This is a genomic window from Acetobacter sp. (assembly GCF_047723915.1).
Lineage (GTDB): Bacteria > Pseudomonadota > Alphaproteobacteria > Acetobacterales > Acetobacteraceae > Acetobacter.
In genome coordinates, this window is record NZ_JBDOBQ010000026.1 from 1 (window position 1) to 42,039 (window position 42,039).

Annotated in this window: 30 protein-coding genes and 1 pseudogene; 18 read left to right on the forward strand and 13 right to left on the reverse strand. The window is 63.9% G+C overall.

The window, feature by feature from the left end; genetic code table 11:
* Positions 1-107 precede the first annotated feature (107 nt).
* The 6 genes from ABF990_RS12115 (at position 108) to ABF990_RS12140 (ending at position 9,556) form a co-directional block, all read left to right on the forward strand.
* On the forward strand, positions 108-1,139 hold the full coding sequence (locus tag ABF990_RS12115; RefSeq protein ID WP_415491493.1) for an MYG1 family protein: 1,032 nt from the start codon (positions 108-110) through the stop codon (positions 1,137-1,139).
* Positions 1,140-1,354: 215 nt separating this feature from the next.
* Complete coding sequence (locus ABF990_RS12120) at positions 1,355-1,843, forward strand: RNA polymerase sigma factor (RefSeq protein ID WP_415491492.1); 489 nt, start codon at positions 1,355-1,357, stop codon at positions 1,841-1,843.
* The gene (locus ABF990_RS12125) at positions 1,840-2,856 is read left to right on the forward strand and encodes a FecR family protein (RefSeq protein WP_415500911.1); all 1,017 of its coding nucleotides are present in this window, start codon (positions 1,840-1,842) and stop codon (positions 2,854-2,856) included. The genes ABF990_RS12120 and ABF990_RS12125 overlap by 4 nt, the downstream gene beginning before the upstream one ends.
* A 135-nt stretch (positions 2,857-2,991) precedes the next feature.
* Positions 2,992-5,658 carry a TonB-dependent receptor gene (locus ABF990_RS12130; protein ID WP_415500912.1) on the forward strand — a complete coding sequence of 889 codons (2,667 nt, stop codon included), beginning with the start codon at positions 2,992-2,994 and terminating at the stop codon, positions 5,656-5,658.
* A 100-nt stretch (positions 5,659-5,758) separates the two neighbouring features.
* Entirely contained in the window at positions 5,759-8,257 is a 2,499-nt protein-coding gene (locus tag ABF990_RS12135; protein WP_415500913.1) for a phosphocholine-specific phospholipase C, read from the forward strand.
* Positions 8,258-8,608: 351 nt separating this feature from the next.
* Complete coding sequence (locus ABF990_RS12140) at positions 8,609-9,556, forward strand: hypothetical protein (protein WP_415500914.1); 948 nt, start codon at positions 8,609-8,611, stop codon at positions 9,554-9,556.
* Positions 9,557-9,659: 103 nt separating this feature from the next.
* Here the strand turns inward: ABF990_RS12140 and ABF990_RS12145 are convergent, their stop codons facing one another.
* Positions 9,660-11,189 (reverse strand): flippase, encoded by a 1,530-nt coding sequence (locus ABF990_RS12145; protein ID WP_415500915.1) that lies wholly within the window; start codon positions 11,187-11,189, stop codon positions 9,660-9,662.
* 97 nt (positions 11,190-11,286) lie between these two features.
* Positions 11,287-11,607 (reverse strand): hypothetical protein, encoded by a 321-nt coding sequence (locus ABF990_RS12150; protein WP_415506625.1) that lies wholly within the window; start codon positions 11,605-11,607, stop codon positions 11,287-11,289.
* Positions 11,608-11,840: 233 nt separating this feature from the next.
* On the opposite strand from ABF990_RS12150, the gene ABF990_RS12155 reads away from it, so the two are divergent.
* Positions 11,841-12,836 carry a glycosyltransferase family 2 protein gene (locus tag ABF990_RS12155; protein ID WP_415501038.1) on the forward strand — a complete coding sequence of 332 codons (996 nt, stop codon included), beginning with the start codon at positions 11,841-11,843 and terminating at the stop codon, positions 12,834-12,836.
* A gap of 702 nt (positions 12,837-13,538) precedes the next feature.
* Entirely contained in the window at positions 13,539-14,924 is a 1,386-nt protein-coding gene (locus tag ABF990_RS12160) for a purine-cytosine permease family protein (protein WP_415501039.1), read from the forward strand.
* A gap of 389 nt (positions 14,925-15,313) precedes the next feature.
* Here ABF990_RS12160 and ABF990_RS12165 read toward each other — a convergent pair whose 3' ends face one another.
* From ABF990_RS12165 to ABF990_RS12175, 3 genes are all read right to left on the reverse strand, one after another.
* Positions 15,314-15,676, reverse strand: coding sequence for an acyl-CoA thioesterase (locus ABF990_RS12165; protein WP_415491497.1), 363 nt, complete (start codon positions 15,674-15,676; stop codon positions 15,314-15,316).
* Between the two features lie 219 nt (positions 15,677-15,895).
* Positions 15,896-16,744, reverse strand: a complete 849-nt coding sequence (locus tag ABF990_RS12170; protein WP_415500594.1) for an alpha/beta hydrolase — start codon at positions 16,742-16,744, stop codon at positions 15,896-15,898.
* Positions 16,741-18,006 (reverse strand): amidohydrolase/deacetylase family metallohydrolase, encoded by a 1,266-nt coding sequence (locus ABF990_RS12175; RefSeq protein ID WP_415500593.1) that lies wholly within the window; start codon positions 18,004-18,006, stop codon positions 16,741-16,743. Before ABF990_RS12175 ends, ABF990_RS12170 begins: the two co-directional genes overlap by 4 nt.
* Positions 18,007-18,338: 332 nt before the next feature.
* On the opposite strand from ABF990_RS12175, the gene ABF990_RS12180 reads away from it, so the two are divergent.
* The 3 genes from ABF990_RS12180 to ABF990_RS12190 all read left to right on the forward strand — a co-directional run bounded on the left by ABF990_RS12180 (position 18,339) and on the right by ABF990_RS12190 (position 23,988).
* Positions 18,339-18,899 carry a MarR family winged helix-turn-helix transcriptional regulator gene (locus ABF990_RS12180; protein ID WP_415491481.1) on the forward strand — a complete coding sequence of 187 codons (561 nt, stop codon included), beginning with the start codon at positions 18,339-18,341 and terminating at the stop codon, positions 18,897-18,899.
* 506 nt (positions 18,900-19,405) lie between these two features.
* Positions 19,406-21,652 carry a putative bifunctional diguanylate cyclase/phosphodiesterase gene (locus ABF990_RS12185; protein ID WP_415500592.1) on the forward strand — a complete coding sequence of 749 codons (2,247 nt, stop codon included), beginning with the start codon at positions 19,406-19,408 and terminating at the stop codon, positions 21,650-21,652.
* Positions 21,649-23,988 carry a putative bifunctional diguanylate cyclase/phosphodiesterase gene (locus tag ABF990_RS12190; RefSeq protein WP_415500591.1) on the forward strand — a complete coding sequence of 780 codons (2,340 nt, stop codon included), beginning with the start codon at positions 21,649-21,651 and terminating at the stop codon, positions 23,986-23,988. The genes ABF990_RS12185 and ABF990_RS12190 overlap by 4 nt, the downstream gene beginning before the upstream one ends.
* 194 nt (positions 23,989-24,182) lie before the next feature.
* Here the strand turns inward: ABF990_RS12190 and ABF990_RS12195 are convergent, their stop codons facing one another.
* Positions 24,183-24,572 (reverse strand): DUF3597 domain-containing protein, encoded by a 390-nt coding sequence (locus ABF990_RS12195; RefSeq protein ID WP_415500595.1) that lies wholly within the window; start codon positions 24,570-24,572, stop codon positions 24,183-24,185.
* 378 nt (positions 24,573-24,950) lie between these two features.
* On the opposite strand from ABF990_RS12195, the gene ABF990_RS12200 reads away from it, so the two are divergent.
* The 6 genes from ABF990_RS12200 to ABF990_RS12225 all read left to right on the forward strand — a co-directional run bounded on the left by ABF990_RS12200 (position 24,951) and on the right by ABF990_RS12225 (position 31,660).
* The gene (locus tag ABF990_RS12200; RefSeq protein WP_415500590.1) at positions 24,951-26,090 is read left to right on the forward strand and encodes a catalase family peroxidase; all 1,140 of its coding nucleotides are present in this window, start codon (positions 24,951-24,953) and stop codon (positions 26,088-26,090) included.
* On the forward strand, positions 26,087-26,641 hold the full coding sequence (locus ABF990_RS12205; protein WP_415491477.1) for a cytochrome b: 555 nt from the start codon (positions 26,087-26,089) through the stop codon (positions 26,639-26,641). Before ABF990_RS12200 ends, ABF990_RS12205 begins: the two co-directional genes overlap by 4 nt.
* A 335-nt stretch (positions 26,642-26,976) precedes the next feature.
* On the forward strand, positions 26,977-29,433 hold the full coding sequence (locus tag ABF990_RS12210) for a TonB-dependent receptor (protein ID WP_415491476.1): 2,457 nt from the start codon (positions 26,977-26,979) through the stop codon (positions 29,431-29,433).
* Positions 29,434-29,838: 405 nt separating this feature from the next.
* Positions 29,839-30,396: an RrF2 family transcriptional regulator gene (locus ABF990_RS12215; RefSeq protein WP_415491475.1), complete on the forward strand. Its 558-nt coding sequence runs from the start codon at positions 29,839-29,841 to the stop codon at positions 30,394-30,396.
* A gap of 23 nt (positions 30,397-30,419) precedes the next feature.
* A complete protein-coding gene (locus ABF990_RS12220; protein WP_415491474.1) occupies positions 30,420-30,809 on the forward strand; it encodes a cupin domain-containing protein in 390 nt (129 codons plus the stop codon).
* Between the two features lie 17 nt (positions 30,810-30,826).
* The gene (locus tag ABF990_RS12225; protein ID WP_415500589.1) at positions 30,827-31,660 is read left to right on the forward strand and encodes an NAD-dependent epimerase/dehydratase family protein; all 834 of its coding nucleotides are present in this window, start codon (positions 30,827-30,829) and stop codon (positions 31,658-31,660) included.
* 399 nt (positions 31,661-32,059) lie between these two features.
* Here the strand turns inward: ABF990_RS12225 and ABF990_RS12230 are convergent.
* Positions 32,060-32,503: pseudogene (locus tag ABF990_RS12230) on the reverse strand (cupin domain-containing protein); the annotation flags it as partial.
* 499 nt (positions 32,504-33,002) lie between these two features.
* Positions 33,003-34,379 carry an MFS transporter gene (locus ABF990_RS12235; protein ID WP_415500588.1) on the reverse strand — a complete coding sequence of 459 codons (1,377 nt, stop codon included), beginning with the start codon at positions 34,377-34,379 and terminating at the stop codon, positions 33,003-33,005.
* 272 nt (positions 34,380-34,651) lie between these two features.
* On the opposite strand from ABF990_RS12235, the gene ABF990_RS12240 reads away from it, so the two are divergent.
* Positions 34,652-35,791 carry an FAD-dependent oxidoreductase gene (locus ABF990_RS12240; protein ID WP_415491471.1) on the forward strand — a complete coding sequence of 380 codons (1,140 nt, stop codon included), beginning with the start codon at positions 34,652-34,654 and terminating at the stop codon, positions 35,789-35,791.
* Between the two features lie 153 nt (positions 35,792-35,944).
* Here ABF990_RS12240 and yghU read toward each other — a convergent pair whose 3' ends face one another.
* The 5 genes from yghU to ABF990_RS12265 all read right to left on the reverse strand — a co-directional run bounded on the left by yghU (position 35,945) and on the right by ABF990_RS12265 (position 41,892).
* Positions 35,945-36,820 (reverse strand): glutathione-dependent disulfide-bond oxidoreductase, encoded by an 876-nt coding sequence (gene yghU / locus ABF990_RS12245; RefSeq protein ID WP_415491470.1) that lies wholly within the window; start codon positions 36,818-36,820, stop codon positions 35,945-35,947.
* Positions 36,821-36,887: 67 nt separating this feature from the next.
* The gene (locus ABF990_RS12250; RefSeq protein WP_415491469.1) at positions 36,888-37,709 is read right to left on the reverse strand and encodes an MBL fold metallo-hydrolase; all 822 of its coding nucleotides are present in this window, start codon (positions 37,707-37,709) and stop codon (positions 36,888-36,890) included.
* A gap of 681 nt (positions 37,710-38,390) precedes the next feature.
* On the reverse strand, positions 38,391-39,416 hold the full coding sequence (locus tag ABF990_RS12255) for a proline racemase family protein (RefSeq protein WP_415500587.1): 1,026 nt from the start codon (positions 39,414-39,416) through the stop codon (positions 38,391-38,393).
* A 194-nt stretch (positions 39,417-39,610) separates the two neighbouring features.
* A complete protein-coding gene (locus tag ABF990_RS12260; RefSeq protein WP_415500586.1) occupies positions 39,611-39,928 on the reverse strand; it encodes a hypothetical protein in 318 nt (105 codons plus the stop codon).
* A complete protein-coding gene (locus tag ABF990_RS12265; protein ID WP_415506626.1) occupies positions 39,925-41,892 on the reverse strand; it encodes a PepSY domain-containing protein in 1,968 nt (655 codons plus the stop codon). The genes ABF990_RS12260 and ABF990_RS12265 overlap by 4 nt, the downstream gene beginning before the upstream one ends.
* Positions 41,893-42,039 lie beyond the last annotated feature (147 nt).

The window sequence follows — 42,039 nt, forward strand, 5'->3', positions numbered from 1 at the left end:
GTCACGGGGGGCCGGGTGGGGGATGAAGTGTGTTGTCATGCCAGCCCCTTTGCTGCATGAGGGGGCCTATTCGGTCATTCACCCTTTGTTTGTCGGCAGGTTGTCATATGTCAGAGCATACCCCCATCGGTCTCGGGAATGGGACAGCCCCTGTCCGGGCGCTGACCCATTCGGGGAATTTCCATCTCGATGAGACATTGGGCTATGTCATCCTCCATTACGCGCTGGCCCCCACGGGCGACCTGCGCGGCCGCGTTCTGGGCACTGCCCCGGCCGACCGGCTCGACTTCGTGCGCAGCAGGGAGCCCGAGCAGATCAAGGCGGCGGATATCGTCTTTGACGTAGGCGGTGCTTACACCCCCGCCACCGGGCGTTACGACCACCACATGAAAGACAAGCCCCTGCGCGAGGACGGCCAGCCCTATAGTGCGGCCGGCCTGCTGTGGAAGGATTACGGCCTTGCCGCCCTGGCCAATATCCTCAGCGTGCCGGTGGATGAGCAGAGCCTGGCCGCGATCTGGCAGAGCATCGACAAGTCCCTGGTTCTGCCGATCGACCTGGACGACAATGGCGTTGCCAAAATGGGCAAGCTGTCGCTGGCCGATATCGTCTCGGCCTGCGGACCTGCATGGGACACGGCCGAACTTTACGGCGCGGGGGAAGCCAAAGCGCGGGAGACACAGGGTTTCGCCAATGCGGCCAGCGCGGTCGCGGCGCATCTGGTCAATGTGGCGGACCGCCTGCGCGCCAGCCTGAAGGCCGCGAACCGCGTGCTTGAAGCGTATGGGAATGCGCAAGACAAACGCATTCTTCTCATGGACACGGGCATGCCCACCGAGAAGGTGATTTTCGAGCATGACCTGCCGGTGGTTTATGTGGTGTCTCCCGCAAGCCCGGGGCGGTGGAACGTCAAGGCCGTGCCGCCCACCCGGGGCGATTTCGGGCAGCGCGTCTCCCTGCCTGAAGCCTGGCGCGGCCTGGACGGGGAAGCCCTTGCCGCCGTATCCGGCGTGCCGGATGCCGTGTTCGCCCATCCCGCCCGGTTTATCTGCGGGGCCGGCAGCCGCGAGGGCGCGCTGAAAATGGCCCGTCTGGCGCTCGAGATCGACGCGGCAGAAAAAGCCGCCCCGAAGCCGTAACGCGAAAGCGCTAACGCAGCACACCCCCGCAGGCAGGGTGCCCCTGAACATGGGGTGGCCTGTCCTGCCATATGCCTGCGCCCCCCTTGTTCCGTCCTGTTGCAAGGGGGGAGTGCGACACCGGCTTATGGTCCGTCATAAAACTTTCACACACGGTCGGGCGGGCTTTGCACCATAGTCCGGGCTCTGGCGAGTCTGGGGCGTGGATTGTTGACGTGGCGGATGAATGGATGACCCGGCAGCGGGACTGGCGGCGCCTGCTGTGCAAGGTGCGCGGCGCCACCCGCGACGACGATGCGGACGACCATTTGCAGAACGCCCTGGTCAGCTATCTCGAACGGCCGGCCGATACGGTCAGAAACCCCGAAACCTATGTCACGCGCAGCGCCATAAACTCCATCATCAATGCGGTGCGGCGGCGGCAGCGTGTCCAGTTCGTGTCGGTGCATGAAACCGGGGTCGAAACCAGTGTGCCCGATCAGGCCCCTTCGCCCGAGGCCGCGTATACGACCGTACAGCGGGTCAGGCGGTTCCAGAAATACTGCGAACGCCTGCCCCCGCGTACGCGAACCATTTTTCTGCTGCATCGTTCGGGTCATCTGACCTATCGCGACATTGCGGCGCAGACCGGTGTCAGCGAAAGCGCTGTCGAAAAGCATATTGCAAAAGCACTGGTGCTGTTGCGGAACTGGATGGATGAATGACCCAGTCGCCCGACCTGTGGGAGACAGCCGCGCACTGGATCGCCCGCCTGCATGCCGATACCTGTTCAGCAGCCGACCGGGATGCGTTCAGGTGCTGGCTTGCCCTGGATGACCGCCATGGCGCGGCCATTGAACGGCTGACCGAATACTGGGACTGGGCGGGCGGTGTCGAGGCTCCCGTTCCTGCGCATGTTCCTGCCGGTGTTTCTGCCCCCGTTCCCGTTCTGGCCGGACATTCCGCGGCTGTTTCCGTATCCGGTGCTTCGGGCATGCCTGTTCCGGTTGCCCGGCACGGTGTCATGGCGCAGGGGCTGCCGCGCCGTCGTGTGCTCGCACTGGCGGCCATGGGTGGCCTTGCGGTGCTGCTGCCGCGCAGGCAGGCGGGCGCGGTGGCGTTTATCGGCACGCGCGCGGGTGAAATCCGCACTGTTACGCTCGGGCCGGGGCAGACATGCGCACTGGATACGGAAAGCTGTATTGCCGTCTCGGCCCATCGTCCTGGCGTGCGGCTTGTCGCGGGGCAGACGCTGTTCAGCAATACGGGGGTCGACCCCATACGGATTTCGACCGGCAATGCGGTCCTGACGGTGCCGGCCAGAGCCGCGGTCGATATCCGGCTGTACCGCGCCGCCACGGATATGACCTGCATTGCAGGCCAGGCCATTGTGCATGGTGTGCGTCAGTCCCGGGTCAGGCAGATACTGCCCGGTGGCCGCCGCCTGCGCATAAAGGCGGATGGCACGACAGAGCAGGACACGCCCTCGCTCGATGAACTGACAGCTTGGACCCGGCACGAACTGCTTTTTCGTAACGTAAGCCTAGGGTCGGCTGTCGCGGAAATGAACCGCTACGCCACCCTGCCCATTGGCCTGCACGCCCCGCGTGCTGCCGGCCGCGCGCTGAGTGCTGTCTACCATATCGGGCAGGAAGCAGGCTTTCTGGGCGCGCTGGCGCATCTGCTGCCGGTGCGGGTGCAGGTCTCGGCCCGTGGCTACGGCATTTACGACCTGTGACAGTTTGATGAAATCGGGTGTGCCGTGCTGAGGTTATCGGCACGGCGTTTGTCATGACGGGTGAGCCCCTCCACTTTGTGATGACAAGACAGGTCCCCAATGCGTTTTTCCCGGTTTTCTTGCCGCAGCACCACCATGCTTGCGATCTGTGTTTCGACCGCTCTGACCCGTCCTGTCTGGGCGGCGGCACCTGTTGCCAGTCCTGCGGGCAGTGTGCCGGTCCATATCGCGGCCCAGTCTTTGGAACAGGCACTGGAACAGTTGGGCCAGCAGACCGGCCGCAATGTCATTTTCACCCCCGACCCGCGCCTGCGCGCCATTACCGTCAAACCGCTGAACGCCACCCTGCCGCCAGAGGACGCGGTTGCACGCCTGCTGGCCGGCACCGGCTTTACGGCCGAAAGCCTGCCCGGCGGGAGCATGGCCATCCATGGAGGAAAGCCGCAGCCTGTGAAAACTCTCCGTAAAAAGGCCGCCCTGCGCAGTGCCGCGGGGGAGGATATCGTGACCACCGGGCACCATACGCGTTCGGTCATGAGCCTGGACGGGCAGGAAATACAGGCCCTCATGCCCGGGCAGAACCCCATGCAGGCCCTTGATTTCCTGCCTGGCGTCACGTTCACCAACGTGGACCCGTGGGGCAATAACGAACAGAATTCCAGCATTTACGTGCATGGTTTCAACCAGAACCAGCTTGGCTATACGCTTGATGGCGTGCCGTTGGGCGCGGGTGCGTACGGTAACTACAATGGCCTGTCGCCCCAGCGCGCGGCGATCAGCGAGGATATTGCCAGCACATCCCTGTCATCGGGTGCGGGGGCGCTTGGTACGGCCTCCACCAGCAATCTGGGTGGGACGATCGCGTTCACCACCAGCAACCCAAAGAAAAAGGCCGGGGCCACCGTTCGCCAGACATTTGGCGAATATTCCACATTCCGCACGTTTGCCCGGGTCGATACGGGCACGTTCGGCAATAACAACGCGGCCTATTTCGCCTTTGCCCGCCAGGATGCGCGACCGTGGAACCTGGGGCCGGGCAATAGCCAGGGCGGGTACCAGGTCAATGGCAAGTTCACCCACAAGGGTGAAAAAACGGATGTCACGGCCTATTTCGACTGGCAGAACAAGGCCGAGCCCAACACACAGGGCCTGACCGCCCCCACCAGCCTGTACGCCCGTGGCGCGTTTTACCCGGACCTGAATGCGGCCATGGCCAATTATCCGGCCATGACATCGACCAAGGCGGCCCCGGGCACGCCCAACAACATGTATTATTTCTCCGCCGCGCGCCGGACGGATTACCTGTCCTATATCAATGTGTCACATCGTTTTAACGACCATCTGTCCTGGGACAACAACCTGTATTTTCACTACGATGACGGCGCGGGCATTGTCGCTACCTCCGTGCGGACGGTCGCGATCCTGACCGAGCTTGGCCCCTATCTGGACCCGGGCGCGACCCGCTACATCAAGAACGGGCAGTTCACCTACAGCCTGCACGGTGTCGACCCCGTTGTATGGCAGAAGACGGGTGGCACCGGCTTTGTCGTCCGCACGACGGAATACCGCGACTACCGGGGCGGGTTGACCAGCACGCTGCATTACAAGGTCGGGCACCATAATATCGAGGTGGGTGGCTGGTACGAACGCAACAACAACGTGCAGGCCCGCCGCTGGTACCCGCTGACCGCCACCAATACGCTGACCCCCTACGACATGCCGCGTGACCCGCTGTTTACCCAATGGGCCAATGCCTTTTACACCAACACCTTCGTCACGCACTTGCAGGACACCTGGAAAGTGACACAGCGCCTGACGCTCATGGGCGGTTTCAAGTCTGAAATGGTGTATACCAACGGCACCCTGCCGGTGGCGGCCCTCCCGCAATCGCTCGCCTCCGCCGTGGCGGGTGCGAAAACCATTGTCGATACCAGCACAAATACGGTCGCGGGCGGTACCGTGCCGTCCTTCCGGGCGTTTCTGCCCGCTTTTGGCGCGCTGTGGCGGTTTACCGATCATGAACAGCTTTTTGCAAACATTCAGGAAAACATGGATTCCTTCGCGGCCACCGGCTATGGCTCGACCTCGCCCTGGGCCGTGACCAGCCAGGCCGATTTCGAGGCGTTCAAGAAACACGGCAAGCCTGAAACGTCCTGGACCTACGAGGTGGGGCTGCGCACCAGCCGCGCGCTCAGCTTCGGGCCGTTGACCGGTGTGGGTGGCCAGCTTGAATACTACCACGTCAATTTCTTTAACCGGCTTGGCGAAATCAGCCCGCCCGGTCAGGGTATTTCAGGTGTTGGCAGTACCGTGGCCAATCTGGGCAGCGTGACCACAAACGGTATGGACCTGGCCTTTACGCTGCATTTCGGCGCCCATTTCTCGGTCTATAACGCGCTGTCCTATGTCGACAGTGTCTATGGCAACGACTTTATGGACGGTGCGACCCTGTACCGCACCAAAGGCAGGAAAGTGCCCGCCATTCCCGCATGGTCGGACAAATTCGTGCTCAGCTACCATTACGGCAATTTCAGAACGCAGTTCAGCGGCACCTATATGGGCGAACGCCCGGCCACCATTACCAATTCGGTCTATACGCCCTCGCGCCTGATGCTGGGGTTCAGTGCCGGGTACCATTTCGACATGATCCCGCATGTGCGCGGGCTTGATCTGCAGCTCAATATCAGCAACCTGAACAACGTGCGGACCTGGTCCTCGATCACGCCGGGCGATGCCTCGACCTATACCGGCTACCCTACCGCGCCACGCATGGTGTTCGGCACCGTGGGGGTGGAGTTCTGACGCGCGTTTTGGGCATGCCCCTTCCGGACACATTCCCCCTGACACGTGCCCTGTCCTGATCGTTTCTTTCGCCCGACCGTGCCTGCGCACAGGAGACACCATGACCACACGCCGCGATTTTCTTAAATACGCCCTGCTGTCTGGCACGGCGGGGCTTGCGGGCAGCCTGCCGGAGTCCATCCGCCGGGCGCATGCCATTGCCCCCGAACCGGGCAGCACTTTCATGGATGCCGAACATGTCGTGATCCTGATGCAGGAGAACCGTTCGTTCGACCATATGTTCGGCACCCTTCAGGGCGTGCGCGGGTTCAACGACCCGCGCGCCATGACGCAGGCCAACGGCAACCCGGTTTTTCTGCAAGGCAGTGCTTCGGGCGAAACCTATGGCCCGTGGCGGCTGAACATGCAGGACAGCTGTATTACCTGGATGGGGTCCATCCCGCATTCGCGCGACAGCCAGGTGGATGCGTGGAACGGCGGCCGCCATGACCGCTGGGTGGATGTCAAACGTTCGCACCACAAGGCGTTTGCCCATTTTCCGCTGACCATGGGCTACCATACGCGTGAGGATTTGCCATTTTACTACGCGCTGGCCGATGCGTTCACCATCTGCGACCAGAACTACTGCGGGGCCATGACCAGCACCACGCCGAACCGGCTTATTTTCTGGAGCGGCACCGTGCGTGACAGGCAGGAGCCAGGGTCGGCGGTGTATATGCGCAACCCGGAAATTCTGCAGGGCGGCATGACATGGACCAGCTTCCCCCAGCGGCTGAGCGAGGCCGGTATCGGGTGGAAATTCTATCAGAACGAACTGAGCCAGACCGGCGGCATGGAGGGTGAGGAACGGGCCTGGCTTTCAAACTTCGGCTGCAATGTGCTTGAATGTTTCGATGCGTATTCGGTCTCCCACAATCCCGGTTACGGGCTGTGGGTGGATGAATGCATTGCCGCATGCCGCAGGAACATTGAAAAACTCGAACGCAGCGAAATGCTGGTGTCCGAACGCCGGGACGAGGAACTGGCCGAAGCCCAGGCCCTGCTTGCCGTTCTGCAGGAACGCCGCACGCGTGCCAACAGCGCAGCACCGCTTTCCCCCGCCGAGCAGGCGTTGTTCGACCGCGCCTTTGTTACCAACAGGGGGGATACGGATTATCGCACTCTTGAAGTGCTGGAACTGAGCGAAGGTGACCGCGCCACCAGCATGAAGGCCCCCAGGGGTGACATGCTGTACCAGTTCCGCAAGGACGTGCGCGAAGGCAGGCTGCCAACCGTTTCGTGGCTGGCGGCCCCGGAGCGTTTTTCCGCCCATCCCACGTCACCATGGTACGGGGCGTGGTATGTCTCCGAAATCATGGATATCCTGACCGAAAATCCCGAGGTCTGGAAAAAGACCATATTCATCCTGACCTATGATGAAAATGACGGCTTTTTCGACCATGGCTGTTCCTATGTGGCGGCTGACCCCGCCCGCCCGGAAACCGGCGGCAGTTCGGCCTCCATCCGCAATGCCGGGCTTGAATATACCACCGCGGCGGATGAACAGGCGCGGGGCGTGCCGCAGCGTCTGGCGCGCAGCGGGCCGGTGGGGCTGGGCTTTCGCGTGCCCACGATCGTTGCCTCTCCGTGGAGCCGGGGCGGGTGGGTGAATTCGCAGGTGTTCGATCATTCGTCGTCCCTGCGGTTCCTGGAGGTGTTCCTGTCCCGCAAGTTCGGCAAACCCGTTGCCGAGCCCAATATTTCCGACTGGCGGCGCGCGGTCAGCGGGGACCTGACATCGTGCTTCCGCCCGTTCGAGGCCACGGCCCCGCATCTGGCCTTTCTCGACCGGGACCGGCACCTTGAGGACATCCACCGCGCGAAAAGCCGCCCCTACCCCGAGGGGTATCATGCGTTCACCCCAGCCGAGATCGCGGAGCTGCGCGGCGATGGCACGGCCCCCGGCGCTATTGCCGCGCAGGAGCGGGGTACGCGCCCGTCCTGCGCGCTGCCTTATGAACTGACCTGCGACATGCAGCCCGCCCCTGACGGTGCATCCGTGGTGCTGAACCTTGCGGCGTCGCGCACGCTGCACGGGGCTGCGGCTGCGGGGGCTGCGTTCAATATCTACCGGCGGGGGCTGCGTGACCCGGCTATGGCGGATGGATTTTCCGCCGCGACATGGGCGGTGGCGGCGGGGGACCGCATGCGGCTGGACTATCCATCGGCTGATTTTGTGGATGGTCTCCATACGGTCGAGGTGCTTGGCCCCAACGGGTTTTACCGGCAGTACCGGGGCCAGTCGGGCCGCACGACGCTGGCTGTCACCTGCCATGCCCGGACGGCAGCGGCAGGACAGGCCAGCCTGTTGCTGGCGCTGGTCAATCATGGGCATGAACAGGCCATGCTCAGCCTGGGCGGTCATACGGGCGGGAGCCGCCGCGTAACCCTTGCCCCCGGACAGGCCAGAACCGTGACTTTCGACCTCGCCCCCAGTGCGAACTGGTACGATGTCACGCTGACAGCCGAGCAGGACAGCACGTTTTTCTGCCATCTCGCCGGCCGGGTCGAGACAGGCCGACCCGGGCTGACCGACCCGGTGATGGGGGGCGTGGTCTGATATCCAGCCGGGGCCGCCGTTCATAGCGCATATCAGGTGGCTGCCGGGCTGTTTTTGCGTATTGGCGTGTCCGTGTCCGTGTCCGTGTCCGTGTCCGTGTCCGGGCCGTGCGGTATGCCACGCGGTATCCGGCCCCGATACCCGGCCCCGATACCCGGCCCCGATACCCGGCCCTGATACGCGCCCCGATATTGCCCCCACACCAAATGGGGGAACGCACGGCCCCGCATACCCGTTAACCCGGGTAATGCGGCCTGCTGGCGTAGTGCCGCTCATGACAGCAGGCGGGGCAAGTGCGTGCTGCCTGCCCCACGCTGCCAGCATCGCGGCCTGCGGGAAAAGGACACGCCCATGACGTATCGCCTTGTTCTGACTGTTCTGGGGCTTGCCGTGCCCGCACTGGCGCTGGCCGATGACAGCCCCGCCGTGCAGGCCATGCTGGACGGCTGTTACGCGGGCAGCCGCGGTTGTGTGATCGACCTTCAGGGAGCAACAAAAACCCTGACCCGGCCGCTCAGGATCAACCCGGATCTGGTCAGCCTGCGCAACGCCACGTTCGAATGCCGCATGACTTCGGGCACCTGCCTTTACGTATCGCAGGACGGTTTTCCCCACCGGGACAAAACGACCATCAACCGGCTGGAAGGCATTACGCTGCGGGGCAGCAGGGCCATTGACGGGATTACCATGAATTATACCGACAACGGCAACCACAATATCAATGCGGCCATGACCCTGATCGGCGTGTCCATCCAGGGGTTCAATCGTGGGCTTTCGCTCGGGCATAATGTCTGGGGGATCGATATGTTCAATGTGCTGATCGGTAACGGCAATATCGGCATTTACACCCAGCCGGGCACCCATAATGCGGGCGAGCGTTCGACCTTCGCGGGCGGGACGATCTATAACAACGCCATTGCCGGGCTGGACGAGGAGTCCTGCTGGGAATTCGATTTTGAAGGCACCAGCTTCGATTTCAACGGCCAGCAGATGATCCTGCGTGGCCCCACCGCCTTTACCGGCCATCTTGAAAACAACGATACGGGCAAAGCCGAAATCGTGCTGGACGCGCTGGCTGGCACACCCGCGGGTGCTTTGTACATGAGCGAAGGCTCAAGCATTACAGTCGATGGCTGGGATGCCAAAAACCCTAAACAGCCCTGTTATGTCGAGACACATCTGCCTTATAACAACATCAAGTTTCCTGCGACCGTCTATGGCGTGGGCGGCACGCAGGGGGCTGTGTGCGGGCCGGGGCGGGCCGTGACATGGGACGGGCAGCCTTTTCCGCAAAAATAGCAGGCCGCCACCGCGCGGGTCCTATGCCCGGCATTGCCGGACGGGGAATAACCGCTGGTTCCGGCAGGCGCGGATTCTGAAAAATGCGTGGCCCGTGGGGGCCTTACCGGTGCAGGGCCTGACGGCCCATGTTCCATGCCCGGCCAAGGCTCATGCGCAGGCTTGTCCTGTCTGTTCCGGTCAGGGCGTAGGTCCACAGGATGGTGTAAAACGCCCCCAGCCCCGCCACGGCAATGACCGTGCTGGTCGCATGCGTTGTATCGGGTATGGCCAGCAGCATGGCCGCAAGCCCGGCCACCCCTGCGGGAACGAGGTGGCGCACCACATCGGCCAGAGCCGGGTAAAGGCGAATGCCCAGGCTGATACGCACAAGGCAGTCCGCCATGCTGCGCATGGCCCAGGCATAGGCCGCGCCATTGACCCCGAACCAGTGCAGGAACACCAGCAGCAGCGGCACATAGACTGCGACCTCGACCACGGACAGGATGGCGTTGATCTCCGCCCGGCCTATCCCGTCGAGAAAGCCTGCCGCGACCGCATCCATACCGAAAAAGAACACGCCGATACTCAGCCATTTCATGATGGTGGTGCTGTTCTGCGCAAAGTCCTCGCCCACCCACAGCAGCAGAATGTCATGGCTGAACAGCGAGCCCAGCAGGCAGAAGGGAAACAGCAGCCCCACCACGGTCAGGATGCTGTTGCGGTAAAGGGCTGTGGTGGCGGCAGGGTCTTTGCGCCATGACGCCGCCATGGCCGGGTAGGCGGTGCTGGTAACGGCCATGGTAATCATGGACAGCCGGGCCACGACGTCGAACGCGGTGGTGTAATACCCCGTTATGGCGGCGGACAGCACCGTCGCGATCATGAACCGGTCCATATAGGACAGGACGGGGAACATCAGGTTCGAGATGGTCATCCACCCGCCAATCCGGAACAGCGGACGCAGTTCGCGCCATGCCGGGCGGGCGTGCCGCAGGGCGGGCATGATGCGCAGGCACACAAGCCCGTAGCCCACGGTCATGGCCAGGCGGCACAGGGCCAGCATGAGCATGACGCCCACAAGGCTGTCCCATACATGCAGGATCAGCAGCGGGCCCAGATAATACATGACCGAAATGGGCACGTTGAGCAGGTTGGCGGTGCGGAAGGCCTGATACGCCGACATGACGCCCCACATGGCCGCGTTGATCATGACCAGCGGCGCGGTGGCGCACAGGACCCACATGGCCAGCACGGTCTGGTGCTGGAGTTCGGGCGGAATTTTCAGGCCATGATACACCCACAGCCGCACGCACAGGGCGGCACACCCGCCGCCCACCAGCCCGAACAGGCCCAGGACCAGAATGCCCGTCAGGGTCAGGTTGGCACTTTCAGCCTCCCGGCCGTCGGCAATGTGTTCGGCCACCGCACGGGTCAAAGCGCGGCCCAGCCCGAAATCGAAAATACCGAACGTGCCTACAAGGCTGAGGGCAATGGTCAGCACCCCCCAGCGGTCCAGCCCCAGACGCAGGATCAGGAAAGGGGTAACGATCAGGGCCACGGCAACCGGGCCGATCCGGCCCAGCATGTTCCACCCGGCATTGAACAGGACAGTCTGCATGCGGGTCAGGCGCGCATGGTCGGTGGATGTCATGAAGAATGATCCCGCGCGCTTGGCGCCATGTCTGCCTCGGGTTCCGAAAAATGACAGTGTGATATGGGAAAAGACCGTTCGCAGCACCCGGCCCCTGTCACGGGCGGGGTGCCGTGGCGGAGTGTTCCTGCGCGGGTGGGGTGGTGGCAGCCGTTCCGGGCTGCGCGCGGTGCGGATCTGGGGGCAGGTGGGCCAGCGCCAGGGGCGGGGCGGCGGCCCGGCTCCGGGCCTGCCCTGTTCCACGCGGTATTGCATGGTGTTCGGCCGGGGCTGTGTTGTCGCCGGTGGCGGTGTGTAGCTCCGGCGTGGCAGGTGCGCGTCGGTTGAACACAACGATAAAACGCCCCACGTCGCTCAGGCCGAGCACGCCCAGACTGCCGGCCAGGCCGGCACTTCCTGTAGCAAGATAATGCATCATAATGCCTCCTGCCCTGTTGAATGGCGAACAAACCGGCATGCCAGATTTTTTTCTGGTTGCTCTGGGCGAACGGCGCAGCGGCCATCAGGGTTGCATGCCGAGACACCGGGTCTGTGAATTTTGCGGGACATAGAAAATATTTCTGCCGTGCGGGAAAACCTTTTGCGCTCCTGTCCTGTTTCATACGCAGGCCACAGGGCCGTGTGCGGCGGGCGCGGGGGCCGGTATCGGCAATGGACAGAAATATTTCGTTCTCGATCATCATCGCGAATTACAATTACGGCGCTTACGTGGGCGATGCCATTGCCAGCGCGCTGGCGCAGGACTGGCCCCGGGTGGAGGTCATTGTCGTGGATGACGGTTCCACCGATGGGTCCGCTGCCGTCATTTCCGGTTTTGGCGAGCGCATTACAGCCATTTTTACCGAAAACCGGGGCCAGCGGGAGGCAAACAATACAGGGTTTGAGAGAAGTTGCGGCGATATCGTCATTTTTCTCGACTCGGACGATATCCTGCAACCCACATTGCTGCGCGAAATCGCATCCGTCTGGCGCGCGGGGCTGAGCAAGGTCCAGGTCATGATGCAGCGTGTCGATGCGGCAGGTCGCCCGCTTGGCGGCACAATCCCCAAAATGACCCTTGCCCCCCCACCGGAACAGATCCGCCAGTGGGTGGATGCCACATTCGAGTATCCCACCCCGCCTTCTTCGGCCAATGCGTGGTCGCGGGCGTTTCTGGCGGCGATTTTCCCGCTCGACAGCACGCATGACGCGGCCACGGATTCGACCTGTATCGCCATGGCGCCGTATATGGGCGATATCGTCACCATACCCAAACCTCTGGTGCTGTACCGCATGCATGGCGCCAACGACAGTACCATGACCGCGCGCGACACCAATTACAGCCGCGAAGTCACCCGTGGGATGAAGCGGCTGCAGGCCGCCCGGCAGGCCTGCCGTCTTAGCGGGCGTCCCCAGCCTGCTGCCAATATCCTGTTTTGTGGCAGTAGTTTTTTACAGTTTCGCGTCGCGTCCCTGCGCTTGACGCCCCAAGCCCACCCGCTGCCCGGCGACAGCAGGCCCCGCGCCCTGCTGGATGCGGTCTTGCTGCCGTTCCGGCGCGGGTTCCAGCGTATGTCCATACGGTTCATGATCGCGGGCTGGTCGGTGCTGACGCTGCTCGCCCCGGAACGTCTTGCCCGTTTGCTGATTACAAAACGCTATGGCTGAGCCTGCCTGCGGGGTATGGCCCATGCCTGTTCCGGGCAGGCCATGGTATGTGCAGGCCTGAGTCCTGCCGCCCGGTCAGACAGGAGGGCTCAAGCCCCTTGCACCTGGCGCCAGACGCATGGCGGCCTGGGCATGAACGGTCGTGGAACCCGGGTCGGGCAGGGGGAGGTGTGTCCGGGGCGACTGGCAGGGAGAATTCGGGCGCGGTCCAGAATAACGGAATCCGCGCTTTTGGCCGGGCTTGTGCCATCATGTACGGGTCGCGGGCTTCGCGCATGATGCCCCGGCATGGTCCGTCGAAAAGACAGCGCGCTGAAAAAATATCGCGAATGGCGATACGGCCTGCCTCGTCCGGGTGATGGTTTCCCGGCCATGAGCGCGCGCTCGGTGTGGAAATTCATGCTCCATGGTGTATGCGTCGCCAGCGGCAGGAGTTTGCGCCGGCCCTCGGGCTTGAGGGCGGATCAGGTCGTCCATACTGTTGAGCCGTGGCATCCCGGCCATTTTTTTGACCCTGTCTGCACGCGCGGGTCGCTGCGTGGCAGCGGGTTGGCACGGGGGCGGGGCTGAAAGCTTCCGGGATATTTGTCAGTATGCTGACATTATGGCATCGTAACGGGTGAGCGAGCGTACCGGACACTGTCGCCCCCTGCCGCAGGCGGGCCGGTCGCACCATCAGGCCGCAGGAAAACGGAAGACCGAATGACCCAGAGCGATGTCTCCTATCTGGAACACGACACGATCTATCCTATCCCGCCCGAACGCCGTCACGGCACGGCGGGGCACCTGTTCGCGCTGTGGTTCGGGGCCAATGTGCGGCTTCTTACGCTGGTAACGGGCTCGCTTGCCACCACGTCGTTCCATCTGGGCTTTGTATCCGCCGCCTGCGCGCTGTTTCTGGGCAATGTGGTGGGGGCCGTGTTCATGGCGGCCCATGCGGCGCAGGGACCAAGGCTGGGCGTGCCGCAGATGATCCAGAGCCGGGGCCAGTTCGGCACCTACGGGTCTGCCCTGGTCACGGTCGTGGTGGTCATGATGTATACCGGCTATACGGCCTCCAACGCGGCGGTGGCGGGCCGGTCCATTCATGGGGCTTTTCCCTGGGTGGCCACGCCGGTCATTATCGCGCTGGTGGGGGCGGTGGCGCTGGGTATTGCCATCATGGGGCATGACATCATCCACCGGTGCGGGCGGGTGACGACCGTGGTTGCGGCGGCAACGCTGGTGCTGTGCTTTGGCGTGCTGATGGTCCGCCACGTCCTGCCGCCCGATATCCTCTCCCACGGGGTGTATTCGACCCAGGGCTTTTTAGGGGCGCTGTCGGTCGCGGCCCTGTGGCAGATTTCCTATGCGCCGTATGTGTCCGACTATTCGCGCTACCTGCCCCAGCGTACCGGTGCGGCCCCCGCGTTCTGGGGCACATGGGGCGGCGTGGTTGTGGGGGCCGTGCCCCTTATGCTGCTGGGGGCGCTGATGGGCGTGCTCGCAACCGATGGCGACGTGGTGGGCGCGCTGACACGCAGCCTGGGCCCGTTTGCCGCCCCCGCCATTGTGCTGCTGACGGTTACGCTGGCCTGTTGCGGGGCGATCGATATTTATGGCGGCATGCTGGCCAGCATTACGCTTTTGCAGACCTTCGCCCCCGACTGGCGGCCCGGCCTGCGCGCGCGGGTGGGGTTCTGCATTTTTATCGCAGTATTGGGGATCGGCATGGCCATAGGCGCGCAGGCCGATTTTCTGCACAGTTACATGAACTTCCTGTTCCTGCTGCTATGCGTGCTCATTCCATGGACCGCGATCAATCTGGTGGATTATTACCTGATCCACCATGGGGATTACGATGTGTCGTCCTTCTTCAAGCGCGATGGCGGCATTTACGGGCGTATCAACACCACGGCGCTGATCGCCTACGGGGTGGGTATTGCGGTGCAGATGCCCTTTGTCGCGACAGACCTGTATACCGGCCCCATTGCCCGCGCCCTTGGCGGGGCCGACCTGTCATGGATCGTGGGGCTGGTGGTGGTCTCGCCCCTGTATTACGGCCTGTGCAGGCTGGAACAGGCGCGGGCCGTCCGCCGCACGGGCTGACAGGCCACAGGCCCGCCCGGTGGCCTGTTTTCTGCCCGCCGTCGCCTGCCCCATGCAAGACTGTGCCCGCGCAGGTGGGTGCCGCCGCTGGACCCCGTCGCTGGTCCCGCAGGTGGCTGCCGGTGTGTGCCAGTGTGTCTGCCGGTCGGCCTGCTGATGTGCCTCTGGTATGTTTGCCAATGCTGTGCCCAGAGGTGTTTCCAGTGGTCTTCCGGGTGTGGCGCTCCGGTGGACGTTCTGCTGGGGTGGGCTTGTGTGCCGCCCATATGCCAGCACACGGCCTTGCGGTATGTGGGACCGCAGGCGCAGGGCGCATCCTGCGCGGCTTAGGCGGCTGTTCGCACCGGGCAGGCACCGCCTATGGCATTGAGGTGTGTGGACGGGCTGGATCAGGGGGCGGGCAGGGCGTCCACGGGGCGGGGCTGGCCGTTGTCGTCCAGGGCCACAAAGGTAAAGCGCCCCTGCGTGACCTTCTGCTTGATGGTCGTGCGGCGCACGCGGCGTACGGCTTCCACCTCTATGGTCATGGAGGTGCGCCCGATTTTCAGGATACGGGTATAGACGTTGAGTTCATCCCCCACCGTCATGGGTCTGTGAAAGACAAGCCCGTCCACCGCGACCGTGGCGCATTTGCAGCCGGCCCGGTCCTCGGCCGTGGTACTGGCCGCCAGATCCATATGGGACGCCACCCAGCCGCCGAAAATATCGCCTGCGGCATTGGTATCTGTCGGCATGGCCACGACACGTACCATGAGATTCTGCTCGGTCAGCCAGTCGCTCTGCTTGGTCTCTTGCACTGAAAGATGCTCCCACCCCAAACCTTTCGCCCCAGACTACCCGGATCGGAATGCCAAAGCCAGTAACGCGGGCACGCCTTTTTCGGTTCGGGGGATGACAGTTGCGGCATCGCGCGCCAGATACCCCGTGCCGTGTGGTGTTGTGCGGGGGAGCGGGGACCTGTGGCGCGCGCTCTAACCCGCCAGCAGGGACGCCACGCGCGCAAGCTCCCCACCCGGTGTGCCCAGCGCGTTGAGAATGCTGAAATGCTCCGCCCCGGCCACAGGCGCCAGCAGGCCCGGTGCGTGCGTTGCCGCCCGCAGGCCGTGCAGGTTGCGGCTGTCATGGCACAGCGCGGGCAACTCGCGCGTGCCATAGGCAATGGCCAGCGGCTTGGGGGATGGCGGGCGCCGCAGGGCGGACAGGGTCTGTATTTCCGCATCGTCCAGGGCCAGGGCGTCGTTCAGCGTCGTGTCACGCAGGGGGCCAAGCTCGTAAATGCCCGAAAGGGCAAGCCCCGCGACAATGTGGGGGTGGTCCAGCGCCAGCGTGGCCAGCGTGCCCCCGGCCGACCAGCCCGATACCACGCACGGGCCCGCAATGCCGTGGGCCGGGCCGTGGGTGGCCAGCCAGTCCAGTGCGGTGTCGATCTCGGCCACGATCGCGCGGAGCGAGGCAGCAGGAGCCAGCGTATGGCCGGGCATGGCCACGGACCAGCCCAGAGCGGCAACCCCCTCGGCCAGGCAGGCGAAGTGCTCCGGGTCGTTCCACTGCCAGTATCCACCGTGGATGAACACCAGGCACGGTGCATCCGGGCTGGATGCGGGATACAGGTTCCAGCGCTGCCGGGGGGTGCAGCCCCAGACGACGTCGCGCGTGGTGGCGGCATGGTGCGCGCGGAACGCGGCCGAGCGAGCCCGCAGGCCGGCCATCCAGTCGCGGCTGCCGGGTACTGCGCCAACGTTGTCATAGGCCGCGTTGCGTTCGGCGCGGCTCATGCTGCCCCAGGGCAGCGGGCCTTCGGGCGGCCCGGAGCGGGTCATGCGGCCTGCATGTCAAGCGGGGGCACCAGCGGGCTGGTGGCGTCGTAGCGCACGCCCGCGCGCAGGCAGAACTCGGGCGTGATCATTTCGGATGCGCTGACCCGCACACCGCTGTTGTCGATCATGCTGAAATGGCCCTTGTGCAGGGTCAGCACCGAAATATCGGCCTCGCGCCCGACCTGGAGCGAACCCAGCGTGTCCTCCATGCGGATCATGCGCGCGGGGTTGGCCGTGACCGTGGCGATCACGGCATCAAGCGGCATGCCCAGATACAGCAGTTTGGACATGGCATGGGTCAGGTTGAAAGGGGCCACGCCCGCGAACGGGTTCAGCTTGCGGTCAGCCAGGTCCGTGGCTGAGGGAACCTTCACATTATAGCCGTGCATGTCCGCCCCCAGCGTGTAGGGGGTAATGCCCGCCGCCATGACCTTGCGCGCCATGTCGAAGGAAAAATGCGAGCCATGGCCGACATCGACCGTGACCCCGCGTTCCAGCGCCGCCCAGATGACGGGATGCACCTCCCCCGTCTCGACCGAGATGAACCCGCCCGGATGCCGCGTGAACGGGTGGGCCAGCACGTCGCCTTCCTCCATGATGGGCAGAAGTTCGCGCACCAGTTCATCGGCGTCGATATCGGGATTGTCCTCCGCCGTGGGCCAGAGCTGGCCCAGATGGATGTACAGCGGAATACCCGCCTCCCGCGCGATCTGCTTGCCGATACGCATGACATTCAGCCCCCAGCGCGACACCCCGCCCAGTTCGGCATGGCCTTTGACACCGCGCACCAGATCGCTGTTTTCCCGTGCCGCGCGTACGCTGTGGGCCACATTGGTCTGATCCGGGCCATACAGTTCGGGGTAGAGGTGCCCCTCCAGCCCGCCGACCAGATAGGCCGACAGAAAAGCCAGAACACGGGTCTTGGCAGGGGCTGCGATAAAGTTGCGGAAGCCCGCAATGGTCATGCAGCTTGGCCCGCCCTGGTCGATAATGGTGGTGACACCCGAATACACACCCACCAGATCGGGGTTGAGCCCGAAACGGCCGGTGACATGTTCGTAGATATGGCCGTGCGTGTCGATCATGCCCGCCGTGACGATCCTGCCCGACACGTCGGTTACCGCGCGTGCAAGGGCGGGGTCCAGCGCAGGGGCTATGGCCGCGATACGGCCGTCGGCAATGGCGATATCGGCCACTTCGTGGCGGTTGGTCATGGGGTCGATCACGGTGCCTGCATGCAGGATCAGATCAAAAACGGGATTCATGGATGCCTCCGGGCTGACTAAAAGTCAGTATACTGACGATTTGGGCGGACGCAAGAACCCGTCTCGCCCCCGATACGACAAATCGCCCGCTGCCCCCTGCCCTGAGAGCGCGCCGGGCGGTGTGGTCATTGGATTCTGTAACGCGGGCTGCGGGCTGGACGCGTGGCAGCCCAAACCGGCCACGTCTGTGGAGGAACGTGCCCCTGCGTCTCTGTGCCCTGCGTCCCGCGCGGTGCGGCCGGTCGCGTGCGGTGGCGCGTCGTTCTGTCTCATGTTCTGCCCGATACCCGGCCTGATTTGGCAGGTGCGGCGTCCGCTGGTATCAGGGTGGCATGAGCAACGAACCGGCTTCAGACTCCGTGGGTGATGCAGAAGCCCCCCAGCCCTCCGACCTCCCTCCCGCGCGGGAGGAGGAGACATCCGGCTGGGCGACTGAATGGGCAGCGGGTCTGCCCGCGCGCCCCGGCTTTCTGATCCGGCGGCTGCACCAGATCCATGTCGCCCTGTTCGCGGAGGAATGCGGCGGCTTCAACGTAACCCCGGTGCAGTACAGTATCATGAGTGCCGCGGCCCTTCACCCGGGGCTGGACCAGAACGAACTGGCCGTGGCGGTCGGGGTTGACCGCACGACCCTGGCGAATGTCGCCGCCCGTCTGGAGGCGCGCGGTCTGGTCCGGCGTGAACGCACGCCGCGGGACCGGCGGCTCAAGCATGTGTTTCTGACCACGGAAGGGCAGGATCTGCTCGACAGCATGGCCCGGCCCGCCGCCCGCGCGCACCAGCGCACGATAGAAGCCCTGTCCGGCACGGAGCGCCAGATGTTTCTCGACAGTCTGACCCGGCTTGTTCTGGCCGGCAACGCCTATGGTCGCGCCCCCCTGCGCATGGGGTGATCCGCCCGGCAGCGCTGGCGCGCGGGCAGGGCGGCCTGCCCCCGTGGCCGACGCGTGATCCGCCATGCCATACTATGCCGGGCCGGGTGCCGCCCCCTGTGGCATTAGCCTGCTGCTTTGCCTGCGCACCGCCTGTGTGCCTTCCCCCTCATGCCCGTGTCATGCCCCATGTGCGTTCCCTGAGCGCTCTCTCGTGCGCTCCCCCGCGCATTCCGGGTTGCGCCACCCCGTGCGTGCCTTCCGGCCCCGTCTCCCCCGCGTGTTTCCTCCCCGTGTGCTTCTCCCGTGTGTCGCCCATCGGGCGGTCTGCTGCGGTTTTGTCGTGTCTTTGGCGGGGTGGATGCGGTGCGGTCGGGCAAGGGCCGGGGCGTGACCATTTCAGCGGCGCAAGGGGGCATTGGTCCTGACAGCGGGGGTGCCGCCGCACGACCGCGCGACGCGGTAAAATACCGGAGGCCAAACGGCGAACCTGCTCTATAAAGAACAGGTTCGAGAGGGAGTTCTCCATGAAGATGGTCATTGGCTGTATCGTCCATGAACATAATCTCTGGTTGGTGCTGGCGGCGGGGTTGCTGTGCTGCGGGGGGTCCTGGGTTACCGCCCGGCTGTTTTTCCGCACGATCGAGACCTCGGGCCTGCAGAAATACGGCTGGTATTTCCTCACATCCCTGACCGCGGCTGTTGCAATCTGGTGCACGCATTTCATTGCCATACTGGGGTTCGACCCCGGCGTGCCCGTTGCGTTCGACCCGGTTCTGACCATTGCCTCCCTGCTGATCGCGGTGGTGGGCAGCACGGTCGGTTTTATTCTGGCGGGCAGCCGCCTTGCGTGGTTCACCCCCGCACTGGGGGGCGCCGTCGTGGGGCTGGCGGTGGCCGCCATGCATTATACAGGCATGATGGCCTACCGTGTGGCGGGCATTGTGTCGTGGGATACGTCCTATCTTGTGGCGTCCATCGTGCTGTCTGTCGTGCTGTCGGGGGCGGCCATGCAGGTGGCCATGCGCGGGGGGCGGTACGCGGGCAATATCATGGCCGCGATCCTTACACTTGCGATCGTGTGCCTGCATTTTACGGGTATGGCGGCGCTGCACGTTACCCCGATGCCGGTCAGCGGCGCGTTTTCCAACCCCGAGGCCCTGCACGCTCTCGCACTGGCCATTATCGGCACGGCGCTGGTCATTGTGGGGGCGGGGTTCGCCAGCTACCTGATCGATGACAGCGTGCGCGCCGAATCCGTGGAGCGGCTGCACCGCATGGCCATGAGCGATGCGCTGACCGGTCTGCCCAACCGGGTCAGTTTCAATGACCGGCTGGATTTCGAGATGGAACTGGCCCGCGACCGTCGGAGCAAGTTTGCCCTTGTGGGCATCGACCTCAACCGTTTCAAGGAAATCAACGACCTGCGCGGGCATAATGCGGGGGACGAGGTGCTGCGTGTTCTGGGGCGGCGCTTCAAGGGGCTGCTGCATGATGGCGAATTCGTTGCCAGAACCGGGGGGGATGAATTTGCCGCCCTGTACCGTCTGGATGACAGGGGCGGTATTTCGGAGTTTCTGGCCCGGCTGGAACAGGCCCTGTTCCAGCCTATCCGCCTGGACGGGTTCGAGGTGCCGTCGGGGGGGAGCCTGGGGGTTGCCATCTGGCCGGATGACGCACAGGACAAGGAAACCCTGATCAACAACGCCGATCTGGCGATGTATCGCGCCAAGGCGGACCCGGTTCGCAAAATCTGTTTTTACGAACCCGCGATGGATGAAATGCTGCGGGCGCGCCGTGCCCTTGCGGCCGACCTGCGCGAAGCCCTGATCCGCGACCAGCTTTCGCTGCATTATCAGGTGCAGACCATAATCGGCACCGGGCAGATCACGGGGTACGAGGCGCTGCTGCGCTGGAACCATCCGCAGATCGGGCCCATTCCACCGACCGAGTTCATTCCCCTGGCCGAGGAAAACGGCCTTATCATTCCCATTGGGGAATGGGTGCTGCGCACCGCGTGCGAAAAAGCGGCGGCGTGGGACCCGCCCTACAAGGTGGCGGTCAATCTGTCGGCCGTGCAGTTCCTGCATGCCGATCTGCCCCGTCTGGTCGTGGACGTGCTGACCAGCACGGGCCTGCCCGCCGGGCAACTGGAACTGGAACTGACGGAATCGACCATTTTCGCGGATCGCGAGCGGGCCCTGCATATGCTGCGCCAGATCAAGGCGCTGGGGGTAAGCATTGCGCTGGATGACTTCGGCACCGGCTATTCCTCGCTCGACACGCTGCGCGCCTTTCCGTTCGACCGGATCAAGATCGACCGGTCGTTCTGCAGCAACGCCGTGGCCAACCCGCAGACCCTGGCCATTATCCGTGCGGTGCTTGGTCTGGGGCGGTCTTTTGGCATTCCCGTTCTGGCAGAAGGGATCGAAACCTACGACCAGTTATCCATGCTGGGGAACGAGGGCTGTCACGAAGGCCAGGGCTTTCTGCTCGGGCGTCCCGTCCCCCTTGATCAAATTATTGAAAGCGGGCAGATCACATTTCATCATGATGACATTGAAAACCCTGCCCGGACGGACGATGACACGACCGGCCAACCCGCGATGACCCTGGTTCTCCAGGCCGATACCGGCGGGGAAAATCCTCCCGTCGACATCCTTGTGGCGCAGGGGCGTTCCACCGTCCTGACAGGGGTCGCAGCACCCCCTGGCGCTGCTGGCGGGCAGTCTTCGGCAAGTGGGCCGGTCTCTGGTGGCAGGGGTGGTCAATGACCCTTAAACGCGCCGTGTTGCGTTTTGTTGCATTTGTGTCGGTGCGGTCCAGCAATCCCGAACTGCTGAGGGCGCAGTTTTCAGCCCTGTCGCGGTTGATCCCGCTCCTGTATTTCGTTCTTGTGGCCAATGCCTGGGTGCTTGGCATCGCCTTCATTCATCACGCACCCATCTGGCTGAGCGTGTATGGCCCCCTGGTGCTGACGGGGGTATGCCTGCTGCGGGTGGTGCTGTGGTGGCGCAAGAGGCACGTCGCGGTTACTGACCAACGCGTGGTCAGCGAACTGCGGCGCGCCAACGTTCTGGCGGGCGTGCTTGGTGCCGCGTCCTCGGCCTGGGCGCTGTCGCTGTTCCCGTACGGGGACGCCTACGCACAGAGCTATGTCGCGTTCGTGCTGATCGTCTCGGCGCTGGGCACCATGTTCTGCCTGGCCCATCTGTGCTCGGCCGCGCTGGCCGTAGCGACCGTGGGCGGCGGGTTTTTCATCTGTTTCTTCCTGGCGACGGAAAACCCCATTTTTGTCGCCATGACCGTCAATGTCCTGCTCGTGATCGGCGTTTCGGTCGTGGTTATCCTGACTCAGTACCGGGACTTCGTGCGCATGGTCAATGCCTCGACCGAGGCCATGTCCCGCGAGCGCGAACAGAGCCGGCTGCTGCGCATGATCGATGACATGCCCGTGGCGGTCATGACGGTCGAGCCCGATACGCTGAACATCAATTACGCCAACGAGACCTCAAAACGTCTGATCCGGCGGATCGAGCACCTGCTGCCGCTGAAGGCTGACGACCTGCTGGGCACCTGTATCGACGTGTTTCACAGGCATCCGCAGCACCAGCGCCGTATTCTGGCCGACCCCGCCAACCTGCCGCACAATGCCCGCATCAAGCTGGGGCCGGAGGTGCTGGACCTCAAGGTTTCGGCGGTTACGGAGAATGACGGCGCCTATATCGGCCCCATGCTGACCTGGGCGCTGGTGACCAAGGAAGTGGAATCCGAACAGCGCATTCTGCAGATGGCGCATTACGACACGCTGACCGGCCTGCCCAACCGCGCCACTTTTTACGAGGAACTGGAGCGGCGCCTGTCCACACCGGGTAACCGGGTCGGCCTGCTGTTCGTCGACCTTGACGGGTTCAAGCTCGTCAACGACACGCGCGGCCACCGGATTGGCGACACGCTGCTGACCCAGGTGGCCAGCCGCCTGCGCGCGGCCTGTAACACCCCGGCCACCATGGTCGGCCGTCTGGGTGGGGACGAGTTCGCGGTGCTGGTGCCGCATGACAATGCCGAGGAAACGGAAGCCCTGGCCAGGCGGGTTATCGAGGCCCTGGGTGTGCCCTACGATCTCGATTATGACCGCAGCATCCAGATCGGGGCATCCATCGGCATGGCGCTGGCACCCCGCCACGGTGAAACGGGCGAGGCCCTGCTGAGCCGCGCGGACATGGCGCTTTATGCCGCCAAGGCCGCTGGCAAGGGCGTGTCACGCATGTTCATGCCCGAAATGGAGACCCGCATCCAGGACCGCATCCGCCTTGAGGGCAAGCTGCGCGCAACGCTGGAAACCCGGGAAGGGCTGTTCGTGTTCTATCAGCCGATTGTCGCCATCAATGGCGATGTCGTGACCGCGCGCGAGGCGCTGGTGCGCTGGTACCACCCCCAGCGTGGCTGGATATCTCCGGGCGAATTCGTGCCGGTGGCCGAGCAGAGCGGGCTGATCGACCAGCTTGGCGCCTTTGTGCTGGACGCCGCCTGCCGCGAGGCCGCGGGCTGGGCGGATGGCGCGCGGGTGGCGGTCAATGTGTCGGCAAGCCAGCTTGGCAAGGGTACCCTTGTCTGCGCCGTGCAGGACGCGCTGGCGGTGTCGGGGCTGATGCCGGGGCGGCTTGAAATCGAGGTGATGGAAACCGCCCTTCTGGGCGATGAGCAGGAGATCATCGCGGAACTGAACAGTCTGCGGTCCTTTGGGGTACGGGTCGCCCTGGATGATTTTGGAACGGGCTATTCCTCGCTCGCGCATCTGCGGGCTTTTCCGTTCGACAAGATCAAGATCGACGGTTCATTCGTGCGCGACGCGGTGGAACGGCCGGACTGCGCCGCCGTTGTGCAGGCGGTGGCGACACTGGGCCGGCGGCTTGGTGTCAGCACGGTTGCCGAAGGGGTGGAAACGCAGGCCCATCTCGACCGTGTGCGGGAGGAAGGCTGTAGCGAGGTGCAGGGCTATCTGTTCAGCCGCCCGCAGCCCACCGACCGCGATGCCCCGATGGTGGAGGAACTGAACCGCGCCGAAGCCCGTAAGCGGCAGGCGCGGCAGAACCAGGTTCCGGCCTGACAGGGCAGGCTGTGCGGTCTGCCCGGGGGGTGTTGCCTCCGGTGGGGGGCAGTCTCTGTCCCCATCTGTCCGGCAACCCGCCCGGCTGGCTAACCCGGTAGCCGGTCCTTTGCCGTGCGGCCATGCGGCAAGGGACCGCTTAAAGCCCCGGGGGCGGGGGACTGACGTGCAGACCCGCCCCCAGATGCGGCCCGTTACAGGCTTGCGGGGACCTTGCCGCCGTTTTCAGCCAGTTTCTGGCGCACTTCCTTGATAAGCCATACGTTCATGGTGGCGGAATCGTTCGTGTCACCCGTATAGCCCAGTTCGGCGGCCAGCTTCTTGCGCGAGTCCAGAGAGCTGTCGAGGCCAAGCAGCTTCAGCAGATCGACAATGGATTCCTTCCAGTTCAGGGTCTGGCTGTTTTTGGCGGCCAGGTCGCTCAGCACGGCATCCACGTCGACCGGCGCCGCAGGTGTCGCGGCAGCGGGGGTTGCAGCCGTCGCGGCTGCCGTGGCGGCGGCGGCAGGTGCTGCGGCACTGGCCGGCGTCGCGGCAGAGGCATGGTGGAAAATGGCGGAAAGAATGGAGCCGAAAATGCTCATGACAGAAGTCCCTTTCGTAACATGGTTGGCAGACATCGGGGACACACGGTCCTGCCCGTCCGCCTGCAAGGCACGCGACCAGCATACAACAGCACAAAAGGTTGTATAGGGCGCATGGTTCCCGCCGCACGCATGCAGGTCGCCACCAAGGCTGAAAAAGCGCCGTGCCGCTCAGGTGTTGCCCGGATGCAGCCCGGCTGCCGTTCTGCTGCCGACTGGCGGCATGCGGCCCTGGGTGAGGCATTTCATGCATGGCGTGCAACCCGGCCTGCCGTGGGGTCTTTACAGTCTGCGACAGGGCAGCCTGAATAGGCGCGCGGGCTTGATGGCGGGCAGTCGTTCGCCGTCGGGGTGTTTTTTTGGAGGTTTCTTATCATCATGGCGGAACCGCCTGACGGATTCATGTTCAGGGTACCCGGTCCGGGCGTTCTCATGCGCCTGGGGCTGATCGGCGGGGTTCTGGCCCTTGTATGCGGCGCCTTTGCCTGGAGTGCGGGGTGGCTGTCCGCCCACCGGCTGACCCAGACTGGCATGATCGACGCCCTGCATACGGTTGACGGGGTTCATCCGGGTTTTCGGAGCAACCATGCCAAAGGCGTGTGCGTGACCGGATGGTTCGAGGGCAGTGGCCAGGCCAGCGCGTTATCCACCGCGTCGGTGTTCGGGCGTGAACGCAGTGCGGTGGTGGGGCGCTTTGCGCTGGCCGGCGGCATGCCGTTCCAGCCCGATGCCCCGGCAAAAGTCCGCAGCATGGCGTTGCGGCTTATGCCGCCGCACGGTCATGAATGGCGCATGGGGCTGAACGATATTCCGGTTTTTGTGGCCCGCACCCCGCAGGACTTCCATGACCTGCTGCTGGCCACCCGACCAGACCCGGCAACCGGCAAACCCGATCCGGCCCGTGTGGGGCCTTTTATGGCCACCCACCCCGACACCGCGCGGGCGCTGGCCCAGATCGGGCACCGAACCCTGTCCAGCGGCTTTGCGGATGATAGCTATCTCAGCCTCAATACGTTTCGCCTGATCGATGCCAGGGGCGTATCGTCACCCGTGCGCTGGACGATGGTGCCAGTCGGGTCGCCTTCAGTCGGATCGTCCCCTGTTGGACCGCCTCCTGTCACGTCGCCGCCGGTCGCCCCGACCGGTACGGGGCCCAATGCTCTGTTCGACGCACTGGTTGCCGCATTGCATCGGGGGCCGTTGCAATGGCGCCTGATGGTGAGCGTGGGCGCGCCGTCCGACCCCACCTCCGACCCGACAGTTGCCTGGCCGGCCGACCGGCGGCAGGTCGAGGCCGGAACGCTGACACTGACCCGCGCCGAAAGCGAGGATAACGGCCCCTGCACAGGTATAACCTTTGATCCGACCATTCTGCCGGAGGGCATTGCCGTATCGGACGACCCCATTCTGCCCGCGCGATCGGCGGTGTATATGCGCTCTTTCGTGCTGCGAGCGGGGCAGACCAAGCCCCCAAGCGCCATTGGCCCGGCGGCGGTCGGCCCCGGAGGTCCGTCATGACGCCCGTTATCCGTTTTTCCGTGGTGGCACGGGTTCTGCACTGGTCCATGGCGGTCATGATCGTGGGCATGCTGTTTGTTGGCGTGTTCATGGCCGCAACCGTGGGGCCTGCCTATAACCTGCTGCTTTCGCTCCATCGGCCCATGGGCATTCTTGTTCTGGTGCTGGCGTTTGTCCGGCTGGGGTATCGGCTGCGTGTGGCCCCGCCCCCCTTGCCCGACAGCCTGCCTGTTTTCCAGCGTGTGGCGGCTCTGGCGTCGCACTGGCTGCTTTACGCGCTGATGATCGCCATGCCGCTGGTGGGGTGGGGCATGCTGTCGGCCGGAGCCTATCCGGTCGTGTTCTGCAAGGGTTTCCATCTGCCGCCGATCCTGCCGCATGACCCTGCCCTATTCGCGTTTTTGCGGCATGTGCATACATGGCTGGGGCTGACGCTGTTTGCCGTTATCGTCATCCACCTTGGCGCAGCACTTCTGCATGCGCTGATCCTGCGTGACGGCGTATTCCCGGCCATGGCGTCGTGGCGGGCGGGGCGGCGTAACCGGGACTGAGCGGCGTAACCCACGCCCCGCAGCGCACATGCCCGGACCACCATGCCCGTTATGCGGGGTACTGCCGGGACTTTGCGGGGTAGCGGCTTTTGTCCGGTGGCGTTGGTGGCGGCATTGGTGATGGCATGGGCCGTCGGGTCGTCGGCGGTGTCGGCCCGGCTTGCGGCCCGCATGCGGGGCTGTCACACGCTGGGTGTATTATTCTGGCATCACTGCATGATTATATTCATTCATATATAGGAATATGCACGGACGTATATGGACAGCGCCCTGTCAGGCTTGGCAGAAGGGGGACACCTGAAGTTCCTTATTCATATGCTGGACCTGTTAGATTTATGCGTGATCGTTTTCATACCTCTTTCGTTGCCGGAACATTTGGCGCGCTTCTGCTGACCTCATCCGCACTGGCGGCGCCCTCTGCCTCCACCCGGCAGGGCGGGGTGGCACGGCCGGCAGGCGCTGCGCCGGCCTCTGCCGGAACACCCGTCGCCCCGGTGGCCGTGAAAAAAAATGCAGCCAGCAGGGCCCCGGTTAGCGGGACACGGCCCAGTACAACCCCGATTGCGGGTATTCTCGACGGCTCCAATGGTGAAACGGTGAACGTTCACGGCCACCATGCCGCAGACGGCACGGGCGCCAAATACATGAACAAGATCGTCTATCTGGGGCCGCTGGGTAATCGGGACACGCTGGATACGCCTTATTCCGTCATGGGTGTGCCGCACGATGTCGTGGTCAACCAGCAGATCCGCAACCTTAACGACATGGCGCAGTACCTGCCCTCCGTGCAGCTTGAAATCCGTGGCGATCCCAACACGTCCCGTCCGCAGTCACGCGGGTTCGAGGCGGATGTGGTCTCCAACTCCCGTCTGGACGGGCTGAATGTCGTGTCCACCACCCCGTACCCTGCGGAATGGGTGGATAACCTCCAGGTTCTCAACGGTCTGGCCGGGGCCATGTACGGGCCTGAAAACCCGGCAGGTGTGTTCGAATACACGCTCAAGCGCCCGACGGACCGCCGGACCGAACGCCTTTCGGTCGGGGTGGATTCCATCGGCACGCCCACGGTCAACGGCGACATATCGGGCCGGGTGGGCCGCAATGGCTGGTTCGGCTACCGCCTGAACATGCTGCACGCCAATGGCACGGCCTACGTGCCGGGAAGCTGGCTGCGGCGCGAAATGGTGAGTGCCGATTTCGACATCCATCTGGACGACAAGACGGTTATCGAACTCGACGCCAGCCATTACACCTATGACGAACGCGGCACGGCCCCGGCATTCGGCATTCCCGCGGCGGGAATAGGCGGCAAACTCCCCGAAGCACCCGATCTGGGGAAAAGGCTTGCACCGGACTGGAGCGGTTTCAATATGGAAACCAACACGTTCCTGGGCAAGATCAAGCACCAGATCAACAAGGACTGGAGCTTTACGCTGGGCGGGCTGTATCAGGACGCCCAGCGCCAGTCGTTCGGCATTACCGATACGCTCTGCGCCAAGCCCGCGGCTGCGACGGCCACCAGTGCCGCCTGTGGCGGGTACGGCACGAATGGCTGGTACAGCTCCACGGTTCAGGCTGCATCCTCGGCGAACGATTTCCGCGTTGGCAGCAACATGGCGTATATCAACGGCCGGGTTTACACCGGTCCGGTCCGGCATGATCTGGTGATTGGCACCAACGGCTACATGATGGGCAATTATAACCCGACCGGTACCGACAAGGCGAATTACAGCCTGCCGTCGAGCAACCTGTACGGGACAGCCCCCACAGGCGGTTCGCAGCCCTATTACCATGGGCGCTACCAGTCCAGCAAAGTTGTCAGCCAGTCCTTTATCGTGGGCGATACGCTGACAATCGACAGGCACTGGTCGATCATGGGCACGCTCGCCTGGAGCTGGATACGCCAGGACAACGCGCTCAATGCCAACAGCCCGCTGACAAAGGCGTTCCAGGTTGACGCGGCGTTCAGCCCGACCGCCAGCCTGATGTACAAGCCGACCGACAACCAGACTTTCTATTTCACGTACGGTCGTTCGGTCGAAGCCGGGCCGGTTGCCACCAATAACAACCTTTATACCAACAAGAACCTGGCGTTGCCGATCGCGCATTCCGAGGAGTATGAGGTCGGCTACAAGCTGCGGTACCAGAAATTCCAGTTCAATCTTGCGGGTTTCCGCATGACGTCGCCATACGCCATTTATACCCAGGCCGCGAATACCTGCGCGAGCTATACGAATTATACCGGGACAGGGGCAAACCCGTATGCGGGTAAATGCCAGACCTACCAATATGGCGGCACACAGCGCAATTACGGTGTGGAAGCCCAGATTTCGGGTGAAGTCCTGCCCAATCTTTCCGTGCTTGCGGGCATGACATGGTTGGATGCGGAACTGATCGATAGCAAAACAGCCGCCTACAACAACAAGGAAATTGTTGGCGCGGCTCCGTTGCAGGCCAACCTGCTGCTGGACTACCGCCTGCCCGGCACCCTGGGGTCCTTTGCTTCGGGCTGGGCGTTCAACGCCAATGTGCACTACATGGGCAACCGTGCGGCCAATATCCAGAACACGCTGCATACCGGTTCGTACACGACCCTTGAACTGGGCACGCGGTACGGTTTCCATGTCGCCCGCTTTCCGTGGGTGCTGCGGTTCGGGGTCAGCAATGTCACGAACGAGCGGTACTGGGCATCGGTCTATACGGGCGCGCCCAGTGGCACGTCGGGTGCGGCATCCAGCCTGTATGCGGGCCTGCCGCGTATCTACCACTTTACCTTCTCGGCTGAATTCTGATTTTTGGTTGGCTGTTGCCGTCAAAACAGAAACAATGGTGTTGATATCCGCTGCTCCGGGACATTGCAAAATGCTGCGTCGCGGGGCGGCGGGGGCATGACTGCACCCCGCCCGTTTCTTTAAGAACGATCAGCCTGCGCTGTTCTAGGGTGTATCTGCGCGGGCTGCGGAGTGTTGTGGACATATGCTTTCCAGCATGCTGGCCACGTGTCGTGGGTGTGGGCCTTGCTGCCTGCCCGCTATGGCCGGGTCGCAGGGGCGGGCAGCGTCCCGGTCTGCGGACCTGGCATGGCCCGCACGCTCCTGCGCCGACGCCGTCCCTCGCATGACAGGCAATTCCGGCCCGCCGGATAATTCTGGTATTCCCCTCTTGCACATAAAAACGCGGACTAATAAGGTCCGCGTATGACACTGTATGGCGCCAGCACCGAATATGTCCTGCACAGCCTGCTCTGGCTGGTTGGCAACCCCGAGCCTGTCAGCAGCCTCGATCTGGCGGAGCTTCAGAATATTCCGCCCGCATTTGTCGCCAAACTACTGCCCCGGCTTGAAAAGGCGGGGGTTCTCAGCGCGGCCGAAGGGCTGAAAGGCGGCTACAGCCTTGCCAGACCCGCGCATGAGATCAGTGTGCTGGCCGTGGTCGACGCTGTGGAAGGGCAGAAAAGTCTTTTCAACTGTCAGGAAATTCGTGGCCGCTGCGCCCTGTTCAATGAACGGCCGCCGCAATGGGCCACGCAGGGTGTGTGCGGCATTCATGCGGTCATGCTGCGGGCCGAGCAGGCCATGCGGCAGGAACTGGCCCGGACATCGCTGGCGGATCTGGCCAGTTCCGTGCGTGCAAAAGCACCCCGCCCGTTTGCAGAGCACGTGCAGTCCTGGTTCGATGAGCGTGTGCGTACCCGCCGCACCGGCAAGGCCAGGCAGCGCAGGCGTCCGGGCAGTCTCTGCCCCCCGCAACCGTGATCCAGTCACAGGAAAACCATACCATGCAGAAATTCATTGTTCTTGGCGCGCTGTTCGCTGGCCTGTGGGCCACGCCCCTTTATGCGGAAACCCGTGTCACGCCCCTGCTGTCCCATGACCTGCAGGGTTTTCCCGGCAAGGAAGGGGCAATGCTGACAGTCGACTACCCGCCCGGTGGGTCGGACCCGATCCATCGGCATAATGCCTCGGTGTTTGTATATGTTCTGCGCGGCAGCATCGTCATGCAGGTCAAGGGGGGTGCCCCGGTGACGCTGAAGGAGGGGCAGACCTTTTTCGAAGGCCCGGACGATGTCCATCTGGTAGGGCGCAATGCAAGCCAGACAAAACCTGCGCGTTTTCTGGCTTTTTTCGTCAAGGACAAGGCAGTTCCCTTTGTTGTGCCGGCACACTGAGCAAAAGGGGCGGACGGATGAAAATTCTTGTTGCTGGCGCCAGCGGGGTTCTGGGGCGTGCGCTGATCGGGCGCCTGCGCCATGCGGGGCATGACGTCTGGGGCATGGCCTACCACGCCCGGAGCCTGAAGGTTCTGGACATGCTGGGCGCGCATCCGGTTCAGTGCAATGCCATGGACAGGGCGGCTGTTTTTGCAAGTTTCGAACATATTCGCCCCGATGGGGTGATCGATCAACTGACTTCTTTGCCCGCCAGCCCTTTCGAACTGCCAGCCAGACTGCCGGCGGACAGGATTCTGCGGCTCGAAGGCGGTGGAAATCTGTTCGAGGCCGCGCAGGTTTTTCAGGTCGGGCGGTATGTCCAGCAGTCCTGCGGCTTTTATCTGGACGGTGGCGGCGCACTGGCGACAGAGATATCGCCACTCAGGACCGGCGCCCCCGGCACCATTGGCGAGAGTGCGCGCATGTATACGGCTCTGGAACAGCGGGTTCTGTCCAGCTCCATGCTGAACGGTGTCGCGCTGCGCTATGGTTTTTTCTACGGCCCCGGAACATGGTACTGGCCGGACGGGGCTTTCAGCGACCATGTCCGCCAGGGCGAAGTCGCGCTTCTTGGCGGGGGATGCAGCACGTTGTCCTTCATCCATGTGGATGACGCGGCGCAGGCGACCGTGGCAGCCCTGACCGCGCCCTGCGGCATCTATAACATTGTCGACAACCAGCCGATGACAATGCACGAATGGCTGCCAGCCTATGCCCAATGGGTGGGAGCGCCCGCGCCCCGTCGGATCGGCGCGGACGACGCAGCACGACTGATGGGGAAGAAAGCGTTTATTATCAGAACAGCCTGACAGGGGCGTGCAATCGCAAGGCGGTGACGATGCTGGACCTGCATCCACGCGGGCAGCCCTGGCAGGGCGGGTAAATCCGTTCTGGCGCGGGCGGACAGACAGGGTTGCCGGTTTTATCGCATGAGCCGGACTGCCCATGGAGTCTGTTTTTGTAACCGGTATTGCGCGGGTTTTTTAGTTGTGCATGCTATTTCCATTCCGTAGGGGTGCTGTCGGTCGGGTGTGTGGGCCGTTGCGCATTCGGCCAGGCGGATCGCGGCCCGACAGGTTTTTTCAAAACCGTGTCTTGTTGGTAGATTACCAGCGCGGCGGCCGGGTGCGTGACTGCATGCCCCCAAGGTCGGGCAGGGGGGCTCAGTTTTCCACTCACTTCCGCTTCGCCCGGGTAAAGCCTTGCGGCTACCTGAAGCGGCAGGGCTGGTCCACGGTCGGGGTTTCATGGGTCTGGATCACCATCAGTTCCACCGGGCCATCTCCGACATTGCCGGCAAAATGGCCGACGCGTTTCTGCGCGTCCATGCGGCTGAGCTGGTCTTCCCCCAGCGAGACTTCGCCCGGGCCCATCACCACTTTTGTGCCGTCCATGGCGGTGACATACCATGCCCCTTTTAGGGGAATAATCCATTGCACTACAGGATCGGGGTGCCACAGGCCGTTCCAGTGGGCGGGCTGGACGGTAAAAATCACCTGGGCGGGGCCGGGTGGCAGGCGGTCCTGCCACTGGGGTCCGGCAGGCCGTGACATGGTTTTGAGATCGAAGCTGCGTAACGGGCAGCGTGTCATGTGGCTTATGCCGTCATGACTGGTCCAGTTGTGCCAGTACCATAGCGTTGGTGGTGGCGGGGGGCTGCCCGTATCTGCATGGCTGCCCGCATTGCCGCCCGCTTGCCCGCCCGTATTGGGACCCGTATTTTGGCCAGTATTCTGAGCAGCAGTCTGGCCAGTATTGCCGCTGGTAATCGCGCCCATGGAACTGCCGGCGGCAGCAGAGGTAGTGGCGGGCGCGGGGATGGCGGTCGGTACGCCTTTGGTCACCCCTGTCGTCCCGCCTGTCGCGGCCCCTGTGGCCGCTCCGGTGTTTGCCCCACTGTTTGCGCCCGTATTTGCCCCCGTGTTTGCCATGCCGGGCGGTGGGCTTGCGGCAAGTGCCGTGGCGGCGATGACAGCGGCCACAAGGGCCGCACGGTCAGGCAAAACTATTTTCCGGCATATTTTCCTGCACATGGGGGCTCCCTGTCAGGTCAAAGGGTGCGCCGCCTCGCAGGGTGTCATGGCGGTGATGGCGCACAGCATAGACCGGTTTGGCCCGGCAGGGGGCATAATGTGGCGGCGCAGGCCCAGGTTACTGTACCATCTGTTCGCGTAGCCGTTCGCGCTCGGCATTCCGGGCGGGCGTGGCGTCCGCCGGGTTGGGTTGTGGCGCGCGGATCATGAACACCAGCCCGGAGGACACCACCGCAACGGCCGCGAACAGCCACATGACCGGTCCGGCGTCATGGAAGCGGGTCAGTGCGGCACCCATCAGCGATGTAGCGAAAAAACCCGCGACGTTGGCGAAGGAACACGCTACCGCCAGCCCTGCCGCCGCCGCCCGCCCCTGCAGGAAAGTGGACGGGATGGTCCATAACGTAGGGAGCGCACCCAAAAGCCCGGCATTGGCAATGGCCCCGAACACCACCAGCCACACGACCCCGTGGCCGGGCAGCCCGCACAGGCCCAGGGCCAAAGCTCCCACCACGACGGGCAGGAACAGGTGCCAGCGCCGTTCGCCCCGGCGGTCGGAACTGCGACCCAGCACGATCATGCTGATGGCGGCGGCAATGTGCGGAATGGCGACGATCAGCCCCAGCATGCCATAGCCCGTTGCGATCCGGGCGTGCAGGAACGTGGGGAACCAGAACGCCACGGTATACAGCCCGAGCAGGATCGCGCCGTCCATGATGCCGATCATCCACACCCGTATGTCCGTAAAGGCGGCCGACAGTTCTGCGTTTCTGTGCCCGGCGCTGCCATCCGCGGCCAGTTCGCGCGCCAGGTGTTCGCGCTGGGCAGGGCTGAGCCATGTGGCGTCACTTAGCCGGTCGGGCAGAAAAAACCACGCCCATACACCCAGCAGAACGGGTGGCAGCCCCTCGATCAGGAACAGCCAGCGCCAGCCCGCAATCCCGCCCGTGCCCGAAAGATGGGCCAGAATCCAGCCCGACACGGGAGAGCCCAGCACGCTGGCCAGTGGAATACCCAGCATGAACAGTGCTATGACCCGCGCGCGGCGTGCGGCGGGTACCCACTGGCCAAGGTAATACAGCGCCCCGGGCATGAACCCGGCTTCCGAAACACCGAGGGCAAAGCGCGAAAGATGGAACAGCCATGGCGTATGGACCAACCCGCTCAGGGTCGAGATCAGCCCCCAGGTGACCAGAATGCGCGCAAGCCACGGCCGCGGTCCCACGCGTTCGAGAATGATGTTGCTGGGCACTTCGCACAGGACATAGCCCAGAAAGAACAGGCCGGCCCCAAGGCCGAACGCCGCGTCGTCCATGTTCAGGTCATGGAGCATCTGCAACTTGGCAAAGCCGACATTCACCCGGTCGATATAGGCGGCCAGAAAGCCCAGTGTCAGGAACGGCACAATACGCAGGCAAACGGAACGATGCAGATTCGCAACGGTATCCGTGTCGGATTCGTGCGAAGGGATGATGCGGCCTGAGCCAGAAGACATGCGTGTTCTCTCCATATGCCGCGTGTACGTCTTATTTCGTCGGATTGTATAGCATGTAAAACCGCGCGGGAAACACCCTGTGACGGACGGGGTATTTTTCGTCTCCGCCCGGTCGGGTTTTTCCAGTGTTATATCCTACACAACAGGTGGCATCATGAATCGGGGCGGGGCAAGATAAAACTCTTGACGAAGGCGGTACGTTCCGGTCATAGGCATGTATAGTGTATACACGATTAAATCTGTTCCCGTTGCAGAATGAAAGGCCGCGAGTCATGTCAGAGGGTAAGCGCATTGGTGTTGTGGGTGCCGGTATGGGGGGCATTGCCGCCGCCGCCCTGATGCAGCGCGCGGGTTTCGATGTCGTTCTGTATGATCAGGCGCCCAGCTTCATGCGGCTTGGGGCGGGAATCCAGTTCGGGCCGAATGTCATGAAGATCCTGCGCAGGCTCGATCTGGAAGCCCCGCTGGAGGCCGTGTCCTGCCTGCCCGACTACTGGACCAGCCGCAACTGGAACGACGGCGCGGTTCTGGCCAATATCCCGCTCAATGCCGAACGCGACCGCTACAAGGCAGCCTACATCACCATTCATCGTGGCGATCTGCAGCAGACCATGCTCAACGCGGTGGACCCGTCACGGGTGCGCTTTGGCAAGCAACTGACCCGGTTCGAGGATAACGGCAAAACCGTGCGGCTCGACTTTGCCGACGGCACGTCCGACACGGTGGATATGCTTGTTGCGGCTGACGGTATCAATTCGCGCGTGCGGGAACAGATTTTCGGGCTGGACAAGGATGTCTATACCGGCTGGGTCGCGCACCGGGCCATTATTCCCGGTGCCGCCGCCAGAGCCGCCGGGGCGGACCTGAACGCCAAGTGGTGGAGTGCTGACCGCCATATCGTATGTTACTACCTCGACCGCAACGAGGATGAATTCTATCTCGTGACCGGCGAGCCGGATGAATGGACGAGTGCCTCCGGCCAGTTGCCCAGCACGCGCGAGGCGCTGCGCAAGTCCTTTGCCGGATATCACCCCATGGTGCAGGCCTATATCGACGCGACGGATGAGGTCACGAAATGGCCGCTGAAGACGCGCAGCCCCCTGTCGCACTGGCATCAGGGCCGTGTGGTGCTGCTGGGCGATGCCTGCCACCCCATGAAACCCCATATGGCGCAGGGTGCCGCCATGGCGGTGGAGGACGCCGCCGTGCTGACACGCTGCCTGGCCGAACTGGGCACCGCCGATCTGGAGCGCACGTTCCGCACCTATTTTGCCTGCCGCAAGGACCGGGCCACCAAGGTGCAGAGCATTTCCAACGCCAATACGTGGCTGCGCCAGCCCGAAGACCCGTTCTGGTGCTATGGCGACGACGTGTACCAGATGGACCTGCGCGCGGTCGAAGCCACGGTCTGACATCGGCCTGTGCGCCAGCCCGGGTCATGCCGGGTGTCTGCCCCCATGCCGTGTCACCGCATGTAACACGGCATGGGGCCTGAACGGGGCAGGCGTCTCGGCTGGCTGTCTGCTGTGGGTGGGGTCTGGCCCGGTTTCTTTTTCGGGTGCGCTCTACGCCGTCGGGGCGATCTTGTCCTGTGTGCCGGTCAGGAAATCGCTGGCGTCGTGGCGTTCGTGCAACTGGCTTGCCGGATCGCCCGTCACGCGGTTGACCATGCGCCCGCGCTGCACGGCCGGGCGCGCCAGAAGCCTGTCCGCCCAGGCTTTGACATGGCGGTAGTCCTGCACGGCCAGAAATTCGGCGGCATCGTACTGCCAGCCTTCCACCAGCCCGCCATACCACGGGAAAATGGCCATGTCGGCTATGGTATAGTCGGCCCCCGCAATATAGGGAGTTTCGGCCAGCCTGCGGTCCAGCACGTCTAACTGGCGTTTGGCCTCCATCGCGAAACGGTTGATCGCGTATTCGATTTTTTCGGGCGCGTAGGCATAGAAATGCCCGAACCCGCCACCGATATAGGGCGCACTGCCAACCTGCCAGAACAGCCAGTTCAGGCATTCGGTGCGGGTGGCGATGTCGGTGGGCAGAAACGCCCCGAATTTTTCAGCCAGATACAGCAGGATGGACCCGGACTCGAACACCCGCAGCGGTTCCGGCCCGCTATGGTCCACCATGGCGGGGATCTTGGAATTGGGGTTGATGGCGACAAACCCCGAACCGAACTGATCGCCCTCGCCAATCCGGATCAGCCATGCGTCGTATTCCGCTCCCGTATGGCCCGCCGCCAGCAGTTCTTCGAGCATGATGGTCACTTTAACCCCGTTGGGGGTGCCGAGCGAATAAAGCTGGAGCGGGTGGCGGCCCACTGGCAGGAGCTTGTCATGGGTTGGCCCGGCCACGGGGCGGTTGATGTTGGCGAAGCGCCCGCCACTTGCGGCCTGCCATGCCCATACGCGGGGCGGCACGTAAGTCTGTGAATCGGTCATTGGCGGTATCTCCTGTGAGGGGGAGCGGCTTAGTATGACGATCGGCGTGGAAAAGAACAGCCGGCTTTCATACCCTGCGCCATGTCCCATCGGGGTCGCGTAATGCCTGCCCGCGGGTTTGCAGCGCTTCCAGCGTGGCGCCCAGCACCTCGGTCGCTGCCGCGCGTAGGGGGGCGGGCAGATTCCGGTAGATCCGGTCCAGCAGGGCGGTTTCCGTCTGGCCATGGGTGTCCAGCATGGTGCGGATCTGTGCAAGCCTGCGCTGGCGGGCCCGCAGCAGCCCTTCTATGAACGGGTGTGGTTCGGTAATGGCCGGGCCGTGCCCGCTCAGCACCAGGTCGTAACCCCGGTCGTGGATGGTTTTCAGGCTGGTCAGGTAGGCATCCATGCTGCCATGGGGTGCCCGCATGACGACGGAGCTTGACCAGCCCATGATATGATCGCCCGCGATCAGACGGTTTTCACCGATATCGAGGCAGATATGGTCCAGGGTATGGCCCGGTGTTGCAATAACACGCAGGCCGCATACCATGCCGCCATCGGCCAGGGGGGTGCCATGGCTGCCGCCAAAAACGGGGGCATTGGCCTGGCGGGCCAGGGCAGGTGCGCCGCGTTCATGGTCGGCATGGCTGTGGGTGACGACAATGGCGCGCACCGCCCCGCCGGTTGCCGCCAGCACGGCATTCCGGTGCGCGGGGTCGTCCGGGCCGGGGTCCACCACCACATGGCCGTCATCGGTCTCGATCAGCCAGGTATTGGTGCCGTGGTAGGTCATGGGCCCCGGATTGCGCGCGACAACCCGCGCAACCCCATGCGACGCAGGGAGCGGGCGACCGTAATCGGGTGTTTCTTCCGTATAGCGTCGTGTACGTGCCTGAAAGTCGCTCACCAAGTTTCCATCCACCTGTTGGCGCAACCCTATCCGAGTGCGGCAGCCCACGCCAGAGCGTGTAGCGGCGCACAGTCCGCGGCTGTTCGATGGTGTCTGTGACAGAGTAAAGCCAGGTCGCACCGGATCTTTCAATTCAAAATCAGGCCAGCCGGGATGGCGGCCGGGCGGGTTCCTGAAGGCTCGTGGCAGAAGGCGGGTGCCGGAGGGCAGAGTCCTGAGCCGAGTCCTGAGAGCAGGGTCCGCTGGTTAGCTTCCGGCAGCCAGCTTCCGGTGGCCAGACACAGGTGCGCCGCTTCTGTCGGGACAGAACCCTGCGGGAGAAGGGCCAGAGCGAGAGGCGGCAGAGCGAGAAAAGCCGGGGGGAGAAGGGTCAGCGGAAGAGAAGCCATCCGGGCAAGGCCCTGAACTGCCCCTGCCGGGGCGGGGGATGGCGTTCAGCGCCCGATATGGTAGCCGGAACGTGCTGGCGGGCCTTGCGGGGCTGGGCAAGGCAGGACGGTGCAAGGCAGGGCAGTGCCGCAGGTGGAACCCGCGACCGGTGTCGGTGCGGGGCCATCGGGGGTGCCGCACCGGCCCGTCTTGGGGAGCTGTCTCGGGAACTGTCTTGGGGGAACTACCGTGGGGGTATGGGCGGGCGTACCAGCCATGGGGGCAGGGCCCCGCATGCTGGCAGTTCTGTCAGAACCACACGTCGGAAATGATATGCCCTTCGGGGTAGGGGTCGGTGGGGTCCAGCCCGTACTGGCCCATGCTGGTAATCCAGGCCTGCCCGGCAATGGTGGGAATAACCGCATCCCGCCCGGCTACTGTGGTGGTGGACTGCACCTGCCCGATAAAGACCGTATCGGCAATGGAGACGTGCCTGAAGCGTTCGCCAACCCCGATCTGCCCCTTGGCGTGCATAACCGCCAGCCGGCCCGATGTGCCCGTGCCGCAGGGCGAACGGTCAAGCCGGCCATGCAGCACAACCGTGCCGCTGCGGCCTTCCACACCCTCTGCCGTGCGGGTGAGCGGACCTTCGAAAATCACGTTGGAAACACCGAAAATCTTGCTGTTTTCGGGGTGGACGGTGGCAAGCTGTTCGTTCACCGCCGCCTTGATCTTCTGCCCCGTCAGGCACATGTCGCGCGCTTCGTCCGGGGTGACGGCAAAGCCCAGCGCATGGGCATTGACATGGGCGTAGGTCATGCCGCCATAGGACGTGTCGACCTGCACGGTGCCCAGCCCCTCAACCTCGATATCCCTGTCCAGATCATGGACAAAGGCCGGGCGGTTGGTGAACTCCACCTGTTCCACCTTGCCGTCGCGGCAGGTGCAGCGGCATTCGATCAGCCCGCCGGGGGCCTCCATGGTCAGGACCGTCAGCGGTTCCTGCATGGGAACGATGCCGGTTTCCAGCACCACCGTGGCCACGCAGATGGTGTTGGACCCCGACATGGGCGGGTATTCCGTGCTTTCGAGAATGACATAACCGATCTGTGCCGCCGGGTCGCAGGGGGGCAGAAGCAGGTTGGCGTTCACATAGGGGGCGCCACGGGGTTCGAACAGCACAAGCTTGCGGATATCGTCGCAGTTGGCCTGGAGATATTCCATTTTTTCGAACATGGTCCGGCCTGGCACATCGCGCACACCACCGGTGATCACGTTGCCGACCTCTCCTGCCGCGTGACAGCCGACAACTGTAAAGCTTCTGCTCCAGCGCATGATTTTTCCCTTGCTGTAATTCTGTATGGCCCGGCTGACCGGCTCTGGCGCCTGTCGTTCTGCAAGCGCAAGAATGTTGTATGCAATTTGTCGACCCGTCAAGGCGGGGTCTGTGCCACTTGGCCATGCGGGCCGCGGCGACACCCTGCGGGGACCGTTCCGGTAGCGGATAAAAGGAGCGGTAGGGCTCAGGTTTACAGACGCCGATGCCCCGGCGGTGCAGGGGGCTTGCGGGGCGGATAAGGCAGGAGCGACAGCCCAAGAGCCGTCAGAACGCTACAGACGGAAAGCAGCATGATCCATAACGGCCACCCGGAATCGGATCGCCACAGCAGGCAGGGCCATAGCGCCAGCCCGGCCAGTACCCCGGCCCCTGCGCGCAAGACGCGGCGCTGGTGGGTGGGCAGGGGGGCTGCGTATCCCAGTTTCTGGCGGGGCCATGGCAGGGCTCCGGCCCAAAGCAGGCAGGCTGTCTGGGTCAGGGCTAAAGCCAGCCAAACGGCCCCCGTCACGATGCGGCCTTTTGGCCCGGGTGGTGTGGGGCCGGGTGCTGGGGTGTTCTGCTGGCGCGGCCGGGGTGGCGGGCATACAGGGCCAGAATGCCCGCCATAAGGCCAGCCAGCACGCAGAACCCGTCCACTCCCGCGAACACGCCAAAGGCGGTGGAGAATTCCGCCCTTATGTCAGCGGCGCTTGCCAGGTCCAGCAGCGGGGTTGCCACCCCCATCAGCGCGGTTGTCGCCAGAACGATCCGCCAGCCCCGTCGGGGGGCGGCAATGCTGGTCAGCAGTACGCAGCCCAGCCATGTCGCGAAAAACCCGCCAACCTCAATGTCGGGCCATGCGGAAACGGCGGAAGGAGCCAGACGGTTGAGATACAGATACATCAGGCACGCGCAGGGCAGGCCGGTCAGCACACCTGCGTTCAGGCGTTCGAACACCACTGCCGGACCGCTGGCCGCGCTGGCCCGGCGGCGGGCCGTATAGAACAGCAGCCCGCTGGCCACCATAATGGTGGAGGCAAGCCCGCCCACGAACCAGAGCCACCGCAGCGTGGGCTCCATGGTGCGGCCCATATGCAGGCCGTGCGCCAGTACGGTGGCCTGCTGCGCCAGATCGGGTTTGGCGGATGCGGGCGTTGTGGCCCGGCCTCTGTCTCCTCCCGCGCTGACATGCCCTGCATGGGCTCCGCCGGCATGAGGAATATCTGCACTGGAACCACCTGCCCGGGGGGCACTTCCTGTAATGGCCCGCTCTGCACCGGCGCCGCCTGAACTGGTGGTAGTGGAACTGGTGCTAGCGGAACTGGTGGAGCCCGAACGTCTGGAGTGTGGGCTGGCAGAGCCCGGGGGGGCGGAATCCGAAGCACCGGAACGCGGCATGACGGTGCCGGAACCACCAGCACCCTCAACGGCAGCGCCTGAAAGGGCCGAATCCGGTCCGGCGGAATCCGTCCGGGCAGAATGCGATCCTGTAGCATCCCCTTCGGGCGCATCCCTTTGAGCCGTGGCCGGTCGGGCGGTGCCGGGGCTGTCCGGGCCAGCCTGTGGGGTCTCGGGTTTGGGTGTGGCGGTTTTTTTGCCGCCAGCCCTGTCGGGCGGGGCAAGAACATGCCCTGTGGTGGCGTCGAACGCGACGGAGACCCGGTCCATCGTCAGGCTGCCCGGCCGTACGGCAAACACTGCCACCTGCCCGGGTGAAAAGCGCAGATGTTCGGGGTCATGGCCGGTCAGCGCGTGGGCCTGTTCCAGCAGGGGGGCAAGCGGGGTGCTGGGGGCCCAATGCCCCACGGGGGTTGGGCGGGGTGGTGTCTCGCCTGCCCGGCCCAGTACGGGCAGCGCGTTGCCCGCTGCCAGAATCAGCCCGGTATAGGTGATCATGATATGGAACGGCAGCAGGGCCGTGCCGGTCAGCACATGCGCGTCCAGCAGGAAACGGGGCGTGGCCGCGCGCAGCCTGAGAGTGAAATAGTCCGGGATGATCCGCGCCAGATGGATCAGCAGCCCGCCCAGCAGTTCGATGGCGAACACGAAGGCAAAGGCCGCAACCAGACGCTGCCCCCATGGGCGTGGCACGCGCAGGGAATAATGGAGGTCGAAGAAAAAGGAGCCGCCTTCGGTGCGGGGGGCTGCGATCATATGCCCGTCACGCGGGTCAAGTACGGGGCCGGTAAAACTGTGGCCGTCAAACCGCTGGACCCGCAGGGTGGGGTCACGCGGGCCGGGCAGGCGCAGGAACGCGGGCGGCAGGCCGTCTGCATCGTCACGCGCCATGATCAGCCGGGCCTGTTCCAGCGCTGCCGGTGTCGCTACGCTGCCAGGCGGAACGCCAGCGCTCTGGGGCTGCATCCAGCGTGTCAGTTCCGTGTCGAACACGGCCAGCGTGCCGGTCAGGGTAATGGTATAGATCGCCCAGCCCGAGACCAGCCCGCCCCAGCGATGCAGCCATGACAGGCGTGCGCGTGTATCCGGCGTCACGGTGTTGAGGGTCCGTGCAGGGCCGGGGTATCCGGATTGGTGCTGGTGCTGGTGCTGGTGCTGGTGCTGGTGCTGGTGCTGGTATTTGTATTGGTGGAGGTCGTAGCCCCGGTCGGGGCGGTGGGGTTGACCGGGGCCACCGGGGGC

Bases quoted from the DNA above. Each gene is read 5' to 3' on its own strand.
- ABF990_RS12115 (WP_415491493.1), top strand. From the start codon at position 108: ATGTCAGAGCATACCCCCATCGGTCTCGGGAATGGGACAGCCCCTGTC.
- ABF990_RS12125 (WP_415500911.1), top strand. From the start codon at position 1,840: ATGACCCAGTCGCCCGACCTGTGGGAGACAGCCGCGCACTGGATCGCC.
- ABF990_RS12170 (WP_415500594.1), bottom strand. From the start codon at position 16,744: ATGACCCGCTCCGGGCCGCCCGAAGGCCCGCTGCCCTGGGGCAGCATG.
- ABF990_RS12215 (WP_415491475.1), top strand. From the start codon at position 29,839: ATGACACTGTATGGCGCCAGCACCGAATATGTCCTGCACAGCCTGCTC.
- ABF990_RS12140 (WP_415500914.1), top strand. From the start codon at position 8,609: ATGACGTATCGCCTTGTTCTGACTGTTCTGGGGCTTGCCGTGCCCGCA.
- ABF990_RS12235 (WP_415500588.1), bottom strand. From the start codon at position 34,379: ATGTCTTCTGGCTCAGGCCGCATCATCCCTTCGCACGAATCCGACACG.
- ABF990_RS12155 (WP_415501038.1), top strand. From the start codon at position 11,841: ATGGACAGAAATATTTCGTTCTCGATCATCATCGCGAATTACAATTAC.
- ABF990_RS12150 (WP_415506625.1), bottom strand. From the start codon at position 11,607: ATGATGCATTATCTTGCTACAGGAAGTGCCGGCCTGGCCGGCAGTCTG.
- ABF990_RS12180 (WP_415491481.1), top strand. From the start codon at position 18,339: ATGAGCAACGAACCGGCTTCAGACTCCGTGGGTGATGCAGAAGCCCCC.
- ABF990_RS12160 (WP_415501039.1), top strand. From the start codon at position 13,539: ATGACCCAGAGCGATGTCTCCTATCTGGAACACGACACGATCTATCCT.
- ABF990_RS12175 (WP_415500593.1), bottom strand. From the start codon at position 18,006: ATGAATCCCGTTTTTGATCTGATCCTGCATGCAGGCACCGTGATCGAC.
- ABF990_RS12210 (WP_415491476.1), top strand. From the start codon at position 26,977: ATGCGTGATCGTTTTCATACCTCTTTCGTTGCCGGAACATTTGGCGCG.
- ABF990_RS12145 (WP_415500915.1), bottom strand. From the start codon at position 11,189: ATGACATCCACCGACCATGCGCGCCTGACCCGCATGCAGACTGTCCTG.
- ABF990_RS12200 (WP_415500590.1), top strand. From the start codon at position 24,951: ATGGCGGAACCGCCTGACGGATTCATGTTCAGGGTACCCGGTCCGGGC.
- ABF990_RS12165 (WP_415491497.1), bottom strand. From the start codon at position 15,676: ATGGTACGTGTCGTGGCCATGCCGACAGATACCAATGCCGCAGGCGAT.
- ABF990_RS12130 (WP_415500912.1), top strand. From the start codon at position 2,992: ATGCTTGCGATCTGTGTTTCGACCGCTCTGACCCGTCCTGTCTGGGCG.
- ABF990_RS12135 (WP_415500913.1), top strand. From the start codon at position 5,759: ATGACCACACGCCGCGATTTTCTTAAATACGCCCTGCTGTCTGGCACG.
- ABF990_RS12225 (WP_415500589.1), top strand. From the start codon at position 30,827: ATGAAAATTCTTGTTGCTGGCGCCAGCGGGGTTCTGGGGCGTGCGCTG.
- ABF990_RS12255 (WP_415500587.1), bottom strand. From the start codon at position 39,416: ATGCGCTGGAGCAGAAGCTTTACAGTTGTCGGCTGTCACGCGGCAGGA.
- ABF990_RS12220 (WP_415491474.1), top strand. From the start codon at position 30,420: ATGCAGAAATTCATTGTTCTTGGCGCGCTGTTCGCTGGCCTGTGGGCC.
- ABF990_RS12185 (WP_415500592.1), top strand. From the start codon at position 19,406: ATGAAGATGGTCATTGGCTGTATCGTCCATGAACATAATCTCTGGTTG.
- yghU (WP_415491470.1), bottom strand. From the start codon at position 36,820: ATGACCGATTCACAGACTTACGTGCCGCCCCGCGTATGGGCATGGCAG.
- ABF990_RS12240 (WP_415491471.1), top strand. From the start codon at position 34,652: ATGTCAGAGGGTAAGCGCATTGGTGTTGTGGGTGCCGGTATGGGGGGC.
- ABF990_RS12195 (WP_415500595.1), bottom strand. From the start codon at position 24,572: ATGAGCATTTTCGGCTCCATTCTTTCCGCCATTTTCCACCATGCCTCT.
- ABF990_RS12205 (WP_415491477.1), top strand. From the start codon at position 26,087: ATGACGCCCGTTATCCGTTTTTCCGTGGTGGCACGGGTTCTGCACTGG.
- ABF990_RS12190 (WP_415500591.1), top strand. From the start codon at position 21,649: ATGACCCTTAAACGCGCCGTGTTGCGTTTTGTTGCATTTGTGTCGGTG.